47 protein-coding genes and 1 tRNA gene (1 of these 48 only partly in view) are annotated in these 57,671 nt (G+C 28.5%); 26 read left to right on the top strand and 22 right to left on the bottom strand.

Features of this window, described 5'->3' with window-relative positions:
- The first annotated feature begins 145 nt into the window (after positions 1-145).
- From DS884_RS17505 to rfbB, 23 genes are all read left to right on the top strand, one after another.
- Complete coding sequence (locus DS884_RS17505) at positions 146-1,429, top strand: nucleotide sugar dehydrogenase (protein ID WP_113787678.1); 1,284 nt, start codon at positions 146-148, stop codon at positions 1,427-1,429.
- Positions 1,429-2,364: a Gfo/Idh/MocA family oxidoreductase gene (locus tag DS884_RS17510; protein WP_113787679.1), complete on the top strand. Its 936-nt coding sequence runs from the start codon at positions 1,429-1,431 to the stop codon at positions 2,362-2,364. Before DS884_RS17505 ends, DS884_RS17510 begins: the two co-directional genes overlap by 1 nt.
- Positions 2,361-3,677, top strand: a complete 1,317-nt coding sequence (locus tag DS884_RS17515; protein ID WP_113787680.1) for a UDP-glucose dehydrogenase family protein — start codon at positions 2,361-2,363, stop codon at positions 3,675-3,677. Before DS884_RS17510 ends, DS884_RS17515 begins: the two co-directional genes overlap by 4 nt.
- A gap of 35 nt (positions 3,678-3,712) precedes the next feature.
- Positions 3,713-5,239, top strand: coding sequence for a hypothetical protein (locus tag DS884_RS17520; RefSeq protein ID WP_113787681.1), 1,527 nt, complete (start codon positions 3,713-3,715; stop codon positions 5,237-5,239).
- Between the two features lie 4 nt (positions 5,240-5,243).
- Positions 5,244-6,332: a DegT/DnrJ/EryC1/StrS family aminotransferase gene (locus DS884_RS17525; protein WP_113787682.1), complete on the top strand. Its 1,089-nt coding sequence runs from the start codon at positions 5,244-5,246 to the stop codon at positions 6,330-6,332.
- A gap of 6 nt (positions 6,333-6,338) precedes the next feature.
- A complete protein-coding gene (locus tag DS884_RS17530) occupies positions 6,339-7,397 on the top strand; it encodes a DegT/DnrJ/EryC1/StrS family aminotransferase (protein ID WP_233487184.1) in 1,059 nt (352 codons plus the stop codon).
- A gap of 13 nt (positions 7,398-7,410) precedes the next feature.
- Positions 7,411-8,274, top strand: a complete 864-nt coding sequence (locus DS884_RS17535; protein ID WP_113787684.1) for an acyltransferase — start codon at positions 7,411-7,413, stop codon at positions 8,272-8,274.
- 56 nt (positions 8,275-8,330) lie between these two features.
- Positions 8,331-9,554 (top strand): glycosyltransferase family 2 protein, encoded by a 1,224-nt coding sequence (locus DS884_RS17540; RefSeq protein ID WP_113787685.1) that lies wholly within the window; start codon positions 8,331-8,333, stop codon positions 9,552-9,554.
- Positions 9,555-9,579: 25 nt separating this feature from the next.
- A complete protein-coding gene (locus DS884_RS17545; protein ID WP_113787686.1) occupies positions 9,580-11,340 on the top strand; it encodes an asparagine synthase-related protein in 1,761 nt (586 codons plus the stop codon).
- A 22-nt stretch (positions 11,341-11,362) separates the two neighbouring features.
- Positions 11,363-12,538 (top strand): glycosyltransferase family 4 protein, encoded by a 1,176-nt coding sequence (locus DS884_RS17550; RefSeq protein ID WP_113787687.1) that lies wholly within the window; start codon positions 11,363-11,365, stop codon positions 12,536-12,538.
- Between the two features lie 156 nt (positions 12,539-12,694).
- Positions 12,695-13,798, top strand: a complete 1,104-nt coding sequence (locus tag DS884_RS17555; protein ID WP_158530877.1) for an O-antigen ligase family protein — start codon at positions 12,695-12,697, stop codon at positions 13,796-13,798.
- Positions 13,799-13,804: 6 nt separating this feature from the next.
- Entirely contained in the window at positions 13,805-14,926 is a 1,122-nt protein-coding gene (locus tag DS884_RS17560) for a hypothetical protein (protein ID WP_113787689.1), read from the top strand.
- Positions 14,916-15,941 (top strand): glycosyltransferase, encoded by a 1,026-nt coding sequence (locus DS884_RS17565; RefSeq protein ID WP_113787690.1) that lies wholly within the window; start codon positions 14,916-14,918, stop codon positions 15,939-15,941. The genes DS884_RS17560 and DS884_RS17565 overlap by 11 nt, the downstream gene beginning before the upstream one ends.
- 2 nt (positions 15,942-15,943) lie before the next feature.
- Complete coding sequence (locus DS884_RS17570; protein WP_113787691.1) at positions 15,944-16,963, top strand: polysaccharide biosynthesis protein; 1,020 nt, start codon at positions 15,944-15,946, stop codon at positions 16,961-16,963.
- Positions 16,964-16,974: 11 nt separating this feature from the next.
- Positions 16,975-17,391, top strand: coding sequence for a WxcM-like domain-containing protein (locus DS884_RS17575; RefSeq protein WP_233487185.1), 417 nt, complete (start codon positions 16,975-16,977; stop codon positions 17,389-17,391).
- A gap of 4 nt (positions 17,392-17,395) precedes the next feature.
- Positions 17,396-18,517, top strand: a complete 1,122-nt coding sequence (locus DS884_RS17580; protein WP_113787772.1) for an NAD-dependent epimerase/dehydratase family protein — start codon at positions 17,396-17,398, stop codon at positions 18,515-18,517.
- Positions 18,518-18,531: 14 nt separating this feature from the next.
- Positions 18,532-19,665, top strand: a complete 1,134-nt coding sequence (gene wecB / locus DS884_RS17585) for a non-hydrolyzing UDP-N-acetylglucosamine 2-epimerase (RefSeq protein ID WP_113787693.1) — start codon at positions 18,532-18,534, stop codon at positions 19,663-19,665.
- 6 nt (positions 19,666-19,671) lie between these two features.
- Positions 19,672-20,883 carry a glycosyltransferase family 4 protein gene (locus DS884_RS17590; protein ID WP_113787694.1) on the top strand — a complete coding sequence of 404 codons (1,212 nt, stop codon included), beginning with the start codon at positions 19,672-19,674 and terminating at the stop codon, positions 20,881-20,883.
- Positions 20,876-21,799 (top strand): NAD-dependent epimerase/dehydratase family protein, encoded by a 924-nt coding sequence (locus tag DS884_RS17595; protein WP_113787695.1) that lies wholly within the window; start codon positions 20,876-20,878, stop codon positions 21,797-21,799. The genes DS884_RS17590 and DS884_RS17595 overlap by 8 nt, the downstream gene beginning before the upstream one ends.
- Positions 21,799-22,767 (top strand): MraY family glycosyltransferase, encoded by a 969-nt coding sequence (locus DS884_RS17600; protein ID WP_113787696.1) that lies wholly within the window; start codon positions 21,799-21,801, stop codon positions 22,765-22,767. Before DS884_RS17595 ends, DS884_RS17600 begins: the two co-directional genes overlap by 1 nt.
- A 148-nt stretch (positions 22,768-22,915) precedes the next feature.
- Positions 22,916-23,485 carry a DapH/DapD/GlmU-related protein gene (locus tag DS884_RS17605; protein ID WP_255414833.1) on the top strand — a complete coding sequence of 190 codons (570 nt, stop codon included), beginning with the start codon at positions 22,916-22,918 and terminating at the stop codon, positions 23,483-23,485.
- 51 nt (positions 23,486-23,536) lie between these two features.
- Positions 23,537-24,412 carry a glucose-1-phosphate thymidylyltransferase RfbA gene (gene rfbA / locus DS884_RS17610; protein WP_113787698.1) on the top strand — a complete coding sequence of 292 codons (876 nt, stop codon included), beginning with the start codon at positions 23,537-23,539 and terminating at the stop codon, positions 24,410-24,412.
- Positions 24,413-24,434: 22 nt separating this feature from the next.
- Complete coding sequence (gene rfbB, locus DS884_RS17615; RefSeq protein ID WP_113787699.1) at positions 24,435-25,481, top strand: dTDP-glucose 4,6-dehydratase; 1,047 nt, start codon at positions 24,435-24,437, stop codon at positions 25,479-25,481.
- Between the two features lie 31 nt (positions 25,482-25,512).
- Here the strand turns inward: rfbB and DS884_RS17620 are convergent, their stop codons facing one another.
- From DS884_RS17620 to porU, 6 genes are all read right to left on the bottom strand, one after another.
- Positions 25,513-27,369 (bottom strand): LysM peptidoglycan-binding domain-containing protein, encoded by a 1,857-nt coding sequence (locus tag DS884_RS17620; RefSeq protein WP_113787700.1) that lies wholly within the window; start codon positions 27,367-27,369, stop codon positions 25,513-25,515.
- A 50-nt stretch (positions 27,370-27,419) separates the two neighbouring features.
- The gene (gene guaA / locus DS884_RS17625) at positions 27,420-28,955 is read right to left on the bottom strand and encodes a glutamine-hydrolyzing GMP synthase (protein ID WP_113787701.1); all 1,536 of its coding nucleotides are present in this window, start codon (positions 28,953-28,955) and stop codon (positions 27,420-27,422) included.
- Between the two features lie 74 nt (positions 28,956-29,029).
- A complete protein-coding gene (locus DS884_RS17630) occupies positions 29,030-30,094 on the bottom strand; it encodes a 3-oxoacyl-ACP synthase III family protein (RefSeq protein ID WP_113787702.1) in 1,065 nt (354 codons plus the stop codon).
- 117 nt (positions 30,095-30,211) lie between these two features.
- Entirely contained in the window at positions 30,212-30,694 is a 483-nt protein-coding gene (cdd, locus tag DS884_RS17635) for a cytidine deaminase (protein ID WP_113787703.1), read from the bottom strand.
- A 79-nt stretch (positions 30,695-30,773) separates the two neighbouring features.
- Positions 30,774-31,847, bottom strand: a complete 1,074-nt coding sequence (porV, locus tag DS884_RS17640) for a type IX secretion system outer membrane channel protein PorV (RefSeq protein WP_093869161.1) — start codon at positions 31,845-31,847, stop codon at positions 30,774-30,776.
- Between the two features lie 46 nt (positions 31,848-31,893).
- The gene (porU, locus tag DS884_RS17645; RefSeq protein WP_113787704.1) at positions 31,894-35,280 is read right to left on the bottom strand and encodes a type IX secretion system sortase PorU; all 3,387 of its coding nucleotides are present in this window, start codon (positions 35,278-35,280) and stop codon (positions 31,894-31,896) included.
- A 203-nt stretch (positions 35,281-35,483) separates the two neighbouring features.
- On the opposite strand from porU, the gene gldJ reads away from it, so the two are divergent.
- Positions 35,484-37,196, top strand: a complete 1,713-nt coding sequence (gldJ, locus tag DS884_RS17650; protein WP_113787705.1) for a gliding motility lipoprotein GldJ — start codon at positions 35,484-35,486, stop codon at positions 37,194-37,196.
- Positions 37,197-37,261: 65 nt separating this feature from the next.
- Positions 37,262-38,521 carry a UDP-N-acetylmuramoyl-tripeptide--D-alanyl-D-alanine ligase gene (locus tag DS884_RS17655; protein WP_113787706.1) on the top strand — a complete coding sequence of 420 codons (1,260 nt, stop codon included), beginning with the start codon at positions 37,262-37,264 and terminating at the stop codon, positions 38,519-38,521.
- Here the strand turns inward: DS884_RS17655 and DS884_RS17660 are convergent.
- Positions 38,518-39,366 (bottom strand): N-acetylglucosamine kinase, encoded by an 849-nt coding sequence (locus DS884_RS17660; protein ID WP_113787707.1) that lies wholly within the window; start codon positions 39,364-39,366, stop codon positions 38,518-38,520. The two genes, DS884_RS17655 and DS884_RS17660, sit on opposite strands and share 4 nt — an antisense overlap.
- Before the next feature lie 121 nt (positions 39,367-39,487).
- Between DS884_RS17660 and DS884_RS17665 the strand changes: the two genes are divergently transcribed.
- Entirely contained in the window at positions 39,488-40,225 is a 738-nt protein-coding gene (locus DS884_RS17665; RefSeq protein WP_113787708.1) for a tyrosine-protein phosphatase, read from the top strand.
- A 34-nt stretch (positions 40,226-40,259) separates the two neighbouring features.
- On the opposite strand, the gene DS884_RS17670 is transcribed toward DS884_RS17665, so the two are convergent.
- The 15 genes from DS884_RS17670 to DS884_RS17740 all read right to left on the bottom strand — a co-directional run.
- Positions 40,260-42,626, bottom strand: coding sequence for a GumC family protein (locus tag DS884_RS17670; protein ID WP_113787709.1), 2,367 nt, complete (start codon positions 42,624-42,626; stop codon positions 40,260-40,262).
- Between the two features lie 8 nt (positions 42,627-42,634).
- Positions 42,635-43,402 (bottom strand): polysaccharide biosynthesis/export family protein, encoded by a 768-nt coding sequence (locus DS884_RS17675; RefSeq protein ID WP_113787710.1) that lies wholly within the window; start codon positions 43,400-43,402, stop codon positions 42,635-42,637.
- A 30-nt stretch (positions 43,403-43,432) separates the two neighbouring features.
- Positions 43,433-45,340, bottom strand: coding sequence for a polysaccharide biosynthesis protein (locus DS884_RS17680; protein WP_113787711.1), 1,908 nt, complete (start codon positions 45,338-45,340; stop codon positions 43,433-43,435).
- Between the two features lie 84 nt (positions 45,341-45,424).
- Positions 45,425-45,940, bottom strand: coding sequence for a hypothetical protein (locus DS884_RS17685; protein WP_093869230.1), 516 nt, complete (start codon positions 45,938-45,940; stop codon positions 45,425-45,427).
- Between the two features lie 58 nt (positions 45,941-45,998).
- On the bottom strand, positions 45,999-49,148 hold the full coding sequence (ccsA, locus tag DS884_RS17690; protein ID WP_113787712.1) for a cytochrome c biogenesis protein CcsA: 3,150 nt from the start codon (positions 49,146-49,148) through the stop codon (positions 45,999-46,001).
- Between the two features lie 109 nt (positions 49,149-49,257).
- Positions 49,258-50,136, bottom strand: coding sequence for a phosphatidylserine decarboxylase (locus tag DS884_RS17695; RefSeq protein ID WP_113787713.1), 879 nt, complete (start codon positions 50,134-50,136; stop codon positions 49,258-49,260).
- Positions 50,137-50,306: 170 nt separating this feature from the next.
- Entirely contained in the window at positions 50,307-51,206 is a 900-nt protein-coding gene (locus tag DS884_RS17700; RefSeq protein WP_113787714.1) for a sterol desaturase family protein, read from the bottom strand.
- Positions 51,207-51,413: 207 nt separating this feature from the next.
- Complete coding sequence (gene scpA / locus DS884_RS17705; protein WP_093869149.1) at positions 51,414-53,477, bottom strand: methylmalonyl-CoA mutase; 2,064 nt, start codon at positions 53,475-53,477, stop codon at positions 51,414-51,416.
- Complete coding sequence (locus tag DS884_RS17710; protein ID WP_113787715.1) at positions 53,470-54,819, bottom strand: methylmalonyl-CoA mutase subunit beta; 1,350 nt, start codon at positions 54,817-54,819, stop codon at positions 53,470-53,472. Before DS884_RS17710 ends, scpA begins: the two co-directional genes overlap by 8 nt.
- Entirely contained in the window at positions 54,819-55,136 is a 318-nt protein-coding gene (locus DS884_RS17715; RefSeq protein WP_093869148.1) for an FtsB family cell division protein, read from the bottom strand. Before DS884_RS17715 ends, DS884_RS17710 begins: the two co-directional genes overlap by 1 nt.
- A gap of 2 nt (positions 55,137-55,138) precedes the next feature.
- Complete coding sequence (gene udk / locus DS884_RS17720) at positions 55,139-55,744, bottom strand: uridine kinase (protein ID WP_093869229.1); 606 nt, start codon at positions 55,742-55,744, stop codon at positions 55,139-55,141.
- Between the two features lie 104 nt (positions 55,745-55,848).
- Positions 55,849-55,922: transfer RNA gene (locus DS884_RS17725), tRNA-Thr, on the bottom strand.
- A 103-nt stretch (positions 55,923-56,025) separates the two neighbouring features.
- Positions 56,026-56,358: a hypothetical protein gene (locus DS884_RS17730; protein WP_113787716.1), complete on the bottom strand. Its 333-nt coding sequence runs from the start codon at positions 56,356-56,358 to the stop codon at positions 56,026-56,028.
- A 5-nt stretch (positions 56,359-56,363) separates the two neighbouring features.
- Entirely contained in the window at positions 56,364-57,455 is a 1,092-nt protein-coding gene (locus DS884_RS17735; RefSeq protein ID WP_255414831.1) for an acyltransferase family protein, read from the bottom strand.
- 13 nt (positions 57,456-57,468) lie between these two features.
- On the bottom strand, positions 57,469-57,671 hold the end of the coding sequence (locus DS884_RS17740) for a sodium:solute symporter family protein (RefSeq protein WP_113787718.1). Its footprint extends 1,612 nt past the window's final position; only the last 203 of its 1,815 coding nucleotides appear in the window; its start codon lies off the right edge, out of view — the gene reads right to left on this strand; its stop codon occupies positions 57,469-57,471.

A 57,671-nucleotide genomic window follows, 5' to 3' on the forward strand; every position in this document is an offset into this window, starting at 1 on the left:
GAATCCCTTCGCGCCCACAATAAAATAATCCTCTTCATTTTTTTTGAAGAGGATTTTTTTGTGGTATTTAGTTAACGATGTTTTTTGTACATTCGTTCTCTGAATATTGTTTAAGAAAAAATAAAATTAAGGTAATTTGAAATTAATGAATAAAGAGAAAATAGCCATTATTGGTCTTGGCTATGTAGGGTTGCCTTTGGCACGTCTATTGGCTACAAAATATTCTGTTGTAGGGTTTGATATAGATGAAGAGAGAGTAGGAGAGTTAATGACGGGAGTAGATTCAACCTTAGAGGTAGAGGATGATGTATTACAAGAGGTTTTAAAGACAGAGAACTCTGATAGTTTAGGGTTGTTTTGTACTACAAATTTAAAAGGAATAGTAGATTGTAATATATATATAGTTACAGTACCTACTCCGGTAGATAAAAATAACAGGCCAGTTTTAACACCTTTAGTTAAAGCTAGTGAAACTGTAGGTAAAGTGCTGAAGAAAGATGATATAGTAATTTATGAATCTACAGTGTATCCCGGTGTTACAGAAGAAGAATGTGTTCCTGTTTTAGAAAGAGTATCAGGATTGAAGTTTAATGAAGATTTTTATGCTGGTTATTCACCTGAAAGAATTAACCCAGGAGATAAAAAGCATACTGTTGAAAATATATTAAAAGTTACATCTGGTTCTACTAAAGAAGTAGGTGTTATTGTAGATAATTTATATGCCTCTGTAATTAAGGCTGGTACGCATTTAGCTCCAACAATAAAAGTAGCAGAAGCGTCTAAGGTTATTGAAAATTCACAAAGAGATATTAATATAGCATTTGTTAATGAGTTAGCAAAAATATTTGGATTGATGGATATCAATACTCATGATGTTTTGGAAGCTGCTGGAACAAAATGGAATTTTTTACCTTTTAAACCAGGTCTAGTTGGTGGGCATTGTATAGGGGTAGATCCATATTATTTGGCACAAAAAGCTCAAGAATTTGGATATCATCCTAGTATTATTTTGGCTGGAAGAAGAATGAATGATGGGATGGGTGAATATGTGGCTTCTCAGGTTATAAAATTAATGATAGATAAAGATGTAAAAATTAAAAAAGCTGAGGTGTTGGTTTTGGGCGTGACTTTTAAAGAAAATTGCCCTGATGTTCGTAATACTAAAGTGGTAGACGTCATTTCTTCATTAAGAGAGTATAATATTAATGTAGTTGTTTATGATCCTTGGGCTGACGAAGAGGAAGTTATGAGAGAGTATAACATTGTGTCAACAAAAGAGTTGCCTAACCAAAAATTTGATGCTATAGTTTTAACAGTTGCTCATGATGAATTTAAAGATTTAAATTTAGAATCTTTAAAGAAAAAGGAAGCAGTTGTTTATGATGTTAAAAATACACTTTCTAAAGAAACACGAGATAAAGTACTGTAATGAAAAATTTTGCACTTCTTGGAGTGGCAGGTTATATAGCTCCACGTCATTTAAAAGCAATTAAAGATACTAATAACAACTTGATAGCAGCATTGGATAAGTTTGATAGTGTAGGTGTTATGGATAGTTATTTTCCTAATACAGATTTTTTTGTTGAATTTGAACGTTTTGATCGCCATATTGAAAAAATAAAAAGACAACAAAATATACAGTTAGATTATGTAAGTGTTTGTACACCAAATTATTTACATGATTCGCATATAAGGATGGCATTGCGAAGAGGAGCTGATGCTATTTGTGAAAAACCTCTAGTGTTAAATCCTTGGAATGTAGATGCTTTACAGGGTATAGAAAAAGAAACTGGAAATAAAATTAATACAATTCTTCAATTACGATTACATCCAAGTATTCTTGATTTAAAAGAAAAAGTTGCTATTGCAAGCAAAGAAACTAAATATGATGTAGATTTGACATATATAACCTCAAGAGGAGGTTGGTATCATGTATCATGGAAAGGTGATGAGAGTAAGTCAGGTGGAATAGCAACAAATATTGGAATTCATTTTTATGATATGTTGACTTGGATTTTTGGAGAGGTTCAGGAAAATATAGTTCATTTAAGGGAAATAGACAAAGCTGCAGGATATTTAGAATTTGAAAAAGCAAGAGTACGATGGTATTTGTCTATTGATGAAAATTCACTTCCAAATGAAGTGAAAGAAAAAGGACAAAAAACGTATCGTTCGATAACTGTAAATGGACAAGAGATAGAGTTTAGTAAGGGATTTACGGAATTGCATACAGAAAGTTATAGAAAGATTTTAAAAGGGAAAGGATACGGTTTAATAGATGCAAAGCAATCTATTGAAATTGTTCATGATATAAGAAATGTCGATTTAATTAACAATGGAGAAAAGCACCCTTTTATAAAATGAAAATAGCAGTTATTGGTGCAGGTTATGTAGGTTTAGTTACTGGTACTTGTTTTTCAGAAATGGGGAATGATGTGATATGTGTTGATATAGATAAAGAAAAAATAGAGAATCTTGATAAAGGAATAATTCCTATTTATGAACCAGGTTTAAAAGAATTAATTCATAATAATATTTCTAAAACGCTTTTCTTTTCTGAAGATATTAAAAGAGCTATTCAAAAATCTGATATTATTTTCATATCAGTAGGGACTCCGATGATGAAAGATGGAAACGCTGATTTATCTGCTGTTTTTGATGTAGCAAAAACTATTGGTGAAGTTATTGATTCATATAAAATTATTGTATCTAAATCTACAGTGCCTGTTGGAACTACATTAAAGATAAAAGAAATTATTCAATCAGGTGTAACAAAAAGAAATAATAATGTTGAGTTTGATGTAGTATCGAATCCAGAATTTTTAAAAGAAGGAGCAGCAGTAGTTGATTTTATGAAGCCAGATAGAGTGGTTATTGGAGCAGAAAATAATGTTGTTTTTGAGAAAATGAAGGAATTGTATAATCCTTTTTTTAGAACTCATGACCGCTTTATTACAATGGACATTCCTTCAGCAGAGATGACTAAATATGCAGCAAATGCTATGTTGGCAACAAAAATTTCATTTATCAATGAAATTGCAAATATTTGTGAAAAAGTAGGAGCTGATGTAAACAATGTCAGAGTTGGAATTGGTTCTGATACTAGAATTGGATATGATTTTATCTATCCAGGTATAGGTTATGGAGGTATTTGTTTTCCAAAAGATGTAGCAGCGTTAATAAAACTAGGAGAGCAAAATGGATATGAATCTAAACTAATCTCTTCAGTAGATAAGGTGAATAAAGATCAGAAGAAACTCTTCTTAAGCAAAATTTTAAATAAATTTGGCGAAGATTTATTAGGTTTAAGCTTTGCTGTTTGGGGGTTGTCTTTTAAACCAGAAACTAATGACATGCGTCAAGCTCCATCTGTTTTTATTATAAAAGAATTAATTAAAAGAGGAGCAAGTATAAAAGTTTATGACCCAAAAGCAATAGATGAAGCTAAAGAAAATGAACTAAAAGGGGTTAATGTTTTTTATGGAGAGAATAAATATGAAGTAGTCAAAAATGTAGATGCTTTAATTTTATTAACAGAATGGAAAGAATTTCGTTCACCAAATTTTGATATATTAAAAAAATACTTGAAAAGACCTATTATTTTTGATGGAAGAAATCAATATTTAAATTACAAATTAAAAGAAAGTGGTTTTGAATACTACATGGTTGGCAGATGATTTTTTTAGCTTACTTAATCTTACATACATGATTTATGATAGATAAAAATTTCTTGATTTTTAAAAATAGTGCAATATTATATGTAAGATTAATTGTGTCTTCTATTTTGGGTTTGTTCTCTGCTCGTTTTTTACTTTCAGGGCTAGGTAATTCAGATTTCGGCTTATATAATGTTGTTGGAGGAATTGTTGTTATGATGGCTTTTTTTAATAGTGTAATGATTTCAACAACAAATAGATTTATTGCTTTTGAAACAGGAAAAGGTAATGAAGAATCTATAAATAAAATTTTTAATATAAGTTTAGTTTTACATATAGTAATAGCTTTACTGATTTTGCTTTTTACGGAAACATTAGGGGTTTTTTATGTTGAAAATTACTTAAATGTAGATATCTCTAGAGTTTCGGACTCTATATTTGTGTTGAGATTTTCTTCTTATGCTACAATTATTACTGTTATAAGTATACCTTATCAAGGTGTTATAACTGCAAATGAGAATTTCTTAGTGAGAGGGATGATTGAAATTTTAAGAAGTTTTCTAGCCTTGGGAGTAGCAATTTCTTTAATGTTATTTGTTAATGATAAAATAAGACTCTACTCATTATTAATTAGCATTGTTAATATTATTCCAGCAATTTTGTTTTTTATATACTGTGCTAAAAAATACCCTAGAATAATCAAATTTAATTTTCAAAAAAATAAGTTAAAGTATAAAGAAATGCTTAGTTTTTCTAGTTGGAATTTAATCGGAGCTTCTGCTCACTTAGGTAAATCTACTGGTGCTTCTTTAATAATAAATAATTTTTTTGGTACAATTCTAAATGCAGCTTTTGGTATAGCAAATCAATTAAATACCATAGTTTTAATGTTTTCTATGAATTTAGCACAAGCGGCAATTCCTCAGATAACCAAAAGTTTCAGTGTGGGAAATAAAAATAGGACATTAGTTTTAGCTGCATATATTTCAAAGTACACGTGGTATATGATGTTGATTCCTGCACTTCCTTTGATCTTGGAAACTAAATATTTACTTAGCCTTTGGTTAGATACTTATCCTGAGAATACTGTGATATTTTGTAGGTTGATGATTGTAGGTACTTTAATAAGTGGGCTAGGTAACGGTTTGTCTTCTGTAGTAGAAGCATCTGGAAAAGTGAAGTATTTTCAAATAGTTCTTAGTACTACCTCGTTATTAAGTTTACCTATAGCATATTTTGTTTTTTTTAAAGGAGGTAATGCTTATTGGATTTTTATAATAATAATTATAGCTAATGTTATAAATGTGATAATGTCTCAAATATTGTTAAGAATAATTATTAATTTTGATGTGAAGTATTTTTTAAAAACCTCTTTTTTAAAAATACTTTATGTATTAATTATGATTTGCCCCTTATTGATTATTCATGCTTTCATTCCTGAAGGGGTAATGAGATTTTTAGTATTTTCAACTGTTACTTTTTTATGGACTTTGTTTTCAATTTATATGGTAGGAATTGATAATAATGAAAAAGAAATATTAAAAGGAATGATAAAAAAAACACTAAGATTAAAAAAAACATAATAAAATGATACCATTAGTTAAACCTTTTTTACCTCCAAGAGAAGAACTTATGCCAAAAATAGAAAAAATTCTATATAGTGGTTATATAGCGGAAGGTAAAGCGGTAGTTGAGTTTGAGAAGAAAATGTCAGAAATTATAGGTAATCCATATTGTTTGTCAGTTAACTCAGGAACGGCTGCGTTGCATATAGCATTGAGATTAATAGGAGTTAAAGAAGGAGACGAAGTAATTAGTACAGCACTTACAGCTGAACCAACTAATACTACAATAGCCTTAACTATGGCTAAAGTTGTTTTTGCAGATGTAGATATAAGAACAGGGCTTATTTCAGTTGATTCCATAGAAAAATGTATAACAAGTAATACAAAAGCAATTATGTTAGTGCATTATGCAGGGATGGTTTGTGATATGGATAAAATTAACAGGTTGTCTGAAAAGTATCAAATTCCTGTTATAGAAGATTCTGCTCATGCGCTTTTAAGTAAATATAAAGGTAAGTATATAGGGAATAATTCAGCTTATACATGTTTTTCATTTCAAGCAATAAAACATTTAACAACAATAGATGGAGGAATGCTTTTTTTAAAGAATGAGGATGAGTACAATAGAGCAAAAAGGTTAAGATGGTTTGGGTTAGATAAAAATGTTCCTCGTTTAGAATCTGATATAAAAGAGGCAGGTTATAAGTATCATATGAATAATATAAATGCGACAGTTGGGATAGCTCAGTTAAATTATCTTGAGCATAATGTTTATAGATACATAGAAAACGGTAAGTTTTATGATGAAAATTTAAAAGACCTTGAAGAAGTTACTTTATTACCTTATTATGATAATACGGAACCTAGCTATTGGTTGTATACACTTAAAGTAAAAAGAAGACATGAGTTTATCGAAAGACTAAATTTAGAAGGTATAGCTGCTTCACCTCTCCATATGAGAAATGACAGGCATAGTGTGTTTGGAGAAATTAAAAATGAAACCCCTAACTTAGATGATTTTTATGAATCATATGTTCATATACCCTGTGGATGGTGGGTAACTAAAAAAGATAGAAATAGAATAGTTGAAGTTATAAAAAAAGGCTGGTAAATAGTTATGATGATACCTTTATATAAACCCCATATGCCAACTTTACCTCTAATTCAAGAAATATTAGATAGTGGGAACTTGGCTTATGGAAATTACGGAAGAGAATTTGAAAAAAAAATAGGTGATTATATTGAAAATAAAAATATAATTACAACGAATGCATATAATATGGCTATTCTTGTCGCTATGTCTACCTTAGATATTAAATCAGGTGATTCAGTGATAGCATCACCAATGACATGCCTTGCTTCTAGTCAACCTTTGATTTCAATGGGGATTAATATAATATGGGCAGATATTAATCCTAAAACGGGAACATTATGCCCAGATAGTGTTAAAAATAAAATAGGAATTAATTGTAAAGCAATAATTCATAATCACTATTGTGGTCATGTTGGGTTTATAGATGAAATAAATAATATTGGAAGAGAGAAAGGAATTCCTGTTATTGACGATTGTATTGAAGCTTTTGGAAGTGAATATAAAGGAAATAAATTAGGAAATGTTGGGACAGATGTTACAATATTTTCATTTAATCCAGTTAGGATACCAAATACTTTGGATGGAGGAGCTGTAGTTTTTAAAAATGAAAATTTATATAAGAAAAGTTTACTTGTTAGAGATGCAGGAATAGATAGGTCATGTTTTAGAGATGAATTAGGAGAAATTAATCCTTTGTGTGATATAAAGCTTATAGGACATAGTGCCACAATGGGAGAGGTTAATAGTTATATTGGTACCAGGCAAATGGAGCAAGTTGAAAACTTGATAAAAATTCAAAGAGAAAATGCTTCTGTCTGGTGTGAAGAGTTAGCTAACAGTTTAGATATTGTGCCCATCAATAATCAAGAAGGAAAACCAAATTATTGGGTTTATGGAGTTTTAGCAAAAAATAAAAGAGATACTATAATTAAATATAGGAAATTAGGCTATTATTCATCAGGTGTTCATATTAATAATGATATTTACAGTGTTTTTAAAAGTAAAGACTGTAACTTATCAGGTGTTAATGAATTCAATGATCAATTTGTTGCCTTGCCAACTGGATGGTGGTTTAATAAATAATATGTAAATATATATGGAGAATAAAGTTAATTCAACAGCTAAGATACATCCTAATGTAAGGTTAGGTAGTTTTAATACAATTGGGAGTAATGTTATAATTGACTATATAGGTGATAACCCTGATTATATTATTAATATAGGTGATAATAACATAATTAATGATAATACAAAGATAATTATAAAAGGTAATTTCCAAATTGGAGATTGGAATGTTTTTCATAACAATATGTTAATTATGGCAGATGATTTTATAGAGGTGGGGCATAATTGTTGGTTTGGTCAAAATACTATTTTAGATGGAGCTGGAGGCTTAAGGATAGGGAATGGTGTTAGGATTGGGATGTATAGCCAAATATGGACTCATGTCGCTAGTGGTGAGCAAATTGAAGGTTGTACACTTTATGGTAAGAGAGAAACAATATTAAGTGACGATGTTTGGCTTGTTGGAAGTTGTATAGTAGGCTCAGGTTTAGAATTAGGAAAAAGATCAATAATTTTAATTAATTCAGTCGTTACTAAAAATACATTACCAAATCATGTTTACTCTGGAAGTCCAGCAAAAATTATGGAGAAATTAAATTTTTATAAAGATGTCACTATAAATGATAAATTCGAAATGATGCATAAATGGTTAAACGAATTTATTAAAGAAAATCCAGAAGTGAAACTTCAAATTAATAATGAAAAAAGTTATTTGTATTTAACTAAAAATAAAGAAGAAGTTAGTTTTTTTAAAAATAAAAATGAGTTGTTTAAACCTAATCAAAGTGTTTTTTTCTTAGATGCAAAAACATATAATAAGACAAATTCACAATTAGAAAGAAGTATATATCGATATTTATATAATAACAAAGCTAGATTCATACCTAATACCTAATAATTACCTTTAAATTTTAGGCATAAAATAAAATATATAAATGTTTTTTTAATTAAATGGAAAAGAGATCAGCTTTACTATCTATATTGATAGCTACAAAAAATAGAATACCATATTGTATAAAAGTTATAGATAAAATATTAGATTTTACTAACCAAGATTTTGAATTAATAGTTCAAGACAATTCAGATTCCTTAGAATTGTTTGATTATGCTGGAAAAATAAAGGATCAAAGATTTAGATATAATTATACAGCTCCACCTTTTTCGTCGATAGATAATTTTAATAAAGTTATTTCTTTAGCAAAAGGTAGTTATGTTTGTTTAATAGGGGATGATGATTGTATAACTTCAGAAATATTTGAAGCAGTAAAATGGGCTAATGAAAATAATATTGATTCAATAGTACCTAGCTTAAAGGCTGTTTACTGGTGGCCTGATGCAACTAAAAACATAAAAGGAAAAGAAAAAGACAATGGTCTTCTTGAAATTTCTAATATATCTTCTAATATTAAGGAATATTCCACAACAGGTGAAGTTGAAAAATTAATGAAAAGTGGTGGTCAAAACTACATGGATTTAAATTTACCAAAACTCTATCACGGTATTGTTAAAAGAAAATATTTAAATTTAATTAAAGAAAAAACAGGTCATTATGTAGGAGGGTTATCTCCTGATATCTACTTAGCTGTAGCATTATCTAGTTTTATCAATAAAATAGTTAAGATCGATTACCCTCTAACTATACCAGGTATTTGTATAGCTAGTACTTCAGCTGATTCTGCAACAAAAAAGAATACAAGTAAATTAGAAGATGCACCACACTTTAGAGATAGAGGAGAATATTTTTGGGCGAAGGAAGTCCCGCGATTTTATAGCGGTATCAATATTTGGGCAGATTCAGCAATAGCATCTCTTCATGATATGGAAGAACATTTATTAGTAAGGAAATTTAATGTTATGTCCTTGAGTTCTATTTTATTGAAAAGACACAAGAATTATAAAGAAGAAATTATTAATCATTATTTAGATTTTTATAAAGCAAATGTTTTTATAAAGAGATATATATATATAGCTGTTCTTAAAACTCGTGTTTTAAGTAATTTTTTTTCAGGTTTATATATCAGATTTTGTAATAAATTAATAAAAGTTTTCTTAAATAAAGAGGATACTAGTGTGAAATTGAAAAATATTAATAATATAGGGAAAGCCTTGGATTTATTTTTAGAATATGTTTCTAAAAATAATTTTAAATTACATTTTTATGAGAAAAAGAAATAAACTAAAAACTTTATAAAAATAATTTATGAGTGATTTTGTTTTTAGTAATAGTGAAATTCCAAAAAACAAATTAGAATTGTGTTTTGGGCAAGTTTACAGTAAGAAAAAAAAAATAAAGTATTTTTTTTCTAGGGGACGTACTTTATGTTTTACTGAGAATATTTATAATGGTTTTAAATCCTATATAAATGGAGATGAGATTTGTATTGTATTAGGAGGACCAATATTAAGGTTTAGAGACAATAATTTTATATCATCTAAAAGAGACGATAATAATGAAGGAACTAAATCAATTTATGAAAGATGGATTGTAAAAAAAGAAATTAATTGGGATGTTGATGTTGATGGACCATTTGTTGTAATGTTGTTTAATATGAAATCCGGGCAATTCAACATAGTTACTGATATGCTATCAATTATTCCTGTATATCAAAAAAAGGAAAAGGAAGTTATTATAAGTTCACATATTAATATTATTAATTTAGTATCTTCTGATCTCTTAGATCAGGTATCTATAGCTGATTATATAATTAATAATGTGGTTACCTTTCCCCATACAATTTTTAAAAACATAAAACAAATTTACCCTGCAAGTATACATACTTGGTTGTTTAAACAAAAAGAATATTTTTATGGGTATGATAATTATTGGTTACCTATTGAGCCGAAAAAAGGTGAAGAACAAAATGTTGTAGAATTAGCTAACCGTTTAAGAAATGGTGTTAAATCCTTCATTGATCAAATAGTTGATGCTAACCCAAAACTAGGTTTATTGATGAGTGGAGGTGAAGACTCTAGATCAGTTGCAGGAATGGTCTCTAAAAATTATAAAAAAGAAGGATTTATTTATTGTGTATCAAGAAATAATGAAATAGTTATAGCTGAAAAAATAGCCGATTGTTATAATATCAATTTGAATATAGGTTTTATTGAGGAAGATAATTTTATTAACACATATAAAGAAGTTACTAATCTAGTCGGAGTTGGATGCGATTCAACTAACGTACACTCCTACAGTTTTAGTAAGTTTTTTGACTTTCAAAAATATGATGCAATACTAGGAGGTTTTTTAGCAGACACTTTTTTAAAAAGTTTGTGGTCTGAAAAGAAAAGGAGTAACAACTTTTTTTTTAAAAAGAAAGAGAGTGTTGATGAGAATAAAGAGTACATTAGGTGTAATCATTCAGATATTAATGATGAATTAATAGAGAAAGTAAATAAACGAAGAAATATTCATTGGAATTTGATTAGTGCTTTTAGACCGAGATCTGTTCAAGAATGGATGGGGATTTGGCCAATGTCAATGCAAAGAGATATTCCTAATATATATGGACATAGAAGACTCTTTAATAATTATGAACCTTATACGTCAAATGAAGTTATAAAAGTTGGAGCTATTGCACCTCAAAAAATAAAATTAAATAGAATTTTGTTTAGAGAAGCTATGAAACCTTTCTTTAAAGAAGTAAAATGGATACCACATAATGCAGGTTTTTTACCCTTTTTTTCTTATAAGATAAACAGTATTTTATTTATTCCTTTTTATAAATTTTATTTTAAAATAACTAGTAGAAATAAAATAACAATGACTGATTGGGATAATATATTTCAAAAAGAAGAAGTTAAAAAGAAAGGAGAAAGTTATTTTTCTAAAATTAAAGAGGAATGTGATGACTTATTTAGAAATGAAAAAAACATGAAATTAATGGAAGGAAATAATTTTAATAATTTTCAAAAAAGAAATCTATTTCAATTAGGTTATTTCTTGAGTAATAGAAAAGAATAAATTCATAGAAATTGGATGTCAAATGAAAAGAATATTATTTATACATCATGCAGCAGGTTGGGGAGGAGCTCCTAATAGTATGATAAAGTTGATTAACAGTTTAGATAAAAATAAATTTTCTTGTAAAGTATTACTTTTAAAAGATTCAATTGTAACAGAAAAATTAAAAGAAAATAAAATTGATTACAATATTGTAAGCTCAGTTTTTTATAAGAAGTATTACCATTATTTTACACATAGTGAGGCAGATTATATTAAGTGGTTTAATTTTTATACCTTTTTAAAGTTGACTGTTTTTTGGTTTCTATCTCGTTATTTTTTTGCTAAAAGAGAATTGAAGGATCATGAATTTGATATAGTTCATTTAAATTCATCTGTTTTAACAGATTGGTTAGCACCTTCAAGTAGATTGGGTAAGGTGATAATTCATATTCGTGAGCCTTTTAGAAAAGGGAGGGTAGATTTTCTTTATATTTTTTTTAAAAGACAAATGAATAAGTATGCAGATAAAATAATAGCAATTAGTCAAGATAATGCAGATAGGGTTGGTTTAAATGAAAAAACTACAATTGTTTATAATTATTCTGAAATACAGGATATTGATCCTTATGAAGAAGAGGGCTATAAAACCAAAACAGTTTTATATGTTGGAGGTTATTCAAGGATTAAAGGTTTTTTTACAGTTGTAAAATCTCTTGAAAACATTGATGATGATATAAAAATTATTTTTGCAGGGTATTATCCTAAATTAAATAATAGTTTATTTATTTTTAAAAACTTTTTAAGAAGTTTTATTTTTAAGGAAGAACACGCTATGTACAAAAAGTTTTTAGATAACAAAAAAATTATGAAAGTTGGACTAATAGGAGATATAAATAATTATATTGATGAGTCTACTTGTTTAATATCTCCATTTACAGTTCCACATTTTTCAAGGCCAATTATTGAGGCTTTTGCTAGAAGAAAACCAGCTATTGCTACTGAAATTGATGGGATGAGTGAAATTATAGCTAGTAATATTAATGGAGTTTTAATAAAAGAAGGGGATAGTGACTCTTTAGCGAAAGCAATTAATTATATTTGTAATAATCCTTTACAAGCAAAAAAAATGGGAGATAATGGCTATTTAGTTGCAAAAAAAAGATATTCTTCTAAAAATATTAAAAAAATACAAAAATTATATAATAGTTTAACTTGATGCAGTCTTTATGCAGGTATTTTTAATAATAAAAAATATTAAATGTTTAGGAATTTTTTTTCAGAAAGAACTTTAATTTATATATTGATCATTACGATTATATATATATCAGATGATACATATTTATTTGGAGCAAGTGATAAAACGTACATTTTTATGAAAATAAAGTACGGAATATATGTCTTATTATCCATCCTTTTGTTTTTAAATGGGCACATAAATAAATATAATAATTCAATTATTATTTTATTAAAGTTAATAGCTTTAATTATATTAACATTTACTATTAACGATGATTTTAGAGGAGGATATCTTTATCAAGTATTAATATTAGTTCTGTCTTTTTTTATAGCAAATAGAATAAGTATTTCAACTTTTACAGTAGTTTACTGTAAATTAATATATTTTTTTGGGTTGATTTCGATTATGGTTTTTATTTTAGCCATAATTTTTCCATCTATAATAAAAATATTTCCTGTTGTAGTTAATACTTCAGGTATAGAAAAGCATAATTTATTCTTAGCAGTTGTACACGGTCAATATGGTTTTGGACTTAGGAATTCAAGTATATTTAGAGAGCCAGGTGTATTTATGGTATATTTAAATATAGCTCTTATGTTAAGCCTTTTTTATAATAAAGTGCTTGAAAAAAAGCATATACTAGTATATATTTTATGTTTAATTACTTCGTTTTCAACAGCTGGAGTTATTGTTGGAGCCTCGATTTTATTTTTAGCAATTTTTTATGATAAAACTCTTTTTTCAAAAAGAGAAAAGAAGATAATTTATACCTTACCAGTTCTTTTTGTTTTCTTCATTATTTTTAACACAGAAGTAAATGATTCTATTTTTAACAAACTAAACAAAAATTCTGACAAATACATAAGTGCATTATCAAGAATTGCTTCTTTTTTTGTTCCAGTAAATATTTTTATAGAAGCTCCATTATTTGGTGTTGGTTTATCTAAGTTTAGTTCAAGTTTTGAAAGTGAGGCAATTACTTCTTATGGTGTTGAATTAACTGCCGATGGAACTGCAACTAATACTTTAATGAATAAATTTGCAACTTATGGTTTTTTGTTTGGAAGTGTTTTTATGCTTGGTATATTTAATTTTGTAAAAAAAGTACTTAGAAGCAATATTTTTTTTAAGTATTTGTTTTTTTTAATTTTTTTAGCAATATTGAGTAATGAGGATATGAGATATTCTTTATTCTTTAACGTTATTTTTTTCTATGGATTTATTATAAAAAGATATTAATAGAGTATGGCAAAAGTTTATTATATAGGTTACTATACCTCTAAAGGGAATCCTAACTGTTTTGATGTTTTTCCATCGATTAATAGTAAAATGGATTATATCATTGATTCAATAAAAAATAAAAAAAACAGTATTGAAATTTTTTCTTTAGGAGAGTCTAATAAATTTAATTTTACTAAAAAACAAATTGTTGACAATTATGAAAAAATATATTATGTAAGTTCATTTGCTAAAACTAATTACCTTTATAAAATTCTTTCAAGAATTTGGTTGTTACTGCAAATTGTTTTTTTTATTTTGTTCAAAGTTAAAAGAAATAGTAAGGTTATTGTTTATCATTCTTATGCTATAATAAATGCAATTAAATTTTCCGTTTTTTTTAAAAAAATTACCTTAATTTATGAAATTGAAGAAATATATAAAGCTGCATGGAATAAAGGGGAAAAAGAGATTAAAAAAGAAATAAAAAAATTGAGCATAGCCGATAAATATATTTTTGTTAATGATTTGATGGATAAAGAATTTATGTTTAATAAAGAGTTCTTAATCTGCTATGGTAGCTATAAAAAAAATGTAATAAAGCCTAAAATTGAAAAAGAAGTTATTAATATTGTTTATGCTGGTTTTATTGGCAATTATAACTCTGATGTACACTTAGCCATTGATTCAATTAGATATCTTTCTAATAAATACTTCTTGAAGGTAATAGGCTATGGAAGTGAAAAAGACATAAATGAAATGATCAAAAAAATTTCTAAAATTAACAATGAGTATAACGAAAAAAGAATTCAATTTGATGGACTTTTATCTGGTAATGAATTGATTGATTATTATGGAAAGTGTGATATAGGTATTTGCACAAGATTATTAGATAACAAAAATTCAAATTATACATTTCCATCAAAAGTATTAGTTTATTTGTCAAACAATTTAAATGTTGTGGCAAGTAAAATTGATTGCATAGTTAATTCCAAAATAGAAGAGTGTATTAATTTTGTTGATGTTTTAACTCCAGAAGGAGTAGCAGAGACAATTTTAAATAATAAAAATTTAGTTGATGACCAGATATTAGAAAGCTTAGATTTTAATTTCAGGGAAGATTTAAATACAATGATAAATGATAAATAGTTTGTTTTTAGTAGATGCTGTATTTATTAACGATGGTGGAGGAAAAGTTCTTTTAGATTACTTAATTAAAGAGTTAGAAAAAAAACCTATTAATATCACATATTTATTAGATAAAAGAGTTGAAAATGATGTTATAGTTAATAACCTTAATAGCGTTATTTATTGTAAAGGTTTTTTTAATAGATTAAAGTTTTACAAAAAGAATTTAAATAAATTTGAAGGGGTGTTTTGTTTTGGAAATGTACCTCCGAATTTTAAAACTTCTTCAAAAGTTTTTACCTATTTTCATCAACCATTATTTTTAAATATACCAAAAGAATTATCTTTCCTTAATAAAGCAATGTTAGAGTTAAAAATTCTTGCAATGAGCTTGTTGAAAAAAAACACGAATAAATGGATTGTTCAGAGTGCTTTAGTTAAGGAAAAACTGTCAAATAAATACAAAATAGAAAAGAATAATATATTAGTAATACCTTTTTTTCCCCCCATTAAAAAGACTAATGAGTTTTATATAAGGGAAGAAAATACTTTTTTATACGTGAGTAATGGAACGCAACATAAAAACCATATAAAGTTAATAGATGCCTTTTGTGAATTTTATGACAAGAATAAGGTAGGGAAACTTACATTGACAGTGGATAAATCTTATATTGAAGTGGTTGATAAAATTAATGAATGTGTGAAAAATAAATATCCTATAAATAACTTAGGTTTTATAAATAGAAATGATCTGTATAAAGTGTATTCCGAACATGAATACTTAATATTTCCTTCTTTGGCAGAAAGTTTTGGTTTAGGAATAATTGAAGCTATTGTGTTAAAATGTAAAATAGTAGGTGCAGATTTACCTTACATGCATGAAGTCTGTGAGCCATCTATAATTTTTAATCCTAGATCTACTAATGATATAGTAAATGCTTTCTGTAAATCAATAACTCTTGAGAAAAATAAGTTTTCAACTCAAAAAGTTTTTAATGGTATAGATGAATTAATAAATGTTATAATAAATAAATAAATATGTTAATAAATAATGAAGTTTTGTTAATTACTGGAGGAACAGGTTCATTTGGAAATGCTGTTTTAAATAGGTTTTTAGAAACTGAACATTTCAGTGAGATACGTATCTTTTCAAGAGATGAAAAAAAGCAAGATGATATGCGTAATGTATTGAAAAATGAAAAGTTAAAATTTTATATAGGAGATGTCCGTGATTATGGAAGTGTAGAGAGAGCAATGAGAGGTGTTAATTATGTGTTTCACGCAGCCGCATTAAAACAAGTTCCTTCATGTGAGTTTTTCCCTTTGGAAGCTACTAAAACTAATGTTTTAGGAACCCAAAATGTTATTGATGCAGCCGCAGCAAATGATGTTAAAAAGGTAATTTGTTTAAGCACAGATAAAGCAGCGTATCCAATTAACGCTATGGGAATATCAAAAGCTCTAATGGAAAAAGTAGCAATAGCAGCATCAAGAAATTATAAAAACACAACAGTTTGTTTAACAAGATATGGTAATGTAATGGCCTCTAGAGGTTCTGTAATACCTTTATTTGTCAATCAAATTAAAAGTGGAAAAGAATTAACAATCACTGATCCAAATATGACACGTTTTCTAATGTCTTTAGATGAGGCAGTTGAGTTAGTGCTGTTTGCTTTTGAAAATGGGAATTCAGGAGATTTATTTGTTAATAAAGCACCAGCAGGAACCATTGGTGATCTAGCTCAAGCCATAAAAGAAATTTTTAAAGCTGATAATGATGTTAAAATTATAGGTACTAGACACGGAGAAAAACTTTATGAAACTCTTTGTACTAGAGAAGAAATGATTAAGGCAGAAGATATGGGAGATTTTTATAGAATTCCAGCTGATAATCGAGACTTAAATTATTCAAATTATTTTTCTGAAGGGAAAAAAGATATTTCATCTATTGAAGATTATCATTCACATAATACAAAGCAAGAAAATATTCAAGATGTAAAAAAAATGTTACTTAAATTACCAGTAATTAAAGAAGCTTTAAAGTTAATTAATAAATAATTGTTTTAGATTTGGAACCAGAAATAATTAAAGGTAATTGTTTTATTGATGAAAGGGGCAAACTTTTATATAATAACTCTTTCGATGCAGATAAAGTTAGACGTTTATACTCAATAGAGAATAAAGATGTTAATTTTCATAGAGGTTGGCAAGGACATAAGATCCAACAAAGGTGGTTTCAGGTATTAACAGGAAGTTTCGAAATCAGATTAATCAAGTTAGATAATTGGTATAAACCATCTAAAAATTTAGAACAGATTACTTTTAGAATAGATTATAGTAAAATGGATGTTCTACATGTGCCCAAAGGTTTCGCAAATTGTATTAAGGCTATAGAGGATAATTCTAAGTTGTTAGTTATGAGTGATTATTTGTTTGGAGTAGTTGATGACGAGTATAAATTTGATAGTGATTACTTTAAAATTTAATAAAATGATAAAAGTAGGAATAACTGGTCAAAAAGGCTTTATAGGTAAGCACCTTGTTAATTTAATTAAGACCAAGACTGAAGAAATAGAGATAATACCTTTTCAACGTACTTATTTTAAAGAGTCTAAAAAACTTTGTGATTTTGTGCAGTCATGTGATGTTATAGTTCATATTGCTGCAATGAATCGTCATGAAAATGAACAAGTAATATATGATACAAATTTAAATTTAGTAAAGAAATTGATTGAGTCTTGTGAAAAGACAAAATCCAATCCTAAAATAATTTTTTCTTCTTCAACTCAAGAAGAAAAGAATAATTTTTATGGTAAATCAAAAAGAGAAGGAAGAGAGTTGTTTGAAAGTTGGGCAAAAAAAACAGGGAATGACATAACAACATTAATAATACCTAATGTATTTGGCCCATTTGGTAAACCAAACTACAATTCCTTTATAGCTACATTTTGCGATTTACTTGTTAAAGATAAAAAGCCAACAGTGTTAAATGATAGTGTTGTAAACTTAATATATATTAATGAGCTTACTGAAATTTTTTTTACTGAAATAATAAATAATTTAAAAGGTGTTCGGGTTTTAAAAGTAGATAATACATCTAGTAAAAAAGTTTCTGAAATATTATTATTATTATTGAATTATAAAAAGATGTATATTGATTTGGGCCAAATACCTAATGTGCCAAAAAAATCTTTTGAACTCAATTTATTTAACACATTTATTAGTTATATTCCTAAAAACTTTTTTCCTAGGAACTATACAAAGCATATTGATAATAGAGGAGCATTTGTTGAAATAATAAGAACAGAGGTTTCTGGTCAATCATCTTATTCATTGACTGTTCCAGGTATAACAAGAGGGAATCATTATCACACAAGAAAAATAGAACGTTTTGCAGTAATCAAGGGAAAGGCGGCGATAAAAATTAGAAAAGTAGATTCAGAAGAGGTGATAGAATATTTTTTAGATGGAGAAAAGCCAGCCTACGTTGATATGCCAATTTGGTATACACATAATATTACTAACATTGGAAATTCAGAATTAATAACATTGTTTTGGATTAATGAACCATATAATCCAGATGATACTGATACATATTTTGTAGAAGTTTAATAGTATATAAAATAATGAAGAAATTAAAAGTAGTAACAGTCGTAGGAACACGACCAGAAATTATTAGATTATCATGTACCTTAATTGCATTAGATAAAAGTGATGCTATAGAGCATGTTTTAGTTCATACAGGGCAAAACTATGACTATGAATTAAACGAAATATTCTTTGATGATTTAGGATTAAGAAAACCAGATTATTTCTTAGAAGCGGCTGGAAAAAATGCTACAGAAACTGTTGGAAATATTCTTATTAAAATTGACCCAATTTTAGAAAAAGAAAACCCAAATGCATTTTTAGTTTTAGGAGATACGAACTCTTGTTTATGTGCAATTCCAGCTAAAAAGCGTAAAATACCTGTGTTTCACATGGAGGCTGGAAATCGCTGTTTTGACCAACGTGTTCCAGAAGAAACTAATCGTAAGATAGTAGATCATGTTTCAGATGTTAATTTAACATACAGTAGTATTGCTCGAGAATATTTATTACGAGAAGGATTACCACCTGATAGAGTGATAAAAACAGGGAGTCCAATGTATGAAGTACTCCATAAATTTTTGCCAAAGATTGAAACTTCTAATGTATTAGAAAAATTAAATTTAGAAAAGCAGAAATTCTTTATTGTATCATCACATAGGGAAGAAAATATAAGTAACCCAAAAAATTTCAAAGGATTAATTGATTCATTGAATCAAATTGCTGAAGTATATAACTACCCAATAATTGTTTCTACGCACCCTAGAACACGAAATATGCTTAACAATAAAGAAATAAAAACGCATAAAAATATTCAATTTTTAAAGCCATTAGGTTTTTCAGATTATAATGCATTACAAATGTATTCGTTTGCTGTATTATCTGATTCTGGTACAATTTCAGAAGAATCCTCCATATTAAATTTTCATGCATTGAACATTCGTGAGGCACATGAACGTCCAGAGGCCATGGAAGAAACTTCAGTAATGATGGTAGGATTAAATTCAGAACGAATTATGCAAGGTTTGGCGGCATTAAATGTGCAAGAAAGAAGTCCTAAAAGAAATTTTAGAGAAATTTCTGACTATTCTATGCCAAATGTAAGTGAAAAAATTGTAAGAATAATTATTTCTTATACTGATTATATTAACAGAGTTACATGGTCTAAATAGGTTATAATGAAAATCTTGATAGTTTCTCAATATTTTTACCCTGAGAGTTTTAAAGTAAATGATATTGCCTTTGATTTTGCTAAAAAAGGGCACGAAGTTACTGTTTTAACAGGCAAACCAAATTATCCAAATGGAAAGTTTTTTGAAGGATATGGCTTTTTTGGTAAGAGAGAAGAGACTATTAATAATGTTAGAGTGATTAGGACTCCTTTATTCCCAAGGTTTAACGGAGGTGCTAAGTTTTTGGTGATTAATTATTTGTCTTTCTTGTTCTTTTCGTTTTTTGCTGTACACTTTAGAGTTAAAGGTAAGTATGATGTTATTTTTTCACATCTTCCTTCTCCTTTAACTTCTGCGATTCCTGGAATTTGGTTAAAGAGAAAATTTAAGGCACCTCTAGTTCTTTGGGTATTAGATTTGTGGCCAGAAAGTGTAAGTGCCAATAGTAGTATTAAAGGAGGAGTTATATTTAGAAATTTAGAGAAAGTTATTCAGTATATATATGATAATAGTGACAAAATATTAGTTAGCTCTAAAACTTTTAAAACCTCAATTATCAAAACGTTTAATATTAGAGAAAAAGATATAGTATATTTTCCTAATTGGGCAGAAGATGTATTTACACAAAAACTAGAATCTAATATAGTAATTCCAAAATTACCTAATGGTTTTAATGTTATGTTTGCAGGAAATATTGGAGACTCTCAAGATTTTGAATCTATTCTCAAAGCAGCTGAAGAAACGAAGGGGAAGATTAATTGGGTACTAGTTGGAGATGGAAGAAAAGCAGATTGGGTAAAAAAAGAGAAAGTAAAAAGAGAATTACATAATGTATATATTTTAGGAAGGTTTCCTCTAGAAATGATGCCAAAGTTTTTTAAACAAGCAGATGCTATGTTGGTTTCATTAAAAAATGAGCCTACATTTGCATTAACTATACCTGCAAAAGTTCAAGCTTATATGGCATCAGAGAAAATTATTTTAGGAATGCTTAATGGAGAAGGAATGGAGCTTATCAACGATAGTGGAAGTGGTATAGCAGTAAGAGCAGGTGATTTTAAAGGGTTATCTCAAAAAGCTCTTGTCATAAGTGAATTAGATATGGATAGAAAGAAAGAGATGGGAAATGTTTCATTAGAATACTACAATGAGAATTTTTCTAAAAATAAACTATTTGATAATTTAGAAAATATTTTAAAAAAAATACGTTTTGAGTAATATTTTAATATCAGGAATAACAGGTTTTGTTGGGAGTAATTTAAAAAAATATTTAGAAGGTGAGTATAATGTAATTGGTATTTCTAGAGGTAGTAATTCTAAAGAAGGTATCCTTTCATATAAAGAGTTATTTGATTATGATTTTTCTTCTATTAAAGCATTTGTTCATTTAGCAGGGAAGGCTCATGATTTGAAGAAAGTTTCCAATGACCAAGAGTATTTTAAAGTAAATTTTGAATTAACAAAAGATATATTTGATTTTTTTTTAGAAAGTACTTGTGAAGTTTTTATTTATATGAGTTCTGTTAAAGCAGTTGCTGATGAAATTGAAGGAGAGTTAACGGAAGGATATAAATCAAATCCTATTACTGCTTATGGAAAATCTAAATTAGCAGCGGAAGAATATATTTTAACTAAAAAAATCCCTGATAATAAAAGAGTATACATTTTAAGACCTTGTATGATTCATGGACCTAATAATAAAGGGAATTTAAACTTATTATACAATTTTGTTTCTAAAGGAATTCCATACCCGTTTGGGGTATATGAAAATAAACGCTCTTTTTTATCTGTAGAGAATTTATGTTCTGTAATAAAAGAGTTAATAGAAAAGCCTGTAGAATCTGGAATTTACAATGTTGCTGATGATGTTCCGTTATCTACAAAAGAGTTGGTGAAAATAATAGGGGATACTATTAATAAAAAAGTGAAAATTTGGAGTATGCCAAAGGTCATTATAAATTTAATTGCTAAAATTGGAGATTTGTTACCATTACCTATTAATACAGAGCGAGTTCAGAAACTCACTGAAAATTATGTTGTTTCAAATGAGAAAATAAAACAGCAGATAAAGAAAGAATTACCTTTAAGTGTTAAAGAAGGTATAAAAATAACTATCAAATCTTTTAATAAATAATGGATATTAATTATATAGTAATTTTTATTGTATTGATTGTTTTGTCAATTATTTATCTTAAAATAGCAGATAAATTTAATATAATAGATAAACCAAATCATAGAAGTTCACATACGTCACCAACAATAAGAGGTGGCGGGATTTTATTTTTATTAGCAATATTAATTTATTTTTTCACTTCCGGATTTCTGTATCCCTATTTCGTATTGGGTGTTTCTTTAATAGCAATTATTAGTTTTGTAGACGATATTGTAACATTAAGCTCTAATTTAAGATTACCTTTTCAGTTTTTAGCAATAGCACTGTGTTTATTTCAATTAGGATTTACAATAAATGAGTATTTAATCATTTTTCCTTTGTTAGTTTTTGGAGTAGGTTTTATTAATGTATATAATTTTATGGATGGTGTTAATGGAATAACAGGGTTGTACAGTATTGTTGTTTTGTTAGGCTTGTTTTTTATAAATATGGAAGAAAATATAGTAGATGATGATTTAATCATCTACTCACTATTATCGATAATAGTTTTTGGTTTTTATAATTTTAGGAGAAAAGCAAGAATGTTTGCAGGGGATATTGGTAGTATTTCTATTGCTGTACTACTTTTTTTTATTGGAACGATTTTAATTAAAGAGTTAAAATCACCAGTCATCATTTTATTCGTTGCTGTTTATGGTACTGATGCTATTTTAACGATTATATACAGGAAATCTATAGGAGAAAGTTTAACACAACCACATCGCCACCATATTTATCAAAAATTAGCTCATACTTTTAAACTACCCCATTTAAAGATTTCTATAGCTTATGCGTTACTTCAGTCTATTTTAAATATTATTGTATTTTTTAGTTATAAGTCAAGTGTAGTAATACAGTGTGTTATTGTTGTTTTGGTAGCTTTTGTTTTAGCTAGCCTCTATCTGTATTTTTTCAAAGCAGATAACAAATTACAAAATCTTAAAATATAAAAGTTTAAACTCTGTAAATTGTAGATGTTTTTTAGAGTTATTCCTCAACTAAAACTTAGTTAATTCTATTATAGAAATACTTTTTAGTGGTTATAAAGAGAGGTTAAAACTATAAAAGATAGGAAATAAATATGAAAAAATAGCAATCATTGGTTCTGGAGGATTAGGCAGAGAAGTTTTAGGTATTATTGAATCTATCAATAGAGTAAGTAAGGAGTGGGATTTTATTGGGTTTTATGATGATAATACTTCTGATAAATTAATAAATGGTTATCCTATAAATGGAAATATTGATGCTTTGAAACTTGTTGAAGAAGAGTTAGCGCTAGTTATAGGGATAGGAAATTCTGTTGTTAAAGAAAAAATTAGAAAAAAAATAACAAATAAAAATATTTATTTTCCTGCTTTACTCCACCCATCAGTAATTGTTTACTCGAGTGAAACTGTTAATTTAGGAGAAGGGGTTGTAATAGGAGCAAACTCAGTATTAACAGAAAATATTGAAATAGAGAATTTTGTTTATTTAAATACAAATTCAATTATTTCTCACGACACTAACATAGGTGAGTATAGTTTAATTATGCCAACTGTATCTATATCAGCAGGAGCAAAAATTGGTAAAAGAGTTTATGTAGGAAATGGAACAAAAATTGATTTTCCTATAATAATAGAAAATGATACAGTAATAAAAGCAGGTACAGTTCTTTCAAAAGAATAGCTTTCTATTTAATTTAGATTACTTAATTTTACTTTTTCAAGTATAAGATAAATGAAAGGCATAATACTAGCAGGAGGATCTGGAACAAGGTTATACCCAATAACAAAAGGAGTATCAAAACAATTATTACCTGTTTATGATAAACCAATGATATATTATCCATTATCAGTATTAATGCTTGCAGGGATAAAAGAAATCTTAATAATTTCTACACCTGAAGATTTACCTAATTTCGAAAAATTATTAGGAACAGGAGAAGAGTTAGGGATTCAATTAACATATAAGGAACAACCATCACCTGATGGATTAGCTCAAGCCTTTATTTTAGGTAAAGATTTTATAGGAAACGATAATGTATGTCTAATATTAGGAGATAATATTTTTTATGGTCATGGATTACCTGAGATGTTAAAAAGTGCTATTAATAACGTAGAAAATAAAAATAAAGCTACAGTTTTTGGATATTATGTTAAGGATCCTGAACGTTATGGAGTTGCTGAGTTCGATAAAGTTGGAAATGTAACATCTATTGAAGAAAAACCTGAAAAAGCTAAATCTAATTACGCTGTTGTTGGATTGTATTTTTACCCAAATAATGTGGTAAAAATAGCGGAAGAAGTTAAACCTTCAAAAAGAGGCGAGCTAGAAATAACCTCGATAAATCAGAAATATTTAGAAGAGAAATCTTTGAGGGTAGAATTAATGGGACGTGGTTTCGCTTGGTTAGATACTGGAACTCATGATTCTTTAATGGAGGCAGGAAGGTTTATAGAAACTATAGAGAAGCGTCAAGGTCTTAAGGTGGCATGCTTAGAGGAAATAGCATATTATATGAAGTATATTGATGAAAATCAAGTTGAAAAGTTAGCACAGCCTTTAAAGAAAAATGAATATGGTCAATATTTATTAAATTTGCTAAAAAAATAAATAGCGTAAATATTTTATTTTAATGAAAAATATTTTGGTAACAGGAGGAGCAGGCTTTATAGGTTCTCATGTAGTACGATTGCTGGTTAATAAATATTCTAATTACAATATTATTAATTTAGATAATTTAACCTACGCTGGTAATTTAGAAAATTTAAGTGATATAGAGAATAAACCAAATTATTCTTTTGTTAAAGCAGATATATGTGATTATGATAAGATCTGTGCTGTTTTTTCTGAATACAATATAGATAGCGTTATACATTTGGCAGCCGAATCTCATGTTGACAGATCGATTAAAGATCCATTTTCATTTGCAAAAACCAACATAATGGGAACGTTAAGTTTATTAGAAGCTGCAAAAAATATATGGAACAATGATTTTGATAATAAACTCTTTTATCATATCTCTACTGATGAAGTTTATGGAAGTTTAGGTGATGAAGGTTACTTTACTGAAAAAACTGCGTATGATCCACACTCACCATATTCAGCATCTAAAGCATCTTCAGATCATTTTGTTAGATCGTTCTCTGACACTTACGGATTACCAATAGTTGTTTCTAATTGTTCTAATAATTATGGTTCATTTCAATTTCCAGAAAAATTAATCCCTTTGTTTATTAATAATATTTGTAAGTCAAAACCTTTACCGGTATATGGTAAAGGAGAAAATATAAGAGATTGGTTATTTGTTAATGATCATGCGAGAGCTATAGATCTAATTTTTCATAATGGAAGTAAAGGGGATACTTATAACATTGGAGGATTTAACGAATGGAAAAATATTGATTTAATTAAAGTGTTAATTAAAACAGTGGATAAATTTTTAGGTCGAAAAGAAGGTGAATCTGAAAAATTGATAACATTTGTTACTGATAGAGCTGGACATGATTATAGATATGCTATAGATTCTACAAAACTTAAAAACGAACTAGGCTGGGAACCCTCATTACAATTTGAAGAAGGTATAGAACATACGGTTAAATGGTATTTAGAGAATCAAGATTGGATAAATAATGTAACTAGCGGAGAATATCAGAAGTATTATAAAGAAATGTATAAATAAAAAAGGATGATTTTAAAATCATCCTTTTTTATTATTTAAGTCTACTTAAACTCAGGTCTTTATTGTATTTTATAATAAAGAGGCCTTTATTACTTGTTGAACCAAATAGCTTTTTGTTATAGTCAAATTTATTTTCAATTCGTAAAGAGGTTCCCTGTTTAAAAGTTTTTGTTAAGTCATTACCAGAAGCTAATCGAATTAATATATCATATGTTATATCAAATCCTTTAATAGCGTATTCAGAAGGTAAAGCATTATTTTTTCTTCTAAATTTTGTATAGAATAGTTTTATATCGTCTGAGTTTTCATCAGAAAATGAGTTAGATACATAAGTGAAATTAATGTTCGCTAATTTATTATTATCTATGTTATTATAAGAGCTATTTTTATTTGTAGTGAAAACTTGAACAGAAACTTCATCAGGTAACCCAATCATGCTATTTAAAGCATCAGCTACAGCTACTTTATCTTCTGAAGTAATAATTACCCAATTATGTTTTTGGTCGTTCATTTTATTTGTAAAACGTTCTCTTTTAATATAACCATCTTTAGGTTTTAAAATGTGAATGGCATTTATTGAATCATGCTTTTTTAGCGAAGAAAGAATACTACTTATAGTTACATTAGAATTACTTTTACCATCACCAACAATGAAAATATTTTCTCCATTATAATTGTCTTTTAAATAAGAAGTCAAATAATTAGCATAAGATAATTTATCTGGGGCTACTTTAACTATTTTAGAAGATGTTATGTTTTTTTGATTGCTTGAGTAATGAGGGAAAATAACAGGAACGCTTAATTTTTGAGCTACTTTATCTGCTTTATCATAATAAAAAGGACCTATAACTACATCAGCTGTATCTAATTCATCATTTTCTAATATTTGTGAAATATTTTCACCTCTATTTCCTGTGTCAAAGACTGAACTGTTAATTATAATACCTTGTTGTTTTAAAGAGTCAATAGCAATTTCAGCTCCCATATAAAAATCTGTTACCATATTTGCTAATCTATTGTCTTTAAAAATCTTTTTATTATTTAAAGAATCATATTCTTTAGTTTTAAAAGGAAGTAAAAACGAAAGGTTTATAGTGGCATTTTCTTGTATACTATCTTGATAAAAAAGAAACTCTTCGTTCTCTTTTACTTCGTTGATAGGTTTAATTTTTAATAATTGACCTATAGATAAATTGTTATCTATTATATCCGGATATTCAGGATTTAGTTGAATTAACTGTTTTTTTGTTATGTTGTAAAAACGAGTTAAGCTAAAAATAGTTTCTTTACTTTTTACTGTATGAGTTAAATATTGTTTTAAAACTTCTTCTTTATTAATTGTTACGGTTTCCTCTATAGCTTCTACTTTAAGTATTTGACCAATGCTAAGAGTGTTATTTATTATTTCAGGAAACTCAGGATTAAGTTTACACAATTCATCTTTAGAAATGTTATAAAGTTTAGTCAACCTATATACCGTTTCACCAGGTTTTACTTCGTGTGTTTTGTAGCTTTTAACAACTGTAGTTTGGAATACATCTGTATCGTTGTTCTCACTGTTCTGATCTTCTTGTTCATTATTTGTAGTAGTTTCAGTTTCGTCAGGTTTAACGTCTTCAACTACAGCATAGTCTTTTTTTGAATCAGATGAAGAATTATTAGTTTTAATTTTAGGGTTAGGTATAACAATAATGGTATTAGCATTAGGTTTTCTACCAACATCAGGATTTAATCTAAGTAAATCTTTAGTCTTCATGTCTAAACGATTGGCTACATCTCTCATAGTTTCTCCCTCTTGGATTTTATAAGATACATAACGTTTTTGTTGCCCGCATGAAATGGTAAATGACAATATACCGATTAAAATTAAAAATTGTAATTTCTTCATCTGCTTCTATATTCTAATGTGTGTTTTTCGAGTGTTTTTATAAATAAACGTTATTCCCACTCAATTGTTGCAGGTGGTTTAGAGCTAATGTCGTAAACAACTCTATTAACACCTTTTACATTATTTATTATTTTATTTGATATTTTTTGCAAAAATTCATAAGGTAAATTAACCCAGTCAGCAGTCATACCGTCTGTGCTTTCTACTGCTCTAAGCGCTACAACCTTTTCGTAAGTACGCTCATCTCCCATAACACCTACTGAATTAACAGGTAATAATATAGCTCCAGCTTGCCAAACCTTATCATACAATCCATGTTCTTTTAAACCGTTAATAAACACAGCGTCAACTTCTTGTAATATACGTACTTTTTCAGCAGTAATATCACCTAAAATACGAATAGCTAAACCAGGTCCAGGAAAAGGGTGTCTACCTAATAAATCTTTATCTATTCCCATAGAAGCACCAACACGACGAACTTCATCTTTAAAAATCATACGTAAAGGCTCTACTACTTTAAGTTTCATAAAGTCAGGTAAACCTCCAACATTATGATGACTTTTAATAGTTGCAGAAGGACCACCATTTACTGATACAGATTCTATTACATCTGGATAAATAGTTCCTTGTGCTAACCATTTAGCATTTTCAATTTGATTTGCTTCATCATCAAAAACATCAATAAAAACTTTACCGATAGCTTTTCTTTTTGCTTCAGGGTCAGATAATCCAGCTAAAGCACCCAAAAAACGTGCCGAAGCATCAACTCCTTTTACATTTAACCCCATTCCTTCGTATTGTTTCAATACATCGGTAAATTCATTTTTACGTAGTAATCCATTGTTTACGAATATACAATGTAAGTTACTTCCAATTGCTTTATGTAATAATACAGCAGCTACTGTAGAATCTACACCACCAGATAAACCTAATACAACTTTATCATTACCAATTTTTTCTTTTAGACCAGATACAGTTTCATCAACAAAAGAAGCTGGTGTCCATGTTTGTGCTACGCCAGCAATTGAAACTAAAAAGTTTTGTAATAATTGTTTTCCATCGGTTGAATGGTAAACTTCAGGATGAAATTGAATAGCATATGTAGTTTCACCTTCTATTTTATAAGCTGCATTTTCTACATCATGAGTACTAGCTAATAATATTCCGTTTGTTGGTAATTCTTTAATAGTGTCTGAATGACTCATCCAAACTTGACTTCCTTCAGAAATATTAGAAAAGAATTCCTCTCCTTCTTTAATAAACGAAAGGTTGGCTCTACCGTATTCTCGAGTATTAGAAGGAGCTACTAAACCTCCAGAGAAATGAGCTAAGTATTGAGCTCCATAACAAACAGATAATAAAGGTTTTTTACCTCTAATTTCTGATAAATCTGGATGTGGTGCTTCATCTGAACGAACAGAAGAAGGGCTTCCAGAAAGGATTACAGCCTTAAAGTCGTTTAAATTTTGAGGTATTTTGTTATAGGGATGAATTTCACAGTAAATGTTTAATTCTCTTACACGGCGGGCAATTAACTGAGTATATTGCGAACCGAAATCTAAAATAAGTACATTGTGTTGTTGCATCCGCAAAAATAATATTTAGATTTTAGATTTGCGATATTTAGTGATGTATTTTTTACCTCTATTTTTAATTTTGTTTAGTACTTATAAACGATAGCATTTATATTCATTCCAGAACCTACAGATGCTAGCATAATAACGTCTCCTTTTTCAATATATTGATTTTCTATTTCACCTTTTAAAACTAAATTTAATAAGGTTGGAACGGTTGCAACCGAGCTATTACCTAATTTATGAATACTCATAGGCATAATTCCTTCAGGTACTGGTTTGTTATAGAGTCTATAAAAACGTTTTATAATTGCTTCATCCATTTTTTCATTAGCTTGGTGGATAAAAACTTTTTTAAGCTGATTTATTTCAATACCACTTTTGTCTAAAGCGGCTTTCATTGCATTAGGTACATTGTTAAGCGCAAATTCATAGATTTTACGCCCATGCATTTTCATATAATTTATATCGCTATTAGTATCTTTATTATAAGAACGATCAAAAAATAAGTAATAGGCTTCATCTTTAGTGAAAGTTTGAGAAGCATGACTTAAAATACCAGAGTTATTATTTTCTGATCCTTCAATAATGCATGCTCCAGCCCCGTCACTATAAATCATACTATCTCTATCATGTTCATCTATTACTCTTGATAAAGTTTCAGCACCAATAACTAAAGCTTTTTTTGCTATTTTAGACTGTATAAAAGATTGAGCTTGAATTACCCCTTGTATCCAGCCAGGACATCCAAATAATATATCATAAGCTACACAGTTTGGATTTTCTATTTTTAATAAATGTTTTACACGAGTTGCTAAACTAGGTAAAAGGTCACTTTGACTACTATTTGGTTTAACATTTCCAAAATTATGAGCGAAAATAATATAGTCTATTTCTTCAGGGTTAATTTTAGCGTCTTCAATTGCTTTTTGAGCAGCTAAAAAACCTAAGTCAGATGTGTTTAGTTCTTTTTTTGCATATCGCCTTTCTTCTATTCCAGTAATAGCCTTAAATTTTTCAATAATTACTTCATTGGTATCTTTAATAGGAGTACCATCAACATTTAAAAAATTAGTATCAGTAAATTGAACATTTTTTTTGGTAATGCTAGGTATGTATGCTCCTGTACCAGTAATTATTACATTGGTCATATTGAAAGATATGTTTTATAGAAATTACTACAAAGAAAACATTTTATCTTACTTTACGGTTGTTATTGAAAGATATTTTAAGTTTTTTACGATTTTAATAAAAATAGATATTGAAAATTATAGATATGAGCTATCAAAAGAAAATGGTAATAGAGATAATAACGATTCTGTTTTTACAATAGCGCCTGTTTCTCCAGTAAATAAAATTTCTATAGGTTGTTTTTGATTAATTTCATATTCTGACAACGTTTGTCTACATGCTCCACAAGGGCCAACTGGTTTATTAACTTTGGTAATACTTGAGGCTGCAGTAATAGCTATTTTTTTAACTATCATATTTGGATATTCAGAACCAGCTTTCCATATAGCAACTCTTTCAGCACACATCCCTGACGGGTAAGCGGCACTTTCTTGATTGTTACCTGTTATTATTTTATCGTTATCGAGTAATATAGCAGCTCCAACATTAAATTTTGAATAAGGAGCATAAGCTTTTTTACGTGCTTCTATTGCTTTTTGTAGTAACGAAGCATCTTCTTCTGATAATTGAGAAATAGTATCAAAAATAGTAGCAGTAGTAGAAATATCTATTTTTTTCATATTTTATTTGAGTCAAAAAAAGCTGTCTTATGAAGACAGCTTATATATTTTATACGAAATTACTAAAAAAAACTGAGTTTTAATAGTCGTCATATATTTCACCTAAATCAAATGATAAAGAGAAACGTAATGTGTTTTCTAAAGGGTTATTAACATCAGAAGCATTCATCAAATATGAAAGATCTAATGAAAAAGCTTTGGCTTTAAAACCAGCTCCCATTGTAAAGTATTGACGTTGCCCTTTTTCTTCACTTTCATGAAAATAACCAGCTCTTAAAGCAAAAGCTTTATTATACAAATACTCAGCTCCTAAAGCCCAAGTCACCTCTTTTAATTCTTCACTAAAACTTCTATCACCTAATGAGGTGAACATTCCTTCAAACCAACCTCTAGTCGAGTTAGGACTTGTTGGAACTAATAACTTTGTTACCTCAAAATTTAATCCTAATAAATTGTAGTCATCAAAGATGAAGTCAAAACCACCACCTAACTTGAAATTGGTAGGGATAAAACTTTGAACACCATCTGTATACTCTACTTTTGGACCAATATTAGCAACATTAACTCCTAAACGATAACGCCCGTTAAAACTACCATAATTTTCTTCTTCTGAACGATAGTATGCAGATACATCTACAGCAAAAGAGTTTACAACTTTTAAATTGCTAGAAACATCTAGGTTTGAGTTTATGTACTTTAAACCAACTCCCATAGAAAATGTTTCACTAAGTTTAAGAGAATAGATACCTGTAATTGCAAATTCACTAGGGTTTATTGAACCTAATGAACCACCTGATAAATCAGTTAATTCAATTTTACCTAAAGAAAAGTATTTTACATCTACACCCCAAGCGGCATTTTCTTTAAATCTGTTAACATAAGAAAGATTACCAGCAAAAATATCATCAGTTAAATTTCTAAGCCAAGGAGTATAGTTTAAACCAATACTTATTTGATTTTCATTAAATGCTGTTTTTGCTGCATTATGAAAAATAGAAAATGCATCGGATGATGTAGCTACACCAATATCTCCCATACCACCTGCACGTGCATCTGAGGTTATTAATAAAAATGGAGTTGCTGTAGTTATACCTTGAGCTTGTGCTTTGAAAGCAACGGCTAAAAATAATAGAAGGATAGTTAATTTTTTCATTTATAGTTTAATTGTTGATATTGCAAATATATAATTTTAGTATTTATTAAAGTATTACTAATTTTTCGTATTTTTCTGATACTATATTTGTTACGGTTGATTTAACTTTTAGTTTATAAACATAAACACCTTTACCTAATTTGTTACCAAAATCATCTAACCCATTCCATGTTATATTTCTTGATAAATTACCTGTTGTTTGAGAAAGCTTGTTAATTGATTTAACTAATTTTCCTGAAACTGTAAATATTTGAACTTGAACCTCTAGTGGCTCATTGGGTTTGTTGTGGTTAAACCAAAACTCCGTATAATTAACAAATGGATTAGGATAGTTTAAAACATTAGTTAAGGTAAGTCCAGCATCATTTACAACCACAAAGTTTAACGTAGTCTCAGATGAATTATTGTAAGTGTCCCACGCTTTTATTTTTAAAGTATGTGGTCCTGTAGATAGATTTCTAAGTTTGTAAGAAACTTTACCTTTTGTAAAGTCATCTAATTCGGTTTGGTAGTAGTCGTTTAAAACAAATGGTTCAGACTCATTTCCGTCTAAAATAGCAACAATATCATGATCTACAGCAGTAATAGATGTATTTATCCCACTTATATCTGAAAGTTTTATAATTAAATTAGGAGAAGCATTTGTGTTTCCTCCATCAATAAAAGATTCATCATTCATAAATGATTGTAGTTCAGGTCCAGTAGTGTCTTCAGGGGCATTTTGATTTATTCCACCAACAGTTACATCAAAGTTAGCACCTCCTTTATCGTTACTATTATCATTAGCATACATGCTTATTTTTCCTTTTCCATAGGCTATTTTAATATCCTTAGGGACGATAAATTCAAATTTAAAACGACCGTTTTTTACTGATGATTTCCCTCTAAATAGTTTGCTTTCTTGTGAGTCAAAAGTGTTAATGACACCAAATCCATCATTATCTAAAGTTTGTTTGTTTATCGATTTATCAAATATAACAGTTGATAATATTCCATTGAAATTAGATAAAATAGTATTTGAATTATTAGTAACAACACCTTCAAACGAAACTTTAGATAAGGCTTTTAAAGTGTCTATAGAACTAGTAATGTCTTTATCGTTCATTTTTGTTATTCTTACATTAGGCTTTGGAATCGCTAATTTCATAGCAGGATCACCAAAAAAGTATATGAAAAATTTTTGGTTACTGGATGTAGTGTTTTTAGCTTTTATTAAGTTTTGAGCAATAGAGCTGTTAGAATTATCAAAACTTAATACATGTTTAGTAAGTTCTTTGTTAAATTGTTCCCCTAAAGAAATAAAAACATCTCGAGTAGTAGTAATCATACTTACAGCACCACCATTTTTATTTAAAAATAGTTTTTCTCCAGCAGTATCTCTTAAAGGGTTGTCAAATCTTGAAAATTCACAAGTAACAGTAATAAATAGAGGTAATTTTTTTAGATTATTTAAAGCTTCAATTTGTGGAATTTCTAAAAGACGTTCATCAGCTAAACCATCTTCACCTCCATGTCCAAAATAATCAAATACAAGTGTTCCATTTTCAATAGTGTTACTAACTGCATTTTTTACTTGAGGATAACGTTCACCACCTGATGAGTTTTCTTGTTTAAAAGCATCAGCATATAATTTATTAATATTGAAAAAAGGTTTATACTTTTTTATGGAATCTGCGACCTCTTCCAAGCCTGATTGTAAGGTTTTATCGGCATCTTGATCAATGTCATCTGCAAGTAATGTAATTGTATTTCGCCAATCACCAAAAGAGTCAGTATTGTAATAACTTAAAATTTTATCAATAACATTTTTTGCTTCTTGAATAGTTGTTACTGGTATTCTTCCTGTTGCTATTTCAACAGTATCAGAAATTAACATTTCACCATCGTTAGGTTCTAGCATAACATAATAATCGTCAGTAACAAAAGAAGAGACTAAATCGAAACTTTGAGTAGCATGAAAGGTAGGAACTATATTGTTATTGTTGTTAATTCTATTTTTATAATCATATGAAGAATCTCCAAAAAAACACACATATGTTAATTTCTTATTTATTGATGAATTGTCGTATAAGTATTTAATAAAATCTCTAATTCCTGTTATATCTGGTGAGCCTGAAGAAAATTCATTATATATTTTGTTAAGGGGAACAACTTTACTTGATAAATTTGAATTATTAGTGTGATAATCAGCAAGCCTTTGTGCTTCATTCAATAAATTATTATTTGTTATAATTAGATATTGAATGTCTTTTAAAGCATGCAAATTTTGATTTTCAATATTGAAGTTTTCTTCTATTTTTGGTTCATATGCATTAGAAGTATTTACTAAAACAAATTCTTCTAAAGTGCCTCCGTTAGCCTTAAAAATAAACGAATTCCCAGTGGCTATATTTTCAATATTCTCAGGAGAAGTATGATTTGTAACGTTCCAAAGAAAGTTTATATTACTTGAGTTTTGAATTTGATATTCTATAATACCAGTTGTATTACTAGCCTCAAAACTTCTGAAAGAAAATTGTTTATTGTCAGCTTTTAATTCTTTTTTTCCAATGATTTCAATATAATCTAAATATGCTTTAGCTGATGGTAAACCATTGTTATTGTAGTTTATAGAGATGTCTATTATATTGTTAGAGTTACTTTTTATTACACCTCGCCCGGTTCTTTGTATGGCAAGTGAGCTAATACTTGAACTAGAAACAGGAGGGAAGTTTAATGTTGTTAAGTTACTGCTATTAGCAGTTATTGTCATTGAAGAGTTTAACGAAGAAATAGTTACTGCACTAACATTTATTGTTATATCGCTATTTGGAAGTTGATTTTGGAAAGGAATTTTAAAGTTCTGTGTGTTTTCAAAACTAAAATCTTCACCAAACCATTTTCTACCTACTGCAAAAAGGTTTTTCTCTTCTTTTTCGTAAAAAGTATAATCATCAAAAGCCGTAATTATTTTAATACTGGCAGATGTTGGTTGCGCTTTATTATTTATTCTTTTACCATTTGCATTTCCTATGGTTAGAAAATAATAAGACTTATCGGTATATATGTTTTTTTGATGAGAAGCGGAAGAAGTTATAGGGTCAGTTAGCCATCCATCAGGACCTTTACCATAAAATAAGATATAATCATCATTGTTAAAGATACCGTCATTTTCACCATGAACATAAATACTGTTTTCTTGTAAATCATTATAACGTGTAGCATTATTTTTTTGAGGAAGCATATTGCCACCGTTTCCAAAAATTTTTATATATTTAGGATTAACAGAATTATGATTAATTCCGAGTTGATTTAAAAAGTTAGCGTCAATTTTAAAAACCCCTGTGGTATCTATTGAAAATTTATACCAAGTTCCTTCAGATAATACTGATTTTGACTGGCTAAATCCCCAAACAGAGAAAAGTAAACAAAAAAGAAATATATTTTTTTTCATAATTCGTTACAAAATAACGAATTTTAATGTTACTTATTTTAATCTTTTTCTTAGTTTCGTAATAATAAAGTTTAAAAAGTGTCGTTTGAAGACTAGCAATGACAATGTTTCTAACCAATTTATTTTTAAAAGATAAGTAAATTTTCTTGTTAGAAGTTATAAATATTGTAAATTGCCACACCCTTAAAAATAGTTAAAAATACATGAAAAGTACGTTAAAATTATTTAGTTTATTACTAATCATTGGATTGTTTATTACCTCTTGTAGTAGTAGAAGAGGTGGTGGTTCAGGTCAGTCTTCCCTAACTGGATGGAACTTTAACGATCCTAATTACGGTGGTTACCTTAAAGGAAAGTATAAAGAAGGAAACAATGCTCCTCCAGGAATGGTTCATATAGAAGGTGGTACCTTTACTATGGGATTGGTGCAAGATGATGTAATGTTTGATTGGAATACTACACCAAGACAAATGCATGTGCGTTCATTTTATATGGATGAAACTGAAGTAACAAATTCAGAATATGGATTGTTTATGCAGTATACAAAAGATATATTTCCTCCAGAAGAAAATCAATATAAACATATTTATACTTCTATTTTACCTGATACTCTAGTATGGAGAAAAGGATTAGGGAATACAAATTTATTATCTGAAAGTTATTTAAGACACCCATCTTATGCTGAATACCCAGTTGTTGGTGTTAGCTGGATTCAAGCAAATAAATATTGTAAATGGCGTACAAACGCTGTTAACTTAAAGATCTTAATGGATAAAGGAATTATTAAAAATATTTTTAAAGAAGATTCTTTATCTTTTAAAGGAAAAAATAATTTTGATACAGATACTTATTTAACAAACCCTTACGCATTGTTCGAAGGAGATTCAACAATTTATAAAAAAGGTTTACCTGTTCCAAGAAGAAAAGGTGACCCAAAACCTGCAAAAGGTGCTTTTTCTGGTAGACAAGTAACTTCAACTGACGGTATTTTAGCCCAAAAATTTAGATTACCAACTGAAGTTGAATGGGAATATGCAGCAAAAGCTATTTTTGAAAATAGAGAATACAACAATGTAAGAGGTAGAAAAAAGTATGCTTGGAACGGTAAGTATACTAGAGATAGAAATAAAAGACAAAGAGGTGACCAATTAGCCAACTTTAAACAAGGTAAAGGAAACTATAGTGGTATTGCTGGATGGAGTAGTGATGGATCTGATATTCCTAATGCTGTAAGAAGTTACCCTCCAAATGCTTTTGGATTATACGATATGTCTGGTAACGTTGCTGAATGGGTTTCTGATGTTTATAGACCAATAATTGATGCAGAAGCAAATGATTTTAATTATTTTAGAGGTAATATTTTTACTAAGAAACTAATAAATGAAGATGGTAAAGTAGTTATTGTTGGAGATGAATTAGGTGAGGTTGAATATGATACTTTAGAGAGTGGAAGAATAATACCAAAAGATTTACCTGGTAGTGTTAAGTATATTCCAATTACTAAAGAAGATACTTACATGAGAAGAAATTATAATTTAGCTGATAATTCTAATCTAGGAGATGGAGATCAAGCTTCTTCAAAATTTTTCAACTTAGACAAAGATCAATTAACAGGTACTCCTAGAATGTATAATTCGCCTACTAAACCAGAAGAAGAAAAGGATTCTTTAGGTAGAGTTGTAAATAACTTTAAGTATGATGCTAAAAGAAGAACAACTTTAATTAGTGATAAATCAAGAGTATTTAAAGGTGGTTCATGGGCTGATAGAGAGTATTGGTTAGATCCAGCTCAAAGAAGATACTTCCCAGAGTATATGGCTACAAATTATATAGGATTTAGGTGTGCTACTGATAAAATGGGGCCAATGATGATGAACAGAAAGAAGACTGCAACACCAAGATATAAAAATAAATAAACAAATTTTTAAATATAAAGTAAGTAAACCTCATTGATTTCAATGAGGTTTATTATTTTTAATCTATGAATACAGTTAAGGACTTATATAAATTATATACTAAAAATTTTTTAGTAGATACAGATACAAGATCAATTAGAAAGGGAACCATTTTTTTTGCTTTAAAAGGAGATAATTTCAATGGGAATAAATTTGCTGAAGAAGCTTTAAGTAAAGGAGCTGATTATGCAGTAGTAGATGAAAAGCAATACCAAACTGATGATTCTATAATTTTAGTTAATAACGTTTTAGAATCATTGCAAGAATTAGCGAGATTTCATAGAGAACAATTAAAGATATCTATTATAGGATTAACAGGAAGTAACGGTAAAACAACAACTAAAGAATTAATTACTGCTGTACTTAATGAGAAATACAATGTTACAGCAACTAAAGGTAATTTAAACAATCATATTGGTGTTCCCTTAACATTACTCTCAATGAATTTAAATACTGAGATAGGTGTTGTTGAAATGGGAGCAAACAATCATAATGAGATTGCTTCTTTATCTGAAATTTCAAGACCAGATTATGGTTATATTACAAATTTTGGAAAAGCTCATTTAGAAGGTTTTGGTTCTATTGATGGTGTTGTTAAAGCTAAATCAGAGTTGTATGACTTTTTAAAAGTAAATAATAAGATAGCTATTGTTAACCCAAATGATGAAAAACAACTGGATAAAACAACCAATATAAAAAGAGTCTTATTTAATAGTTCAATTAATTTTTTGAAAGCATCCCCTTTTGTTGAGTTAGAGTTTAATGATATATTTATTAAAAGTAATTTAATTGGAAAGTATAATTTCTCAAATATTTCAGCAGCAATTACTATTGGTGAACTTTTAGGGGTTTCTAGTTTAAATATAAAAAAGGCGTTAGAAAATTATATACCTTCAAATAACAGATCTCAAATCATTAATAAAAAAGGGTTTAAAATTATATTAGATGCATATAATGCAAACCCTACTAGTATGGAATATGCTTTGGACAGTTTTAATGAATTAGTAGGAAGTGAAAAATTAGTTATTCTAGGAGATATGTTTGAACTTGGAGACGGTGCCTTAAAGGAGCATCAGTTAATTGCCAATAAAGCTGAGGGGTTTAGTTTTGCAAAAACAATTTTAGTAGGAGAAAACTTCTTTGATGTAACTACAAATTTAGATAGGTTTAAAACTTTTTTAGAGTTAAAAGAGTTCATTAAAAGTGAAACAATAAGCGAGGGTACCATTATTTTTATAAAAGGATCTAGAGGGATGGCATTAGAAAGAATAGTTGATTTTCTCTAATAATTTTCCTTATGATAGTCAATTAAGCCATCTATTGGTCTTTGAATAACGTTTTTAATTAGCATGCTGTTTTTTAAAGCTATTTCGTGTAATATATCTTGGAAAAAATAAGCAATTGACCCAATAAAAAACAAAGGAACTGAAACAGGTTTGTTATATGGTTTTATATGTAAATGAAAGAACTTCTTAAATCCCTTCCTAACAAGTTTTCTCACATATTTTTCATTTTTATTTTCTATTAAAAACTTAGCAAAAGTTGCTAAATACATGTTTGGGTTTTCTTTCTTGTATAAGTTAAGTTTTATGTCGTCAGGATTTAAATTAAAATCGCTATTAAATTGAAAAGTTATTTTTTCAGGCATTTTTTTATAAAAGAAATCTTTAAGTAATTTTTTTCCAAAATAATTACCACTAGCTTCATCCATAATAGAATATCCAAGAGAAGGAGAGGAGTATTCAGTTGTTAATCCATTAAAATAACAACTGTTAGAACCAGTTCCTAAAATAGAAACAATAGCTTCTTGTTTTCCAGCAGAAGCATATACAGCACCTAAAATATCTTCATCAACTGTTATGGTAGCTTTGCTAAAAATTGAATTTAAAACTTCAATTAAATTTTTTTTTGGAGTTTCTGTTCCACAACCAGCTCCATAAAAATAAATACGCTTAATGTCGTTTGCATGAATATTTAATTTTTCAGAATTAATTATTCTAGAATATATTTCGTTTGCTGATACAACATTTGGGTTTAATCCTTGAGTTTGAGCTCTAAAAAGTTCATTTTTATTTTCATTTATACATGCCCAATCAACTTTTGTTGAACCACCATCAGCAATTAGAATCATATTTAATGTTTTTTCAAATATAAATGAACGATATATTTTGAACAAAAATTTGTTATACTGTTTGATTTTAATAATTAGATAAAATAATGTAGTAAATTAGCACTTCAAATTTTGTTGTTTTATGTTTTTTTTGAAAAAAAAAGAAATTCCTTTGAATGAAGTTTTTAATGATGATTTTGTTGATATACATTCTCATTTACTTCCAGGAATTGATGATGGTGCTAAAAATTTAGATAATTCTTTAGAGCTAATAAATACAATGTATTCGTATGGAATAAAAAACTTTGTTACAACACCTCATGTTTTAGGTGATGTTTATCCAAATTCTTCAGCGTTAATTTTAGAAAAAACAGAAATTGTAAAAAAAGAATTATTAGCTAGAGGTTTCAATGATATTAGTTTTAGATCTGCTGCAGAATATATGATGGATGAGCAATTTGTAGAACGATTAAAGAAGAAAGATATTCTAACTCTTAAGGATAATTTTATATTGGTTGAAATGTCATATTTTAATGCTCCTTATAATTTGTTTGATATATTATTTGAGATTCAATTACAAGGTTATAAACCTGTTTTAGCACATCCTGAACGTTATAATTTTTATCACAATGATTTTCAAAAGTATTATCAGCTTAAAAAATCTGGATGTGTATTTCAATTAAATTTACTTTCTTTAACGGAGCAATATGGAAAAGGTGTTCAAAAAATAACTCAAAAATTATTAAAAGAAAACTTATATGATTATGTAGGTACAGATACACATCATTTCAATCATTTAAAGCTTTTGACAAAAATAGGAGATAAAAAAACAATAAAACAAGTTGAGAACCTAATTAAAAACAACTCGTTTTTTAATTAAAAAAGGAAGTCTTTTAAGACTTCCTTTTTTAGTTTTAGCTAAATATTTTTTTATACCAAGGTAAATCGTCATCATCTGCGATACCGTAACCATAGCCATATCCGTAGCCATATCCGTAACCATATCCCCTTTTTAAATCTGTATCATTTAAAACGATAGCTAAATTTGGTAATTTCTTGTCAGTATATAGTGTTTGTGGCACAACTAACATTCTTTTATCTAAGTAGTTTGCTCTGGTAACATACAATACCATATCAGCATTTTTAGAAATAAGTAATGTATCAGTAACTAAATTAACTGGAGCTGTATCTATAATAAGATAATCATACTGTTTTCTTAATTCTTCAAATAATTTATTGATTCTGTCTGTCATCAATAATTCAGCAGGGTTAGGAGGTATAGCTCCTGATGCTATTATATCAAGTTTTGGTATTTCAGGAATAGAAAACTTTAAAGAATCTAATGTTACACTTTCATTAGTAATGAAATTAGTAATCCCTTTACGATCAGGTATTTCTAAATACTCTGTAATCTTTGGAGCTCTTAAATCCATCCCAACTAAAACAACCCTCTTACCAGAAAGAGAAAGAGAAGCTGCTAAGTTTATCGATGTAAATGATTTTCCTTCACCACTTGTAGTAGACGTGACAAAAATTGTTTTACCTACATCGTCTTTTGACTCAGGTAACATGAAGTCAAGATTTGTTCTTATTAATCTAAAGGCCTCAGCTGTACTAGATCTTGCACTAGAATTAATTACAATTTTCTCTTTAGTATTTGAATGCGGCACATCACCTAAAAACGGAATAGAAGTAAGTTCTTCAATATCCTTTTTAGTATGAACTTTAGTGTCTAATAAATCTCTTAAATAAATAAAGATAAAAGGAATAATTAAACCTAAAAGTAAAGCTGCAAGATAAATAATTTTTCTCTTAGGACTTACAGGTATATTTGAGCCATAAGCTTTATCTATTATTTTGGCATTTGGCACAGCTGTTGCTGTTAATGAAATAGCTGTTTCTTCTTTTTTCTTTAATAAATAAGAATATAGGCCAGCTATAATTTCTTGTTGACGAGCAATATCTAAAAATTCTCTTTCTTTTGAAGGGATAGATGATATTTTTGAATTATTTCTAGTTGCCTCTTTAGTTAAATTCTTAAGATTAATTTCTAATAGTTTTTCTCTATTAGAAATACTTCTTTTTAAAGATTTTTTTAGGTCGTTTAAGTTATCTTGTATTTCAATAATGACAGTGTTTTTTTTACCAGCACTTTTAATTAATCTTTTTTTCTGTATAATTAATTTATTATATTCTGAAATTGAATTGGCTATATTTGGGTCGTCCAATCCTAAATTAGAAGGTAATAAATCTTCTTTGGAGGTAATTTCATTGTTTAAAGCTTTAACTAAATTGAGACGTGTTTTAGCTTGAATTAATTTTTCTCTATTTAAAGTATTAGTTTGAAGTATTAATTGTGCTTCAGATTGAATATCTGTAATTTTATTTAAGTTTTTAAATTTTTTTACGTTATCATCTAATTTTGCTAATTCCTTACCAATACTTTCAAGCCGTTCGGTTATAAAAGCGCTAGTTTTTTCTGAAACTAATTGTTTATCTTTTATAGCGTCTTTGTTATATTGTAAAATTAACTCATCTAGTATATCCTCCGCTTTTTCTTTAATAGCTAGTTGTAAAGAAAGTTTTAATACACTAGATTTCTTACTTAGTGGAGTTACAAGGATAGTATTTCTATAACTGTCAATCACTTTATTTATTTGTCGGATAGATATTTTTATAGTTTTATTAATATCATCATTATTAAAATACTTTGTTTTATTAATAATTAAATTTTTCAACTTAGAATTTACTACTCTTACACCAAATGTTTCTGTGGAGATTTCATTATTATTTTGATCAAATAATATATATTTATTTTTTGATGTAACTTTAACTGAAAAGATAGAATCTACACCTTTATTAGTATTATCTATTTTTAAAATAAGTGGAGTGTTATTATATATCTCTGACTCTTTTATTCTCCCCTCAGTAAAATAAGTGAAATTTAAATTTAATTTTTTTATGACATCTGAAATTAATTTCCTTGATCTTATAATTTCTATTTCATTATCAATATTATTACTAGTTCCACCAACTATACCCAAATCACCAAAAGCGGCAAGCTCTTCAGATAAACCTCCTTTTTTATCATTTTTAATTAAAATAGTCGTTGATGCACTATATTTTGGAGTAGAATACCTTAAATATAAGTAAGCTGTAACGAAAGTTAAGAAAATACCTACTGCGAACCATTTCCAATGAATTAGATATTTTTCTATTTCTGCCCTTATATTTAAAGTATCGTTGTCTTGAAACTGACGGTTATAATGTTCTTTATCCATAATATATTTTATCTAGTTAAAATAGAAATTAAAGAAATAAGTACTGAGCCTATTGAAATAAATAAACCTGTATTTTGATTGTAGGATGCGGATTGGGATCTAGCTTTATTTGGTTGAACATAGACAACATCGTTTTGTTGTAAATAATATACAGGGGAAGTGAATAGTTTATTAGATCTTAGATCTACTTGATAAGTGTTTATTTTATTTCCTTCTTCTCTTTTAACTTGAATATTTCTTATTCCAGAAATACTTAAATCACCACCTAAACCAACAGCTTCTAATATAGTTATTCTTTCATTTGGAATATTGTATTTACCGGGATTGTTTACATCACCTAAAATTGTTATTTTAAAATTTGATATTCTAATATTTATTGTAGGATTTTTTACATAATCTGGATCTAATTTTTCTTTCAATAAAGTTATAACTTCTGACCTTTTTAAACCAGCTATTTTTAATTTACCTATTAAAGGGAAGCTAATATATCCTTGGTTGTCTATTAGGTATTCTTGCTGTTTAGGAGTTCCCATTATACTATTAGTCGTAGTAGCATAAGTTACAGCTGGGAGATTAAAAGGTTTTACAGCTTCAATATCTAAAGCAGAAATAGTTATTTGTAGTAAGTCGTCAGGTTTGAAAACTGTTTTATAACTGTTAGAAACCTTTGCTTGCTCTACTTGATCATTTTGGAAATATACAATGTCTTTTTTAGAGACACACGACGAAAGAATTGTAACAAATAAAATTAAAACAATTTTTTTTACTTTTTGCATTTGTTGAAAATTTTTTGCGAAAGTACTAATTTAATTTTTGATAGTTGAATCTAATTTCTCATAAATCGAATTTTTTGAGATGTATTCAGGAACAATATCTTTTATAAATTGTACAGTCTTTTGATTATTATGATCACCATTTGAGATACATAATTCTATAATTTTTTGTCTTATAAAAGTGTAATCAATTTCTTGATTTTTTGCAATCATGATTTTTTCATGATAAGTAGGAGACGTGTTTTCCCCATTTGCAAGTAATTCTTCATAAAGTTTTTCTCCTGGACGTAAACCAGCTATTTTTATATCTATATCATCAGGGAAACGTAATCCTGATAAATGAATCATTCGTTTTGCAATGTCATATATTTTTACAGATTTACCCATGTCAAAAATATAAATTTCACCTCCGTTACCCATAGTTCCTGCCTCAAGTACTAAGCAGCAAGCTTCTGGAATAGTCATAAAATAACGAGTAATATCTTTATGTGTAACAGTTAGAGGCCCACCGTTTTCAATTTGCTTTTTAAATAAAGGAATAACAGAACCGTTTGAACCCAGAACATTACCAAAACGTGTGGTAGTGAATTTTGTTGTGTGGTTAGTTAAATTACTTAAACAGCTAATATACATTTCAGCAACACGTTTTGTTGCTCCCATTACATTTGTAGGATTAACAGCTTTATCGGTAGATACCATTACAAAGCGTTCTATATTATGCTTTACAGATAAATCTGCTATGTTTTTTGTTCCACCAATATTAATCTTTACAGCCTCATACGGACTCATTTCCATTAAAGGAACATGTTTATAAGCAGCAGCATGGAATACTTTATTGGGTTTGTAAGTTTCAAATATATCAGACATTCGTATTTGATCTTTTACATCAGCAACAATTGCAGTAAAATTCTCTTTGTTTTTTTGTATTAGTTCTTGCTGAAGATCATAAAGAGCAGATTCCGCTTGATCAACTAAAATAAGATGTTTATAATTATTATAGGTGCTAAGTTGTCTTGATATTTCTGATCCAATTGAACCAGCGGCACCAGTTACCAATATTACTTTATTGTTTACATCTCTCTTAACAATAGGGTTGTCTATTGAAATAGGTTTTCTGTCTAGAAGATCTTCAATCTTTACTTGTTTAATTTGATTAGCCTCTAAATCACCATCGATCCATTTTGATAAAGGAGGTACTATTTTTACTTTAACACCTAATTGAAGTAACTTATCAGTTAAATAAAGTAGTTTTTCTGACTTTATATTTTGAATAGAAATAATAATCTCATCAATTTCTTGTTTTTTGATGAATTGACTATCTATTTTTTTCTTTTCATAGATTTTTATTCTGTTTATTTTTTTTCCAAGTTTTTTTCGATCATCATCTATAAATCCAACAACTTGGTATTTGTTTTTAGTATCTCTATTTAATGCACCGTAAGTTATTAATCCTGAGTCACCAGCACCATATATCAAAACGTTAGTAATATCGTCCAATTCTGAAGAGATAATTTCAAAAAAAGCTTTAAAAACATATCTACTAACTATTAAAATTAAAATAGATATTAAATAATGAATAATTACAATAGACTTAGGAATTGTAAAATTTGGAACTATTTTAAAAGTATTATTTATTAAGACAGTGCTAATAGTAATCATTGAGAGTAAAGTAACACCAACAAAAACATTAAAGGCATCTCTTGTTCCAGTATGTCTAATGATGCCTCTATATGATCCTACTGTCAGAAAACTTATAAGAGCTATAAAAGCAATGAAAGGAAGTTGAGTATATAAACTATCTAGATCAAAATTTAGACTGGCATTAAAACGAACACTATACGCTAATATAAATGATATGCATATTAGAATAATGTCAATCGTTAAAACAATCCACTTAGAAGCGTATTTATCTATAATTTTAAGGAATAAATTTTTAATCATTTATATATTGTAGAGATTTCTACGAAATTACAAATTAATATTAATACTTTTTCAGGGGAGTTTTAGATTTGTAAAGGGTGATGGCTAGATCTTTTTCATTTGCTGTTTCATCATTTGCATTTGTTCTTTTAACATTCCATGTTTGTCTAATTTTTTAGCTTCAGCCATCAAATTCGTAGCTTCACGTTTGCGTCTTTTAGTCATGGCTATACCAGCTAATTGCAATTTAGCCATAGCTAAATCATGATCCATTGCTAAACCTAATTTAACGGCTTTTTTTAAGAATTTCTCAGCTTGTGTAATATTAGTTTGAGAAAGCATAATACCGTGAAGATAGTTATAATATCCTTCCTGCTTTTGAATTAATGCAGATGAAGGGTTTTTAATATAAGTTAACCACTTTTTAGCGCCTTCAAAATTTTGTTTACGTAATTGTAAAAAAGCTAATAAAATAAATTCGTTTTTAAAATAGAATAAAATAAAAATACCCGCTAATAGTAGTATAGAAATTCCATTCATAATATGTCCTTGAGTAAACTCATATACAGACCATATTGTTATTAAAGCAGCTAAAACTAATTTGATATTTTTATTAAACATAATTGAATATAATTCTTTTTTAATGATGAGCAAAAGTACATTTTTTATGAAAATGTTTTTACTTCTTGTAAAATTTTTGATTTTTAAACCATGCAATAACTCCTAATAAAGAAACAAAAGCTATAGATAAATATACTGATGTTGGTGTAATTACCTTATCTCCACTAGCATATGAGTGTAGTCCAGAAAGATAGAAATTCACACCCATATAGGTCATCATAACTGAGTAAAATGCAATAACAGACCATAAATTAAAGGTAAATCTTCCACGTAAACCAGGTATTAAACGCATATGTAATACAAAAGCATATACCATAATAGATATTAAAGCCCAAGTTTCTTTTGGGTCCCAGCCCCAATAACGTCCCCAACTTTCATTTGCCCACATACCGCCTAGGAAATTTCCAACAGTAAATAATATAAGACCAACAGTTATAGCCATTTCATTAATAATGGTTAACTCTTTTATGTGTAAATCCATTTTCTTTTTATTCTTTTTGTTAGTAAATACCATTAAGAATAAAGTAACAATACCTAAAATCATTCCTAGTCCAAATGGACCATAAGCTGAAACAATTATAGAAGTATGAACCAATAACCACCAAGAATTTAAGACTGGTTGTAAATTAGCAATTTCTGGATCTATCCAGTTTTGACCAGCAAACATTAAAATAACAGAAACTAAAAATGTACTAGCTCCAATAGTTAATGCAGATTTTCTACCCAACAATAAGCCAAATAACATGGTAGCAAAAGCAACAAATATTAAGCTTTCATATGCGTTACTCCAAGGTGCATTCCCGCTTATGTACCAACGCATACCTAAACCAACAACATGAAAAATAAATAGTAAAATTGCTAAACCAATCAATCCTTTTATTGTATAATTTAAAACTTTTGATTTATTATAGAAGATTTGTAAAATCACAAATAAAACTAGTAAAAGACCAACAAGAGCATAGTATCTTGATAGCTTTTGAAAAATATTAATATTATTATAAATAATCTCTAAATCTACTTTGTCTTCTGAAGGAATAACTTCTGCTCCATATTTTTTTTGAAACTTTTTAATTCCGTCTAAAATTTTATTGGTTTCTGTGTAGTTTCCAGATTTTTTTGAAGCTTGTAGAAGTTTTAAATAAACAGGCAAAGATTGACGTACAAAAACTGAATCAGTTCCCTTAAAACCGGCATGTAATGTTTCTGGTTGAGAAACCCATTTATTGTTTTCATCACCAGGAATTGGATAGATTTTTAAAATTCCACCACCAATTGCACTATACAGTAATCCAACCCTTCTATCAATTTTGATTAAATCAGTTTGGAATTTATTTTTAATTTTTGTTTTTTGAGATTCTTCTACAGCTGCTTTAATTTTATATTCTCCAGTTGCTGTAACAAAATCTGATAATCTTGCATATTTAGCATCTTCTGGTAAATCTAAAACTTCACGAATATCTTTATTAGCAGATTTAGCTAAGTAAATTACAGGTACTTCAAACCAAAACCTTGGGCTTTCAGCAATAGATAATAAAACTTGACTTGGAGTCATGCCTTTAAAGCTTTCAGTTTGTGCTACTTTTCTAATCAATTCAGAAGCAAAAGTATGTGCAGGCTTCATTCTTCCTCCAGCATCTTGTATAACTAATTTACTGAAAGATTTAGCATGTTTTTTATCAACTTTGTTTGCAGATAAAATACTATCTATTTGTTGATTAGAAAGTTTTTTATGTTGACTGTGTTGCTGAGCGTTTATTGTATTTGTTAAAAGGAAAACAAATACAATAAACATTGTAAGTTTTTTCTTTTGAACCTTTTTTAAAGAGTTCTTTAAATAATCAAAACGAGTATTCTTTGAAAATAAGGAAGCAAATAAACCAAAAAACAATAAAAAGTATCCGATATAAGAAACCCAAGTTCCCCAAAAATCATGATTTACAGATAAATGAGTTTGTTCTTTATCTCCTTCTATTTTATAACTTGATTGAAAAAGTTTATACCCTTTATAATCTAAAATATGATTCATAAAAATTCTAAAATCAAAAGTTTCTTTTGGCGTAATAACAGTTATCTCACTACCATAGGCAGCTGCACTTTCTGATCCTGGATATTTTTCTAGTTGAAAGTCGTTTAATTTAACTTTAAAAGGGGTTTGTAATTGTTTTGCACCATACCATGCTCTAAAATTTAAACCACCGATACTAAAGTTTTCTTGATTGTCGACATTGTATTGACCACCATAAAAATTCACTCTTTTTGTTTCTCCATTAACCGATACATCAAAAATAACTGTGTCATATTTTTTCGGATCTTTTTTCCCACTAACAGTTTTCATTTCTCCTTTTTCTGGAGATTTTGGAACTACGAACTGCATTCCATTAATTGTATGCAATGTTAGTAGTTGAAAATTTTGAGTACTATCTTTTACTATTTTACCACGTTTCTGATCAGCCATTCTTAACCAGTCACCATCGTTTTTTGAAGTTAGTTTTAAATTGTTATCTTCATAAAAAAAGTTAATAGAAGCGTTGTTGTTTGGAGCTTCAAAACCTACTAAAATATTATGTATGTTTTGTATAGTACCTCTCTTTATATAATGCTCATGTCTGCTACCACTTGAGCTTTCTACAAAAAATAAGTGTTCGGTTCCATTTTTATCTAAAACTAATTTACTTTCAGACCAAGGTATGTAATTAACCAAATTAAGTTCTATTTTATGTTCTTTTCCAGCTTTTTTAGGTTGAAAAGTTTCTGTAAAACTTGCTGAGTTTTTACCCCAAGCAGAAAGTAATAATTTATTTGCTGTTGTTTTTTGAAACTCATTATTATCAACAACTACATTTAAATAATTTGTTTCAGAGTAGAATGTATCGGTAGACTCACCTTCATCAATAATCATAATTCCTTCATAACTAATATAACGAGTAATGCCAGCACCGATTATAATAAATAAAAAGGCAACATGAAATAATAAAACAGACCATTTTTCCTTTTTATATAGACGATATCTAAAGATGTTTCCAAAAAAGTTAATAGCAAAAAAGATCATGATAACTTCGAACCACCAAGTGTTATATATAAGTGCTTTCGATGTTTGCGTTCCAAAATCATTTTCAACAAAAGTAGCAACTGCCATTGCTACGGCAAATACGAGAAATAACACAGCTGTTAAACGTGTAGAATAGAGGATATTTAAGATTTTCTTCATCTGTAAATCTGATAAGTGTAAAACTTAGCAAATTTACGTATTAATGATTGAACAACATTATGATTTGAATCATTTTTAAGAGAGAAGTTTTGTTAAAGTTTTTGATGAGTTATTTGCCTATTCTTTCTCCCATTTTAACAAATGTTTCTATATGATTTTTAGTGTTATTTATAATATCATTATCTATTTTTAGTTTGTTTTTATCAACTAATAAAACGATGGTAGAACCTCCAAAAGCAAAGTATCCCATTTCTTCTCCTTTTTGTATTTGCGTGTTAGGTTTGTAAGTATCTATAATACTTCCAACCATAGTTGCACCAACTGGAGCTACTACTATATTTCCTTTTTCTTTAGTTTTAAGAATACAGTACTCTCGTTTATTTTCACAAAAAACTTTCGTGAAATTTGAAGCTAAAGCATAAGGAGAAACAGAAAAGTAGTCGCCTTTTATTTTTGTCATTTTAGAAGGAGTTCCTTCATAAGGGAAATGATACCTGTGATAATCATTTGGAGCTAGTCGTAAAATAATTAAGGAAGAGTTTTTATATTCTTTAGCGAGTGTCTTATCTCCTAGAAATTCTTCTAAAGTAAATTTTCTACCTTTAATAAAAAAGTTATGTACGTCAGAAATATTTTCAAATGCTAACATTTTACCATCTCCAGGAGATATAAAATCACTTTCGATAGGTCTGGCGCTTTTTTTAAGTTTTCTGTAGAAAAAATCATTAAAAGAGGTGTAGTCTTCTATAGATTTTTCTGCTTCGTCCATGTTTATGTTTAACTCTTTTACAAAGCCTTTTATTTTGTTGATAGAGTTTGGTTTACTCATGAGTTTCCCGTACCAAGAAGATAAAAACTTTCGTTTTACTAAAGGTAGTAGAGCAATTTTACCAAAAGGATTATTGTATAATAGTTTTAAAAAACCTTCGCCAGGTGGAGTTTCAGTATGCGTTTCACCTGTTTTTCTATCAATAAATTGAATTTTCATTTGAAGAAAATTATTAAAACGGTATTTGACTTTGAAAAAGACATTTGCCGAAATTGTTAAAACACAAAGTTAGAAAACAAGACTAATAAAATACTATATATTTTGTTTTTACTTTTATTAAATATAAAAGGACAGCTTATTTTTAATTGTTAGCTTGATTTAAAAGTAAATCATATTTGATGTTGATATGTGTTTTTTCTAGCGCTAGATGATGGTTTCCAGTCGGGAGGCATAAATAAAATTTTTATTTTGTTTTTTATACTTGGAGTGGATCTTATGTCATGAAATAAATCTTTTAAAAGCCCAAATTGGCTGCTAAAAACGTTTTCTGTATTGATTGATTTACTCTCACTTTCAGTAATACCGTAAATTGGTTTAATGGTATCTAATTCTTCTTGATAGGTGTTGAATAGCCTATCCCATATTGAAAAAACATTTGAAAAGTTAGTGTCAAGGTAAATGGTGTTACTTGAATGATGAACCCTATGTAACATTGGAGTAATAAGTAGTTTATTTAGTAGTGGGGTTTTTCTAAATTTCGTTTCGTTTATATGGGTGAAAACACCGTATAATCGAGATATAACATCTACAGTTAATATCATATATGGATTTAAACCTATGATTGGTAGCCATACTAATATGTGAAAGTATTGAAAAAAATCAAAAAGAGAACCTCTAATAGCAACACTCATATTCATTTCTTTTGGGGTATGATGAACTCCGTGTATACACCAAAGAATTCTGACTTTATGTCCAGCATAATGGACTGCCCACCACAGGAAATCATAGGATAAAAAACATAATAACCATATATACCATTGGTTGCTAAGTGTCCAAAGGCTTATGTTTTCATAAAACCATATCATTATGTTTAGTTCTAAAGAAGCATAAAAGAGTAAGTAGGGTATTGTTCCAATCACTAGAGATAAAAAGCTAACAAGACTTTCTTTTTTTAGTTTTATTCTTTTTCCAATAAAAAGAAATGTTAGTTCAATTATTATTACAATAAATAATAAAGGTGTTGTGATTGAAGATATTTTTTCTAGCAAGGTTACGAAATTCGAATACATTACAAAATCAATTTTATTTTTAATGTAATTTTAGTGAAAGTAACCTAGAGAAAAAGACGTTTAGAGATAAAAAAAAGACGTTTTAAAATTGAAGAGATACTCATTTAAAAATAAGTAATAATATTTTAATAAGTAGCATGCTGATATAAAATCTAACAGCCCTATTTATTATGTAGTGCTAAATAAATAGGGCTATTAGTGTATTTTTTATTCTTCTATACTGTCAATAAGTATGGTAAGCATATCTATAGCAGCTTGAGCAATTTTGGTTCCAGGGCCAAAAACACCTACGGCTCCAGCTTCAAATAAAAACTCATAATCTTGTGCGGGAATTACACCGCCTACAATAACCATAATATCTTCACGACCGTATTTTTTTAATTCTGCAATTACTTGTGGAACTAGTGTTTTGTGACCAGCGGCTAATGAAGAAATTCCTAAAATATGTACATCATTTTCAATAGCTTGTTTAGTGGCTTCTATTGGTGTTTGAAATAGTGGGCCTATATCTACATCAAAACCTAAATCGGCGTATCCTGTAGCAACAACTTTTGCGCCACGATCATGACCATCTTGACCTAATTTTGCTATCATAATTCTTGGTCTACGACCTTCTAATTCAGAAAAATTATCGGCTAATTCAATAGCTTTTTTAAATAATTTGTCATCCTTTATTTCTTTACTATACACGCCAGATATGGTTTTATGTACTGCTTTATGACGTCCGAAAACGCTTTCCATAGCATCAGATATTTCACCCAAAGTAGCTCTATTTCTTGCTGCTTTAACGGCTAGGTCTAATAGATTCCCAAGTCCATCTTTAGAGCATTGAGTTATGTTTTCTAGTGATTTTTTTACAGCTTCTTCGTTTCTGTTAGCTTTTAAGCTATTTAAGCGTTCTATTTGTGATTGTCTAACTGCTTCGTTGTCGACCTCTAATATGTGTAAAGGGTCTTCCTCTTCTAGTTGGTATTTGTTTACTCCTACGATTACATCTTGATTGCTGTCAATTTTTGCTTGTTTTTTAGCAGCAGCTTCTTCAATACGCATTTTAGGGATTCCTTTCTCAATTGCTTTGGTCATGCCTCCAAGTTCTTCAACTTCTTGCATGAGTTTCCATGCTTTATCAGCAATGTCTTCGGTAAGTTTTTCTACATGATAGCTTCCTGCCCAAGGATCAACGGTTTTTGTAATATTGGTTTCTTGTTGTAGGTATATTTGAGTGTTTCTGGCAATCCTAGCAGAAAAATCAGTTGGTAAAGCAATAGCTTCATCTAGTGCATTAGTGTGTAAGCTTTGTGTACCTCCAAAAGCTGCGGCCATTGCTTCAATAGTTGTTCTGGCAACATTGTTAAATGGGTCTTGTTCTGTTAAGCTCCAACCACTTGTTTGGCAGTGAGTTCTTAAAGCTAATGATTTTGGATTTTTAGGGTTGAATTGTTTTACAATTTTAGCCCATAGCATTCTACCAGCTCTCATTTTGGCTATTTCCATGAAATGATTCATTCCAATTGCCCAGAAAAAAGAAAGGCGTGGGGCAAAAGTGTCAATGTCCATACCTGCCTCTAATCCTTTTTTTATGTATTCTAATCCGTCAGCTAATGTATAAGCTAATTCAATATCAGGAGTAGCACCAGCTTCTTGCATGTGGTATCCTGAGATTGAAATTGAATTAAATTTAGGCATGTTGTCACTGGTATATTTAAATATATCAGCAATTATTTTCATAGAAGGAGTAGGTGGGTAGATGTAAGTATTTCGCACCATGAACTCTTTTAATATGTCATTTTGAATAGTTCCAGATAATAATTCAGGAGCAACACCTTGTTCTTCAGCAGCAACAATATAGAATGCGAGTATAGGTAAAACAGCTCCGTTCATGGTCATTGAAACAGACATTTTATCCAAAGGTATTTGGTTAAATAACACCTTCATGTCTTCAACTGAGTCAATTGCCACTCCAGCTTTTCCTACATCACCTTGTACGCGCTCATGATCAGAATCATAACCACGATGTGTTGCTAGATCAAAAGCAACAGATAATCCTTTTTGGCCTGCTGCTAAATTTCTTCTATAAAAAGCATTACTTTCTTCTGCTGTTGAGAAACCTGCATATTGACGAATAGTCCAGGGTCTTCGAACATACATGGTTGAATACGGTCCTCTAAGATTGGGTGCTATTCCTGCAACAAAACTTTCATGTTTGTAACTGTTAACTTCTGAAGTTTTATCTTGAGCTATTTTAATATTTGATATATCTTTTCTACTCATTTTCTAAACGTTCTTGTTCTAGTTTTTCAGCTAGTCTTTTTTGGATTATAGGCTGTATTAGTGTTTTTTTATTTCGCTTTTTTAAGAAAGGATCAATTTCAATATCGCTCTTCATTTTATCTTTTTCATTTTGAATTTTATTAGTACCTAATAAAACTAATAAACCATTATCAAATTGTTCTTGCTCTTTTATTGCAGATTCAGCTATTTTGCGCTGAATAGTTCCTTCTTGTAATTGTTTTAGAAATCCGCCACCATTTTCTATTTGTTTAAAGATGTCTAGTGCTTGTTGTGCTAATTGGTTTGTTAATGATTCTATGTAATAAGTTCCATTAGCAATATGTTGTGCGCTTTCTAATTCACATTCTTCTTTTAGTACTAATAATTGATTTCTTGATATTCGTTCACCAAATTCATTTGGTTTGTGGAATAGTTTATCATAAGATAAATTAGTAATAGTGTCAGCTCCTCCTAGTATAGCGCTCATGCATTCTGAAGTAGTTCGAAGCATGTTTACGTTATAATCGTATAAAGTTTTATTTCGCAAGCTAGGTTGTGAAAAAATATGTGCTGTTGTTTCTTTTACATCGTATTCTTTTAGAAGAGAGTTCCATAGTATTCTGAAAGCTCTTGTTTTTGCGATTTCAAAAAAATAATTACTTCCAATAGAAAAATTAAAATGAATTTTATGAGCAGCTTCTTTATCAAAGTGATTAAGGTATTCGTTAGCATGTGCTAAAGTGTAAGCAAGCTGTTGAGTGATTGTTGCTCCTGAATTTTGATAGATAGAAGTATTTACGCAAATTGAATTTGTAGCGTTTTTTATAATAGACTCAATTTCTGTATGGTCTTCATTTTGACTTTTGTACCAGTTTCCAGTGCTTGCTAAATTACCAATAATATCAATATTGAAATAGGAATTGTCAGAATTGATGAATTCTGATATGTCTGAAATTAGCTTTGAATTTAAGTGTTTAAATCTGAAATATAAAACAGTGTTTTGAAGATCTATATTAATTAGAAGAGTTTTGTAATCTAAATGATTATTTACTATGAATTCAATACTGTTGGCTCCTCTTTTTAAGTAATCATTAGCTAAAGAGTTTGCTTTTTTTTCGTCTTCTACAGTGATTGATTGGCAAATATTGAACTCTTTTTTGGGAAGATGTATGTTTTGTTGAGTTCTATCTTCTTTAGTGTAAAAGGGTTTTACGGTGATTCCTTCATTAGTTTTCCATAATAAAGTATCGTTATAGTCAGCGCCTTTTAAGTCTACCTGTATCTTAGTTTTCCAAGCTTGAGACGTTACCTCTTGAAATTCGTTAAATAAATAATTATCCATTATTTTTTTATAGTATCAAATTCAATAATATATAAATCTTCGTTTTCTTTTTTCATAAGATATTTTTCACGTGCATAGCGCTCAAGTTCTAAAGAATCTTTCAGTTTTTCTATTGTTTCTTTGTCTATTGCAATTTTTTGTTTGTGATAGTCAATCCATGTTTCGAGCTCTTTAATCTCTTCATTAAACTCTCTATGGGTAAGGTACGAATTTTCATCTAAAAAAAGCATCCATATTATAAAGACAGTCAAAATAAGAATATAAATATTCGTTATAATTTTAAATGGAGATTTATTTTTTAGTGATTTTAAATTCATAGTTATAGGCGATCGTTTATTACAGTTCTAACAATATCTATAGCTACTTTATTGTGGCCACCACCAGGTATAATAATGTCAGCAAAATTTTTAGTTGGTTCAATAAATTGCTGATGCATTGGTTTTAGTGTGTGTTGGTATCTACTTAAAACTTCATCAATGTCTCTACCACGTTCTTTAATATCTCTGCGAACTCTTCTTATAAGTCTCTCGTCTGCATCTGCATGTACAAAAACTTTTATATCGCATAAATCACGTAATTCTTTACTGTTGAAAATTAATATACCTTCTACTATTATAACCTTTCTAGGGTGTGTTTTGATAGAGTCTTTCGTTCTATTGTGTGCAACAAATGAATATATTGGTTGTTCAATAATTTGCTTATTTTTTAGTTGTTTTAGGTGTTCAACTAATAAGTCAAAGTCAATAGCTCGAGGATGGTCAAAGTTTATTTTTGTTCTTTCTTCGTAAGTAAGATTATCAGTTTTACAGTAATATGAGTCTTGAGAAATTACACAAACCTCATCTGCAGGAAGTTCATTAATTATTTGATTTACTACGGTTGTTTTTCCACTTCCAGTTCCACCAGCAATACCAATAACAAAAATGTTTTTCATTAGAAATTCTTAAGTAGTTTTATAGTTAGCAAATTTAGAAAAAATAGTGCATAAAAAAAGTGCTAACAAATTTGTTAGCACTTTTTATTTTTTTGAGCCGATGGAGGGACTCGAACCCACGACCTGCTGATTACAAATCAGCTGCTCTAGCCAGCTGAGCTACATCGGCTTTTGCTTTAAAGCGTGGCAAATATATAATGATTTTCGAAACTACAAAAACTTTTTTTTACTTTTTTTTAATGTGTTTTTTTAATCGTTTGAGAGTCTTTTTTTTAAGTGGTTTTTGGTAAGGAGAAAAGATACAGTTTAAGAACTTTTTGCATCATGTTTTTACATTTTTTACTATTCTTGTTTTTAACAATGATACTTATTTTTGTGTTGTTCTTTATTTCTATTGTTATTATTCCGTTAGGAAAATATATATTTAAACTGTTATGATTTTCTTCTTTAAAGAACAAATCAAACTCACCAACTATCCAGTTTTTAAATTTCTCATATAAAGAAAAAGAAATATTATCTGAAAATGACGTACTATAATAAGATTTCGAATAAATTAATTTCGAAAAATTTTTATTCTCTTGAATTGATTGATTAGTTGGTAGCATGATTGTTATACTTTAAAAAAAATATTCTTTTTAAAAAGAATGTAACTTAGTAAAAGATAAAAAGAAACAACGCTAAGAGCATATAGCAAAGAGGCTAACTCAGTAATTTGAATATGATGGTTGAATAAATTATTAAATAACCAAGAATGTATACTTTCATTATCATTTACTTTAATTAAATAAAATGTTTTGGCTATTACCATTGATAAAAAATAAATAGTTATGGCATTTTTACTAACATATATAAGCTTTTTACTTAGTGTAATGTTTTTTATATCATTAATATAATAAGTAATAGAAAGGGCAAATGAAGCCCAGCCTGCCGTAACTAAAACAAAGCTACCTGTCCAAATAGTTTTATTTATAGGGTACCAAATACTCCAAGTGTAGCCTAGAGTAAAAAGAATTATAGCATAAAAAAGTAATTGGTGTTCTTTTTTATAGCTGTTTTTGAAAGTAAGTATTTTACCAGCAACGATACCTAGCAAACAAGTTACAATTGACGGAATGGTGCTAAGTAGGCCTTCTGGATCAAAAGTACTTCTCCACATATGTTTTCCTAGAATTTTATAATCAGAATAGTTTGACCAATTGTTTAAGTTGTTATCAAAAGAAGGGAGTTCTCCATTGGGTAAATGTATAAAACCTGTAAATAAAAAATACCCTATTAATACAAAGATGATTACTGAGATAATACTTTTTATAGTTAGGTTTAGAAATAATATTGAAGAAACAAAAAAAACAATTCCTATTCTTTGCAGTACACCAGGTATTCTTATGGTTTGTAGTTCCTCAAAAAAAGGAAAATTTGGAGTAAAAATATTTATAAATAAACCTAATCCAACTAATTTTAAACTTCTAACAATTATTTTTTTATAAGTAGCTTTGTTAGCGTTCTTATTTTTATAGGCTAGTGCTATTGATATTCCTACGATAAATAAAAAAAAGGGAAAGATTAAATCAGTTGGAGTTAATCCATGCCATTTAGCATGAAGTAATGGAGGGTAAACAAAGCTCCAAGTACCTGGGTTGTTAACTAGAATCATTGCAATTATAGTTAGCCCTCTAAGTGTATCAACTGATTGTAATCGTTTCACAGAGAATATATTGTTATAAAATAGTTGTGCTTATTTTTTTCCATACTCTTATAAGTAAATAGGCAAATACAATAGCGATTGTTGTAATAATAAGTGCTAAGGTATATTTACCATAAATCCAGTAACCAGTAGCGAACATACAGCTGTAAATAAATACAGTACCTAAAAGCATGGCTAATATTCCGTTAGGAACGCTCCATTTTTCATTTGAATTAA

It is taken from the genome of Tenacibaculum sp. E3R01 (assembly GCF_003318185.1).
Lineage (GTDB): Bacteria > Bacteroidota > Bacteroidia > Flavobacteriales > Flavobacteriaceae > Polaribacter > Polaribacter halocynthiae.

Coding starts and splice junctions, on each gene's coding strand:
- DS884_RS17660 (WP_113787707.1), bottom strand. CDS start 39,366: ATGATTCTAATTGCTGATGGTGGTTCAACAAAAGTTGATTGGGCATGT.
- DS884_RS17730 (WP_113787716.1), bottom strand. CDS start 56,358: ATGCTACCAACTAATCAATCAATTCAAGAGAATAAAAATTTTTCGAAA.
- DS884_RS17565 (WP_113787690.1), top strand. CDS start 14,916: ATGATAAATAGTTTGTTTTTAGTAGATGCTGTATTTATTAACGATGGT.
- scpA (WP_093869149.1), bottom strand. CDS start 53,477: ATGAGTAGAAAAGATATATCAAATATTAAAATAGCTCAAGATAAAACT.
- DS884_RS17520 (WP_113787681.1), top strand. CDS start 3,713: ATGATAGATAAAAATTTCTTGATTTTTAAAAATAGTGCAATATTATAT.
- DS884_RS17580 (WP_113787772.1), top strand. CDS start 17,396: ATGATAAAAGTAGGAATAACTGGTCAAAAAGGCTTTATAGGTAAGCAC.
- DS884_RS17505 (WP_113787678.1), top strand. CDS start 146: ATGAATAAAGAGAAAATAGCCATTATTGGTCTTGGCTATGTAGGGTTG.
- cdd (WP_113787703.1), bottom strand. CDS start 30,694: ATGAAAAAAATAGATATTTCTACTACTGCTACTATTTTTGATACTATT.
- DS884_RS17570 (WP_113787691.1), top strand. CDS start 15,944: ATGTTAATAAATAATGAAGTTTTGTTAATTACTGGAGGAACAGGTTCA.
- DS884_RS17630 (WP_113787702.1), bottom strand. CDS start 30,094: ATGACCAATGTAATAATTACTGGTACAGGAGCATACATACCTAGCATT.
- wecB (WP_113787693.1), top strand. CDS start 18,532: ATGAAGAAATTAAAAGTAGTAACAGTCGTAGGAACACGACCAGAAATT.
- DS884_RS17695 (WP_113787713.1), bottom strand. CDS start 50,136: ATGAAAATTCAATTTATTGATAGAAAAACAGGTGAAACGCATACTGAA.
- DS884_RS17535 (WP_113787684.1), top strand. CDS start 7,411: ATGGAGAATAAAGTTAATTCAACAGCTAAGATACATCCTAATGTAAGG.
- DS884_RS17620 (WP_113787700.1), bottom strand. CDS start 27,369: ATGAAGAAATTACAATTTTTAATTTTAATCGGTATATTGTCATTTACC.
- DS884_RS17655 (WP_113787706.1), top strand. CDS start 37,262: ATGAATACAGTTAAGGACTTATATAAATTATATACTAAAAATTTTTTA.
- porV (WP_093869161.1), bottom strand. CDS start 31,847: ATGAAAAAATTAACTATCCTTCTATTATTTTTAGCCGTTGCTTTCAAA.
- DS884_RS17700 (WP_113787714.1), bottom strand. CDS start 51,206: ATGTATTCGAATTTCGTAACCTTGCTAGAAAAAATATCTTCAATCACA.
- DS884_RS17560 (WP_113787689.1), top strand. CDS start 13,805: ATGGCAAAAGTTTATTATATAGGTTACTATACCTCTAAAGGGAATCCT.
- rfbB (WP_113787699.1), top strand. CDS start 24,435: ATGAAAAATATTTTGGTAACAGGAGGAGCAGGCTTTATAGGTTCTCAT.
- DS884_RS17530 (WP_233487184.1), top strand. CDS start 6,339: ATGATGATACCTTTATATAAACCCCATATGCCAACTTTACCTCTAATT.
- DS884_RS17510 (WP_113787679.1), top strand. CDS start 1,429: ATGAAAAATTTTGCACTTCTTGGAGTGGCAGGTTATATAGCTCCACGT.
- DS884_RS17555 (WP_158530877.1), top strand. CDS start 12,695: ATGAAAATAAAGTACGGAATATATGTCTTATTATCCATCCTTTTGTTT.
- ccsA (WP_113787712.1), bottom strand. CDS start 49,148: ATGAAGAAAATCTTAAATATCCTCTATTCTACACGTTTAACAGCTGTG.
- DS884_RS17685 (WP_093869230.1), bottom strand. CDS start 45,940: ATGTTTAATAAAAATATCAAATTAGTTTTAGCTGCTTTAATAACAATA.
- DS884_RS17675 (WP_113787710.1), bottom strand. CDS start 43,402: ATGCAAAAAGTAAAAAAAATTGTTTTAATTTTATTTGTTACAATTCTT.
- DS884_RS17515 (WP_113787680.1), top strand. CDS start 2,361: ATGAAAATAGCAGTTATTGGTGCAGGTTATGTAGGTTTAGTTACTGGT.
- DS884_RS17545 (WP_113787686.1), top strand. CDS start 9,580: ATGAGTGATTTTGTTTTTAGTAATAGTGAAATTCCAAAAAACAAATTA.
- guaA (WP_113787701.1), bottom strand. CDS start 28,955: ATGCAACAACACAATGTACTTATTTTAGATTTCGGTTCGCAATATACT.
- DS884_RS17600 (WP_113787696.1), top strand. CDS start 21,799: ATGGATATTAATTATATAGTAATTTTTATTGTATTGATTGTTTTGTCA.
- DS884_RS17715 (WP_093869148.1), bottom strand. CDS start 55,136: ATGAATTTAAAATCACTAAAAAATAAATCTCCATTTAAAATTATAACG.
- DS884_RS17710 (WP_113787715.1), bottom strand. CDS start 54,819: ATGGATAATTATTTATTTAACGAATTTCAAGAGGTAACGTCTCAAGCT.
- DS884_RS17590 (WP_113787694.1), top strand. CDS start 19,672: ATGAAAATCTTGATAGTTTCTCAATATTTTTACCCTGAGAGTTTTAAA.
- DS884_RS17665 (WP_113787708.1), top strand. CDS start 39,488: ATGTTTTTTTTGAAAAAAAAAGAAATTCCTTTGAATGAAGTTTTTAAT.
- DS884_RS17525 (WP_113787682.1), top strand. CDS start 5,244: ATGATACCATTAGTTAAACCTTTTTTACCTCCAAGAGAAGAACTTATG.
- DS884_RS17550 (WP_113787687.1), top strand. CDS start 11,363: ATGAAAAGAATATTATTTATACATCATGCAGCAGGTTGGGGAGGAGCT.
- DS884_RS17670 (WP_113787709.1), bottom strand. CDS start 42,626: ATGGATAAAGAACATTATAACCGTCAGTTTCAAGACAACGATACTTTA.
- DS884_RS17540 (WP_113787685.1), top strand. CDS start 8,331: ATGGAAAAGAGATCAGCTTTACTATCTATATTGATAGCTACAAAAAAT.
- DS884_RS17680 (WP_113787711.1), bottom strand. CDS start 45,340: ATGATTAAAAATTTATTCCTTAAAATTATAGATAAATACGCTTCTAAG.
- gldJ (WP_113787705.1), top strand. CDS start 35,484: ATGAAAAGTACGTTAAAATTATTTAGTTTATTACTAATCATTGGATTG.
- porU (WP_113787704.1), bottom strand. CDS start 35,280: ATGAAAAAAAATATATTTCTTTTTTGTTTACTTTTCTCTGTTTGGGGA.
- rfbA (WP_113787698.1), top strand. CDS start 23,537: ATGAAAGGCATAATACTAGCAGGAGGATCTGGAACAAGGTTATACCCA.